This is a genomic window from Bacillus sp. NEAU-Y102 (assembly GCF_054788175.1).
This window is the reverse complement of the sequence record NZ_JBTWFK010000001.1, coordinates 1,094,750-1,149,147: the sequence shown is the minus strand read 5'-3', so window position 1 is coordinate 1,149,147 and position 54,398 is coordinate 1,094,750. Positions and strand designations below refer to the sequence as shown.

General features: G+C 35.6%; 73 protein-coding genes and 1 pseudogene (1 of these 74 cut by a window edge). 56 read left to right on the top strand and 18 right to left on the bottom strand.

Features of this window, described 5'->3' with window-relative positions; translation table 11 throughout:
* From comGA to ACYFX0_RS05745, 10 genes and pseudogenes are all read left to right on the top strand, one after another.
* Positions 1-441 carry the 3' portion of a competence type IV pilus ATPase ComGA gene (gene comGA, locus ACYFX0_RS05790; RefSeq protein ID WP_001013181.1) on the top strand. It extends 603 nt beyond the left edge of the window, so the window shows 441 of its 1,044 coding nt (coding positions 604-1,044); its start codon lies beyond the left edge, outside the window; it ends in the stop codon at positions 439-441.
* Entirely contained in the window at positions 428-1,465 is a 1,038-nt protein-coding gene (gene comGB / locus ACYFX0_RS05785; RefSeq protein WP_106082358.1) for a competence type IV pilus assembly protein ComGB, read from the top strand. Before comGA ends, comGB begins: the two co-directional genes overlap by 14 nt.
* Positions 1,466-1,476: 11 nt before the next feature.
* On the top strand, positions 1,477-1,776 hold the full coding sequence (gene comGC / locus ACYFX0_RS05780) for a competence type IV pilus major pilin ComGC (protein ID WP_001178680.1): 300 nt from the start codon (positions 1,477-1,479) through the stop codon (positions 1,774-1,776).
* The gene (gene comGD / locus ACYFX0_RS05775; RefSeq protein WP_002082168.1) at positions 1,773-2,228 is read left to right on the top strand and encodes a competence type IV pilus minor pilin ComGD; all 456 of its coding nucleotides are present in this window, start codon (positions 1,773-1,775) and stop codon (positions 2,226-2,228) included. The genes comGC and comGD overlap by 4 nt, the downstream gene beginning before the upstream one ends.
* Complete coding sequence (locus ACYFX0_RS05770) at positions 2,221-2,523, top strand: hypothetical protein (protein WP_000829465.1); 303 nt, start codon at positions 2,221-2,223, stop codon at positions 2,521-2,523. Before comGD ends, ACYFX0_RS05770 begins: the two co-directional genes overlap by 8 nt.
* Positions 2,493-2,962, top strand: a pseudogene (gene comGF, locus ACYFX0_RS05765) (competence type IV pilus minor pilin ComGF). The gene ACYFX0_RS05770 and the pseudogene comGF overlap by 31 nt, the downstream one beginning before the upstream one ends.
* On the top strand, positions 2,959-3,330 hold the full coding sequence (gene comGG, locus ACYFX0_RS05760) for a competence type IV pilus minor pilin ComGG (protein WP_001214886.1): 372 nt from the start codon (positions 2,959-2,961) through the stop codon (positions 3,328-3,330). The pseudogene comGF and the gene comGG overlap by 4 nt, the downstream one beginning before the upstream one ends.
* Positions 3,331-3,504: 174 nt before the next feature.
* On the top strand, positions 3,505-4,155 hold the full coding sequence (locus tag ACYFX0_RS05755; RefSeq protein ID WP_000183864.1) for a 2OG-Fe(II) oxygenase: 651 nt from the start codon (positions 3,505-3,507) through the stop codon (positions 4,153-4,155).
* 115 nt (positions 4,156-4,270) lie between these two features.
* Entirely contained in the window at positions 4,271-4,768 is a 498-nt protein-coding gene (locus ACYFX0_RS05750) for a shikimate kinase (RefSeq protein ID WP_000836666.1), read from the top strand.
* A 38-nt stretch (positions 4,769-4,806) separates the two neighbouring features.
* Positions 4,807-5,007 carry a YqzE family protein gene (locus tag ACYFX0_RS05745; RefSeq protein ID WP_000106083.1) on the top strand — a complete coding sequence of 67 codons (201 nt, stop codon included), beginning with the start codon at positions 4,807-4,809 and terminating at the stop codon, positions 5,005-5,007.
* 65 nt (positions 5,008-5,072) lie between these two features.
* Here ACYFX0_RS05745 and ACYFX0_RS05740 read toward each other — a convergent pair whose 3' ends face one another.
* The gene (locus tag ACYFX0_RS05740) at positions 5,073-5,705 is read right to left on the bottom strand and encodes a VC0807 family protein (RefSeq protein ID WP_001073111.1); all 633 of its coding nucleotides are present in this window, start codon (positions 5,703-5,705) and stop codon (positions 5,073-5,075) included.
* Positions 5,706-5,846: 141 nt separating this feature from the next.
* Positions 5,847-5,963, bottom strand: coding sequence for a hypothetical protein (locus ACYFX0_RS05735; RefSeq protein WP_003279814.1), 117 nt, complete (start codon positions 5,961-5,963; stop codon positions 5,847-5,849).
* 73 nt (positions 5,964-6,036) lie between these two features.
* On the opposite strand from ACYFX0_RS05735, the gene ACYFX0_RS05730 reads away from it, so the two are divergent.
* A complete protein-coding gene (locus tag ACYFX0_RS05730; RefSeq protein WP_000032702.1) occupies positions 6,037-6,264 on the top strand; it encodes a hypothetical protein in 228 nt (75 codons plus the stop codon).
* Between the two features lie 97 nt (positions 6,265-6,361).
* Positions 6,362-6,493 carry a hypothetical protein gene (locus ACYFX0_RS05725; RefSeq protein WP_000064665.1) on the top strand — a complete coding sequence of 44 codons (132 nt, stop codon included), beginning with the start codon at positions 6,362-6,364 and terminating at the stop codon, positions 6,491-6,493.
* Between the two features lie 49 nt (positions 6,494-6,542).
* Here ACYFX0_RS05725 and ACYFX0_RS05720 read toward each other — a convergent pair whose 3' ends face one another.
* Both ACYFX0_RS05720 and ACYFX0_RS05715 read right to left on the bottom strand, forming a co-directional pair.
* Positions 6,543-7,346 carry a YqhG family protein gene (locus ACYFX0_RS05720; RefSeq protein ID WP_001183974.1) on the bottom strand — a complete coding sequence of 268 codons (804 nt, stop codon included), beginning with the start codon at positions 7,344-7,346 and terminating at the stop codon, positions 6,543-6,545.
* Entirely contained in the window at positions 7,333-9,015 is a 1,683-nt protein-coding gene (locus ACYFX0_RS05715) for a DEAD/DEAH box helicase (protein WP_001100040.1), read from the bottom strand. The genes ACYFX0_RS05720 and ACYFX0_RS05715 overlap by 14 nt, the downstream gene beginning before the upstream one ends.
* A gap of 390 nt (positions 9,016-9,405) precedes the next feature.
* Here ACYFX0_RS05715 and gcvT point away from each other — a divergent pair, with 390 nt between their 5' ends.
* The 11 genes from gcvT to ACYFX0_RS05660 all read left to right on the top strand — a co-directional run bounded on the left by gcvT (position 9,406) and on the right by ACYFX0_RS05660 (position 17,824).
* Positions 9,406-10,506, top strand: coding sequence for a glycine cleavage system aminomethyltransferase GcvT (gcvT, locus tag ACYFX0_RS05710; RefSeq protein WP_000631776.1), 1,101 nt, complete (start codon positions 9,406-9,408; stop codon positions 10,504-10,506).
* 20 nt (positions 10,507-10,526) lie between these two features.
* Positions 10,527-11,870 (top strand): aminomethyl-transferring glycine dehydrogenase subunit 1, encoded by a 1,344-nt coding sequence (gene gcvPA, locus ACYFX0_RS05705; RefSeq protein WP_000903240.1) that lies wholly within the window; start codon positions 10,527-10,529, stop codon positions 11,868-11,870.
* Positions 11,867-13,342, top strand: coding sequence for an aminomethyl-transferring glycine dehydrogenase subunit 2 (gene gcvPB, locus ACYFX0_RS05700; protein ID WP_000795712.1), 1,476 nt, complete (start codon positions 11,867-11,869; stop codon positions 13,340-13,342). The genes gcvPA and gcvPB overlap by 4 nt, the downstream gene beginning before the upstream one ends.
* A 291-nt stretch (positions 13,343-13,633) precedes the next feature.
* Positions 13,634-13,837, top strand: coding sequence for a DUF3929 family protein (locus ACYFX0_RS05695; RefSeq protein WP_000262496.1), 204 nt, complete (start codon positions 13,634-13,636; stop codon positions 13,835-13,837).
* Between the two features lie 70 nt (positions 13,838-13,907).
* Positions 13,908-14,099, top strand: a complete 192-nt coding sequence (locus tag ACYFX0_RS05690) for a hypothetical protein (protein WP_000535933.1) — start codon at positions 13,908-13,910, stop codon at positions 14,097-14,099.
* A 118-nt stretch (positions 14,100-14,217) separates the two neighbouring features.
* Positions 14,218-14,592, top strand: coding sequence for a GntR family transcriptional regulator (locus ACYFX0_RS05685; protein WP_001021345.1), 375 nt, complete (start codon positions 14,218-14,220; stop codon positions 14,590-14,592).
* Between the two features lie 3 nt (positions 14,593-14,595).
* Positions 14,596-15,468 (top strand): ABC transporter ATP-binding protein, encoded by an 873-nt coding sequence (locus ACYFX0_RS05680; RefSeq protein ID WP_000891299.1) that lies wholly within the window; start codon positions 14,596-14,598, stop codon positions 15,466-15,468.
* The gene (locus ACYFX0_RS05675) at positions 15,449-16,114 is read left to right on the top strand and encodes an ABC-2 transporter permease (protein ID WP_001249441.1); all 666 of its coding nucleotides are present in this window, start codon (positions 15,449-15,451) and stop codon (positions 16,112-16,114) included. The genes ACYFX0_RS05680 and ACYFX0_RS05675 overlap by 20 nt, the downstream gene beginning before the upstream one ends.
* A gap of 14 nt (positions 16,115-16,128) precedes the next feature.
* The gene (locus tag ACYFX0_RS05670) at positions 16,129-16,761 is read left to right on the top strand and encodes an ABC-2 transporter permease (protein ID WP_001186571.1); all 633 of its coding nucleotides are present in this window, start codon (positions 16,129-16,131) and stop codon (positions 16,759-16,761) included.
* A gap of 32 nt (positions 16,762-16,793) precedes the next feature.
* Positions 16,794-17,390, top strand: coding sequence for an ABC-2 transporter permease (locus ACYFX0_RS05665; protein WP_000595340.1), 597 nt, complete (start codon positions 16,794-16,796; stop codon positions 17,388-17,390).
* Positions 17,391-17,635: 245 nt separating this feature from the next.
* Positions 17,636-17,824 (top strand): hypothetical protein, encoded by a 189-nt coding sequence (locus ACYFX0_RS05660; protein ID WP_002082175.1) that lies wholly within the window; start codon positions 17,636-17,638, stop codon positions 17,822-17,824.
* 16 nt (positions 17,825-17,840) lie between these two features.
* On the opposite strand, the gene ACYFX0_RS05655 is transcribed toward ACYFX0_RS05660, so the two are convergent.
* From ACYFX0_RS05655 to ACYFX0_RS05635, 5 genes are all read right to left on the bottom strand, one after another.
* On the bottom strand, positions 17,841-18,098 hold the full coding sequence (locus ACYFX0_RS05655) for a DUF3975 family protein (RefSeq protein ID WP_000265402.1): 258 nt from the start codon (positions 18,096-18,098) through the stop codon (positions 17,841-17,843).
* Between the two features lie 15 nt (positions 18,099-18,113).
* Positions 18,114-18,428: a DMT family transporter gene (locus tag ACYFX0_RS05650; protein ID WP_000312623.1), complete on the bottom strand. Its 315-nt coding sequence runs from the start codon at positions 18,426-18,428 to the stop codon at positions 18,114-18,116.
* A gap of 1 nt (position 18,429) precedes the next feature.
* A complete protein-coding gene (locus tag ACYFX0_RS05645) occupies positions 18,430-18,762 on the bottom strand; it encodes a DMT family transporter (RefSeq protein WP_000312340.1) in 333 nt (110 codons plus the stop codon).
* Between the two features lie 71 nt (positions 18,763-18,833).
* Complete coding sequence (locus tag ACYFX0_RS05640) at positions 18,834-19,415, bottom strand: TetR/AcrR family transcriptional regulator (protein WP_002082177.1); 582 nt, start codon at positions 19,413-19,415, stop codon at positions 18,834-18,836.
* A 96-nt stretch (positions 19,416-19,511) separates the two neighbouring features.
* Complete coding sequence (locus tag ACYFX0_RS05635) at positions 19,512-20,489, bottom strand: LacI family DNA-binding transcriptional regulator (RefSeq protein WP_001273990.1); 978 nt, start codon at positions 20,487-20,489, stop codon at positions 19,512-19,514.
* 390 nt (positions 20,490-20,879) lie between these two features.
* On the opposite strand from ACYFX0_RS05635, the gene ACYFX0_RS05630 reads away from it, so the two are divergent.
* Positions 20,880-21,416 (top strand): hypothetical protein, encoded by a 537-nt coding sequence (locus ACYFX0_RS05630; RefSeq protein ID WP_033668925.1) that lies wholly within the window; start codon positions 20,880-20,882, stop codon positions 21,414-21,416.
* Between the two features lie 40 nt (positions 21,417-21,456).
* Here the strand turns inward: ACYFX0_RS05630 and ACYFX0_RS05625 are convergent, their stop codons facing one another.
* A complete protein-coding gene (locus tag ACYFX0_RS05625) occupies positions 21,457-21,840 on the bottom strand; it encodes a rhodanese-like domain-containing protein (protein WP_000108654.1) in 384 nt (127 codons plus the stop codon).
* Between the two features lie 170 nt (positions 21,841-22,010).
* Between ACYFX0_RS05625 and ACYFX0_RS05620 the strand changes: the two genes are divergently transcribed.
* Positions 22,011-22,847, top strand: coding sequence for a lipoate--protein ligase family protein (locus tag ACYFX0_RS05620; protein WP_000514076.1), 837 nt, complete (start codon positions 22,011-22,013; stop codon positions 22,845-22,847).
* A 28-nt stretch (positions 22,848-22,875) separates the two neighbouring features.
* Here ACYFX0_RS05620 and ACYFX0_RS05615 read toward each other — a convergent pair whose 3' ends face one another.
* The 3 genes from ACYFX0_RS05615 to ACYFX0_RS05605 all read right to left on the bottom strand — a co-directional run bounded on the left by ACYFX0_RS05615 (position 22,876) and on the right by ACYFX0_RS05605 (position 24,913).
* Complete coding sequence (locus ACYFX0_RS05615) at positions 22,876-23,718, bottom strand: hypothetical protein (protein WP_086396370.1); 843 nt, start codon at positions 23,716-23,718, stop codon at positions 22,876-22,878.
* A 200-nt stretch (positions 23,719-23,918) separates the two neighbouring features.
* Positions 23,919-24,590, bottom strand: coding sequence for a DUF1129 family protein (locus ACYFX0_RS05610; RefSeq protein WP_000993585.1), 672 nt, complete (start codon positions 24,588-24,590; stop codon positions 23,919-23,921).
* 5 nt (positions 24,591-24,595) lie between these two features.
* Positions 24,596-24,913, bottom strand: a complete 318-nt coding sequence (locus ACYFX0_RS05605; RefSeq protein ID WP_000556083.1) for a PadR family transcriptional regulator — start codon at positions 24,911-24,913, stop codon at positions 24,596-24,598.
* A 156-nt stretch (positions 24,914-25,069) separates the two neighbouring features.
* Between ACYFX0_RS05605 and splB the strand changes: the two genes are divergently transcribed.
* From splB to ACYFX0_RS05590, 3 genes are all read left to right on the top strand, one after another.
* Entirely contained in the window at positions 25,070-26,095 is a 1,026-nt protein-coding gene (gene splB / locus ACYFX0_RS05600) for a spore photoproduct lyase (protein WP_000802106.1), read from the top strand.
* 144 nt (positions 26,096-26,239) lie between these two features.
* Entirely contained in the window at positions 26,240-26,668 is a 429-nt protein-coding gene (gene mntR, locus ACYFX0_RS05595) for a transcriptional regulator MntR (RefSeq protein WP_001143081.1), read from the top strand.
* 54 nt (positions 26,669-26,722) lie between these two features.
* Positions 26,723-27,385, top strand: a complete 663-nt coding sequence (locus tag ACYFX0_RS05590; RefSeq protein WP_137073890.1) for an HAD family hydrolase — start codon at positions 26,723-26,725, stop codon at positions 27,383-27,385.
* On the opposite strand, the gene ACYFX0_RS05585 is transcribed toward ACYFX0_RS05590, so the two are convergent.
* Together ACYFX0_RS05585 and ACYFX0_RS05580 are read right to left on the bottom strand one after the other, a co-directional pair.
* Complete coding sequence (locus tag ACYFX0_RS05585) at positions 27,382-27,783, bottom strand: SA1362 family protein (protein ID WP_106081557.1); 402 nt, start codon at positions 27,781-27,783, stop codon at positions 27,382-27,384. The genes ACYFX0_RS05590 and ACYFX0_RS05585 overlap by 4 nt on opposite strands.
* Before the next feature lie 79 nt (positions 27,784-27,862).
* Positions 27,863-28,783 (bottom strand): DUF1385 domain-containing protein, encoded by a 921-nt coding sequence (locus ACYFX0_RS05580; protein ID WP_106081558.1) that lies wholly within the window; start codon positions 28,781-28,783, stop codon positions 27,863-27,865.
* Between the two features lie 244 nt (positions 28,784-29,027).
* Here ACYFX0_RS05580 and ACYFX0_RS05575 point away from each other — a divergent pair, with 244 nt between their 5' ends.
* Genes ACYFX0_RS05575 through efp form a run of 4 tightly spaced genes read left to right on the top strand, consistent with a single transcriptional unit; the run spans position 29,028 to position 31,653 of the window.
* Positions 29,028-29,516 (top strand): YqhR family membrane protein, encoded by a 489-nt coding sequence (locus tag ACYFX0_RS05575; RefSeq protein ID WP_000076885.1) that lies wholly within the window; start codon positions 29,028-29,030, stop codon positions 29,514-29,516.
* A 51-nt stretch (positions 29,517-29,567) separates the two neighbouring features.
* Positions 29,568-30,008 carry a type II 3-dehydroquinate dehydratase gene (aroQ, locus tag ACYFX0_RS05570; protein WP_000735140.1) on the top strand — a complete coding sequence of 147 codons (441 nt, stop codon included), beginning with the start codon at positions 29,568-29,570 and terminating at the stop codon, positions 30,006-30,008.
* A gap of 4 nt (positions 30,009-30,012) precedes the next feature.
* Entirely contained in the window at positions 30,013-31,074 is a 1,062-nt protein-coding gene (pepQ, locus tag ACYFX0_RS05565) for a Xaa-Pro dipeptidase (RefSeq protein ID WP_000411021.1), read from the top strand.
* A gap of 21 nt (positions 31,075-31,095) precedes the next feature.
* Positions 31,096-31,653, top strand: a complete 558-nt coding sequence (efp, locus tag ACYFX0_RS05560; protein ID WP_000626513.1) for an elongation factor P — start codon at positions 31,096-31,098, stop codon at positions 31,651-31,653.
* 36 nt (positions 31,654-31,689) lie between these two features.
* Here efp and ACYFX0_RS05555 read toward each other — a convergent pair whose 3' ends face one another.
* Both ACYFX0_RS05555 and ACYFX0_RS05550 read right to left on the bottom strand, forming a co-directional pair.
* Complete coding sequence (locus ACYFX0_RS05555) at positions 31,690-32,010, bottom strand: hypothetical protein (RefSeq protein WP_000866225.1); 321 nt, start codon at positions 32,008-32,010, stop codon at positions 31,690-31,692.
* Positions 31,991-32,569: a GNAT family N-acetyltransferase gene (locus tag ACYFX0_RS05550; RefSeq protein ID WP_460270006.1), complete on the bottom strand. Its 579-nt coding sequence runs from the start codon at positions 32,567-32,569 to the stop codon at positions 31,991-31,993. Before ACYFX0_RS05550 ends, ACYFX0_RS05555 begins: the two co-directional genes overlap by 20 nt.
* 191 nt (positions 32,570-32,760) lie before the next feature.
* Between ACYFX0_RS05550 and ACYFX0_RS05545 the strand changes: the two genes are divergently transcribed.
* The 9 genes from ACYFX0_RS05545 to ACYFX0_RS05505 are packed head-to-tail and all read left to right on the top strand — an operon-like array spanning position 32,761 to position 38,270.
* Complete coding sequence (locus tag ACYFX0_RS05545) at positions 32,761-33,042, top strand: YqhV family protein (RefSeq protein WP_000816050.1); 282 nt, start codon at positions 32,761-32,763, stop codon at positions 33,040-33,042.
* Between the two features lie 27 nt (positions 33,043-33,069).
* Positions 33,070-33,996 carry a stage III sporulation protein AA gene (spoIIIAA, locus tag ACYFX0_RS05540; protein WP_000665903.1) on the top strand — a complete coding sequence of 309 codons (927 nt, stop codon included), beginning with the start codon at positions 33,070-33,072 and terminating at the stop codon, positions 33,994-33,996.
* Positions 33,990-34,505 carry a stage III sporulation protein SpoIIIAB gene (gene spoIIIAB / locus ACYFX0_RS05535; protein ID WP_106081559.1) on the top strand — a complete coding sequence of 172 codons (516 nt, stop codon included), beginning with the start codon at positions 33,990-33,992 and terminating at the stop codon, positions 34,503-34,505. Before spoIIIAA ends, spoIIIAB begins: the two co-directional genes overlap by 7 nt.
* 14 nt (positions 34,506-34,519) lie before the next feature.
* Positions 34,520-34,723, top strand: a complete 204-nt coding sequence (spoIIIAC, locus tag ACYFX0_RS05530; RefSeq protein ID WP_000020914.1) for a stage III sporulation protein AC — start codon at positions 34,520-34,522, stop codon at positions 34,721-34,723.
* A gap of 23 nt (positions 34,724-34,746) precedes the next feature.
* Complete coding sequence (spoIIIAD, locus tag ACYFX0_RS05525; RefSeq protein WP_079245909.1) at positions 34,747-35,130, top strand: stage III sporulation protein AD; 384 nt, start codon at positions 34,747-34,749, stop codon at positions 35,128-35,130.
* A 10-nt stretch (positions 35,131-35,140) separates the two neighbouring features.
* A complete protein-coding gene (gene spoIIIAE / locus ACYFX0_RS05520; RefSeq protein WP_098829278.1) occupies positions 35,141-36,313 on the top strand; it encodes a stage III sporulation protein AE in 1,173 nt (390 codons plus the stop codon).
* Between the two features lie 12 nt (positions 36,314-36,325).
* On the top strand, positions 36,326-36,958 hold the full coding sequence (gene spoIIIAF / locus ACYFX0_RS05515) for a stage III sporulation protein AF (protein ID WP_106081560.1): 633 nt from the start codon (positions 36,326-36,328) through the stop codon (positions 36,956-36,958).
* Positions 36,948-37,610, top strand: coding sequence for a stage III sporulation protein AG (spoIIIAG, locus tag ACYFX0_RS05510; protein WP_000368887.1), 663 nt, complete (start codon positions 36,948-36,950; stop codon positions 37,608-37,610). Before spoIIIAF ends, spoIIIAG begins: the two co-directional genes overlap by 11 nt.
* A gap of 15 nt (positions 37,611-37,625) precedes the next feature.
* Positions 37,626-38,270, top strand: a complete 645-nt coding sequence (locus tag ACYFX0_RS05505; protein WP_000914711.1) for a SpoIIIAH-like family protein — start codon at positions 37,626-37,628, stop codon at positions 38,268-38,270.
* A gap of 112 nt (positions 38,271-38,382) precedes the next feature.
* Here ACYFX0_RS05505 and ACYFX0_RS05500 read toward each other — a convergent pair whose 3' ends face one another.
* Positions 38,383-38,577, bottom strand: a complete 195-nt coding sequence (locus ACYFX0_RS05500) for a DNA recombination protein RecO (RefSeq protein ID WP_106081561.1) — start codon at positions 38,575-38,577, stop codon at positions 38,383-38,385.
* A 468-nt stretch (positions 38,578-39,045) separates the two neighbouring features.
* Here ACYFX0_RS05500 and accB point away from each other — a divergent pair, with 468 nt between their 5' ends.
* From accB to ACYFX0_RS05425, 15 genes are all read left to right on the top strand, one after another.
* The gene (gene accB, locus ACYFX0_RS05495; RefSeq protein ID WP_000472862.1) at positions 39,046-39,534 is read left to right on the top strand and encodes an acetyl-CoA carboxylase biotin carboxyl carrier protein; all 489 of its coding nucleotides are present in this window, start codon (positions 39,046-39,048) and stop codon (positions 39,532-39,534) included.
* A 16-nt stretch (positions 39,535-39,550) separates the two neighbouring features.
* Positions 39,551-40,903: an acetyl-CoA carboxylase biotin carboxylase subunit gene (gene accC, locus ACYFX0_RS05490; RefSeq protein WP_106081562.1), complete on the top strand. Its 1,353-nt coding sequence runs from the start codon at positions 39,551-39,553 to the stop codon at positions 40,901-40,903.
* A 22-nt stretch (positions 40,904-40,925) separates the two neighbouring features.
* Positions 40,926-41,318 carry an Asp23/Gls24 family envelope stress response protein gene (locus tag ACYFX0_RS05485; RefSeq protein WP_000807630.1) on the top strand — a complete coding sequence of 131 codons (393 nt, stop codon included), beginning with the start codon at positions 40,926-40,928 and terminating at the stop codon, positions 41,316-41,318.
* Positions 41,319-41,664: 346 nt separating this feature from the next.
* Positions 41,665-42,057 carry a N utilization substance protein NusB gene (gene nusB / locus ACYFX0_RS05480; RefSeq protein ID WP_000830247.1) on the top strand — a complete coding sequence of 131 codons (393 nt, stop codon included), beginning with the start codon at positions 41,665-41,667 and terminating at the stop codon, positions 42,055-42,057.
* Between the two features lie 23 nt (positions 42,058-42,080).
* The gene (folD, locus tag ACYFX0_RS05475) at positions 42,081-42,941 is read left to right on the top strand and encodes a bifunctional methylenetetrahydrofolate dehydrogenase/methenyltetrahydrofolate cyclohydrolase FolD (protein ID WP_000226733.1); all 861 of its coding nucleotides are present in this window, start codon (positions 42,081-42,083) and stop codon (positions 42,939-42,941) included.
* A gap of 26 nt (positions 42,942-42,967) precedes the next feature.
* A complete protein-coding gene (gene xseA / locus ACYFX0_RS05470) occupies positions 42,968-44,326 on the top strand; it encodes an exodeoxyribonuclease VII large subunit (protein WP_106081563.1) in 1,359 nt (452 codons plus the stop codon).
* The gene (gene xseB / locus ACYFX0_RS05465; protein ID WP_000428424.1) at positions 44,316-44,546 is read left to right on the top strand and encodes an exodeoxyribonuclease VII small subunit; all 231 of its coding nucleotides are present in this window, start codon (positions 44,316-44,318) and stop codon (positions 44,544-44,546) included. The genes xseA and xseB overlap by 11 nt, the downstream gene beginning before the upstream one ends.
* The gene (ispA, locus tag ACYFX0_RS05460) at positions 44,546-45,436 is read left to right on the top strand and encodes a (2E,6E)-farnesyl diphosphate synthase (protein WP_000150374.1); all 891 of its coding nucleotides are present in this window, start codon (positions 44,546-44,548) and stop codon (positions 45,434-45,436) included. The genes xseB and ispA overlap by 1 nt, the downstream gene beginning before the upstream one ends.
* A gap of 301 nt (positions 45,437-45,737) precedes the next feature.
* On the top strand, positions 45,738-47,630 hold the full coding sequence (gene dxs / locus ACYFX0_RS05455; RefSeq protein WP_000366457.1) for a 1-deoxy-D-xylulose-5-phosphate synthase: 1,893 nt from the start codon (positions 45,738-45,740) through the stop codon (positions 47,628-47,630).
* A gap of 3 nt (positions 47,631-47,633) precedes the next feature.
* Positions 47,634-48,473 carry a TlyA family RNA methyltransferase gene (locus ACYFX0_RS05450; protein WP_000111874.1) on the top strand — a complete coding sequence of 280 codons (840 nt, stop codon included), beginning with the start codon at positions 47,634-47,636 and terminating at the stop codon, positions 48,471-48,473.
* Positions 48,474-48,615: 142 nt separating this feature from the next.
* Entirely contained in the window at positions 48,616-49,065 is a 450-nt protein-coding gene (gene argR / locus ACYFX0_RS05445; protein ID WP_001032580.1) for an arginine repressor ArgR, read from the top strand.
* A gap of 264 nt (positions 49,066-49,329) precedes the next feature.
* A complete protein-coding gene (gene recN / locus ACYFX0_RS05440; RefSeq protein ID WP_000947759.1) occupies positions 49,330-51,069 on the top strand; it encodes a DNA repair protein RecN in 1,740 nt (579 codons plus the stop codon).
* A 118-nt stretch (positions 51,070-51,187) separates the two neighbouring features.
* A complete protein-coding gene (gene spoIVB, locus ACYFX0_RS05435; protein ID WP_106081564.1) occupies positions 51,188-52,486 on the top strand; it encodes a SpoIVB peptidase in 1,299 nt (432 codons plus the stop codon).
* Positions 52,487-52,775: 289 nt separating this feature from the next.
* Complete coding sequence (spo0A, locus tag ACYFX0_RS05430) at positions 52,776-53,570, top strand: sporulation transcription factor Spo0A (protein ID WP_014894889.1); 795 nt, start codon at positions 52,776-52,778, stop codon at positions 53,568-53,570.
* A gap of 253 nt (positions 53,571-53,823) precedes the next feature.
* Positions 53,824-54,387 carry a PRK06770 family protein gene (locus tag ACYFX0_RS05425; RefSeq protein WP_460269997.1) on the top strand — a complete coding sequence of 188 codons (564 nt, stop codon included), beginning with the start codon at positions 53,824-53,826 and terminating at the stop codon, positions 54,385-54,387.
* Positions 54,388-54,398 lie beyond the last annotated feature (11 nt).

Genomic DNA, 54,398 nt, shown 5'->3' with positions numbered 1-54,398 from the left:
GCTATTTTACGTCATGATCCAGATATTATTTTAGTCGGTGAAATCCGTGATGAAGAAACAGCAAAAATAGCTATAAGAGCAAGTTTGACAGGACATTTAGTAATGACAACGCTGCATACGAATGATGCGAAAGGAGCAATCATTCGTTTCATGGATTATGGTATAACGAGGCAAGAGATTGAACAGTCTTTATTGGCTGTAGCTGCACAGCGACTTGTCGAATTGAAATGTCCGTTTTGCAGAGGGAAGTGCTCAACTTTATGTAAATCAATGAGGCAAGTAAGGCAAGCAAGCATTTATGAGCTGCTATATGGGTATGAGTTAAAACAAGCGCTTAAAGAAGCGAATGGAGAATGTGTTACTTACAAACATGAGACTTTAGAATCGTCAATACGAAAAGGATATGCTTTAGGGTTTTTAGAAGATGATGTTTATGTTTAAGAAAACTTGGAGTTTAAGTAATCAAGTAGTATTGTTGAAACGTTTAGGAGAATTATTAGAAAAAGGCTACTCTCTTTTACAAGCATTAGAATTTTTACAGTTTCAATTACCTGTAGAAAAGAAAGTACAATTGCAAAGCATGGTTGAGGGATTAAAAGATGGGAAAAGTCTACACGATTCTTTTCATCAGTTAAGGTTTCATCAGGACATGTTAAGTTATTTATTTTATGCCGAGCAACATGGTGATATTTCTTTCGCTTTGCAACAAGGAAGTGCACTTCTTTATAAGAAAGATAAGTATAGGAGAGACATGATGAAAATAATGCAGTATCCTATGTTTTTGGTGTTTTTTCTACTAATCATGCTTTTTATTTTCAACCTCATCTTATTACCGCAGGTTGAAATGGTTTATAGTTCGTTCGGTTCTAATACACCACTACTTACAGAACAAATTTTAAGTGCAATAAAAATGCTACCTTACATTATTTTAACCGCTATTGTAACTGTTATTATTGGATGTAGTTTATATATGTTGTATTTTAGGAAACTTCCACATATTAGACAGGTAAAAATCATGCATCGTATTCCCTTCATCAAAACATTTCTTATTTTAAAGCATTCACATTATTTTGCTACTCAGTTGAGTGGTTTATTAAATGGTGGACTATCAGTATGCGAAGCTTTAACAATAATGATGGAGCAAAGATATCATCCGTTCTTTCAATATGAAGCGAGCCGAATTGAAAGACAATTAATTGGAGGAGAACAGTTACAATATATCATTGCTAAAAGTGGGTATTACGAGAAAGAACTTTCTTATGTTATTACGCATGGACAAGCAAACGGTAATTTAGCGATTGAATTAGGTGACTATAGCGATCTTATTATGGAAAAGATGGAACGGAAAATTAAACATATGGTAGTTATCATTCAGCCTATTTTATTTACATGTATTGGAGGAATCGTTGTCCTTATGTATTTAGCGATGATTATGCCGATGTTTCAAATGATGAATTCTATTTAGGAGGCATTTGTATGCAGAATGAGGAAGGATTTACTCTGTTAGAGATGCTATTAGTAATGGTTGTCATAACTATATTATTACTATTAATTATTCCGAATGTAGTTACACAGCGCTCATCGATCCAAGGAAAAGGGTGTGCAGCTTACGTGAAATCTATAGAAGCGCAAATACAAGTATATCAATTACAACATAATAAAATTCCATCGTTAAAAGAACTGATAGATGAAAAGTATATTACAATTGATAAGTGTCCGAATGGCGAATCTATTCATATTTCAGATGATGGCACAGTATCAATTAGGACATTGTGAAACAACAGGGGTTTACTTTTTTAGAGATGTTACTCGTTTTATTTGCTATTTCTGTATTGAGTATAGTTACGTATTTTAGTGTTCATTCCTTATACGAGCGACAAAAAGTTGAACAATTTTTGAGACAGTTTTCAAATGATGTTTTGTATATGCAGCAATTAGCGATAAACCGTCAAAAGCACTATACATTACGTTGGTATAAAGATAGAAATTTGTATGCTATAAAAGAGTTAGGTACAAAGTATTATATCGTCAAGCGGGAGTATGAAGAAGATATACAAATTGATTTGCATACGTTTCCAAACCCGATGACATATAATCCAAGTGGAAATATTAATAGAGGTGGTACGATTATAATTTCGTATCGAAATTATAAATATGAAATTGTATTTCAGCTTGGAAGAGGGAGATTTACGTATCGTGAAATGTCAAAAAGGGTCCATAATGGCTGAAATGATTGTGTCGTTAAGTGTTTTAATGATGGCTGTATCGTTACTACTACCGCAAACAGTATTAGTTATGCAAGAAAGAAAAAATATACAAATTCGTTATAAGGCATCTGGGTTATTAAAAAAAGAAGCAGCTATATATATGTATGGAAATGAAGAAAAGCGAATAATAGAAAAGAATATGAATGGAATTGTGTATTACACATATTGGGGAGGCAATGAAGTTTGTACCATGTGGAGAGATGTGAAAGAAAGAATGGTGGAACAATGCTTTTATGTAGGAGAAAAAGTAAATTAGAATTTGGTTTTTCATTAATAGAAATGATTGTATGTCTGTTTCTATTATCAATATTTTTTTGCTCTTTCCCCGCCTACATTTCATTGAAATGGAAAATAAACAGTCAAAAGGATTAAATGATTGGGAGTGGGATGTGTTTTTAGGTCAAACGCAATTGGAGTTTCGTGAAGTATCATCTGGAGAACAGCTAGCATTTGAAAATGGAGAAAGTATTTTAAGATTCCGATCGCGTAATGGGAGTGAAGTATCATATGAAAAAGAGAATAGTCGTCTTATAAGAAAGGTAAATAGGCGTGGGAGAGAAGTTGTTTTACAAAATATTGGAACGGTTTCTTACAAACTAACACCTCATGTACTCATTATAAATGTGAAAGATACTAGTGGGAAAATATATGAAGGGGTAGTTATGCGATATAGTGAAATGGAAATGAATGTATGAGAGGGCAAAATGGGTTTACAATGCCTGGAACGATCATCTTTCTTATTTTATTAACTTCTTTTTTTATATACGAAACCAATATGCTGCTTACAGATAAAAATTTTTATATGGAAATAGAACAAAAGTTTTTACTGGATGAACTACTTAACCGATCTATTACAGATATAAAAAAAGACTTACAGCAAAAAGAAAAAGAAGGTGCATTTTTCTTTCAGTATGAAAAGGGAGAAGCGAGTGGGAATTATGTTTTTGAAAATGATTCAATTTTCGTTGCGTTGCAGTGCAAACTCAAACAGGAAGCTTTCTATACGGTGAGCTTTCGGTATAGAAAAAAGGATGGAAAAATAGTCGATTGGATAGAAGGATAATATGTGAAATATATGGAGATAAACCAGGGGTTTCTATTATAAATTGAATTGACTTTTTAGAAGAAATGGATAAATATAATGATTAAAAGTTTAAATTTTCTCAAAAAAGAGAAAGGTAGAAAGAATATGATATATTCATGCTATCCAATCATTATTTTTAGGGAGAATAGGGAAATGACAAATAACAATCAAATAGGTGAAAATAAGGAACAAACTATTTTTGATCATAAAGGAAATACGATTATGACAGAAGATAGAGAAATACACATTATTTCAAAATTCGAAGAACCTCTTATTGTCGTATTAGCAAATGTACTAAGTGATGAAGAGTGTGATGAATTGATTGAAATGTCTAAAAATAAAATGAAGCGTTCTAAAGTTGGTTCATCACGTGATGTAAATGATATTCGAACAAGTAGCGGTGCATTTTTGGAAGACAATGAACTTACTTCAAAGATTGAAAAACGAATTTCATCTATCATGAATGTTCCTGCGTCGCATGGAGAAGGGTTGCACATTTTAAATTATGAAGTGGATCAACAATATAAAGCACACTATGATTATTTTGCGGAACATAGTAGATCAGCTGTTAACAATCGTATTAGTACGCTTGTAATGTATTTAAATGATGTAGAAGAAGGCGGGGAAACGTACTTCCCGAAATTAAATCTTTCTGTACATCCTAGAAAGGGAATGGCAGTATACTTTGAGTATTTTTATCAAGATCAATCACTAAATGAGCTTACGTTACATGGAGGGGCACCTGTAACGAAAGGCGAGAAATGGATTGCAACGCAGTGGGTGAGAAGAGGTACTTATAAGTAAAAGCGAGTGTTACGTTTTGTTCTTCATAGTATAAGAACAAAACGTTTTTTTATTAAACAAAGTAGCATCTTTCGTTATAATAACAATTAATAAATGACGATTGAGAGGACAGAAAATGAAATCTATATACATAACCGGCTATATGGGAGCAGGGAAAACAACAATTGGAAAAGCATTAAGTCAAGAACTTCAAATGGATGTTGTAGATACTGATCAAAAAATCGAAGAGAAGCAAAAGAAGGCAATTCGTGATATTTTTGCCGAAGAAGGCGAAATGACTTTTCGGGAATATGAAAGCGAAATGTTACGTTCGCTACCAGTCCATAATGTCATTATTACAACTGGTGGGGGAATTATTGAACGAGCGGAAAATCGCAAGTGGATGAAAGAGAACGGAACTGTCGTGTATTTATATTGTGATCCAAATGTAATTGCAGAAAGGCTTCGTGAAGATACGACACGTCCACTATTTCAAAAGAAAGATATAGATGCATTCGTAAAGAAATTTGAATCACGCCGAGCTTATTATGAAGAGGCTCATATTCATATCGATACGACAAATAAGTCTGTAAAGCAAATTATGAATGAATTAAAGGAAAAGATTAATGTATAAAAAAGTGGACATACTAATCAAGTAGAGGTGATGATAATATGTCTACTAATGATTATGTTCGCTTTGTGACGCAGCAGTTTGTGTCGTATATGGATGCTCCAAAAGAAGATCGAAAACAAAAGAAAGAACAACGCCGTGCTGAAAAAGAGCCATTTATGAATAAGTGGTTTGGTGTTATGCCGCTGAGTGCTGCTTTGTTTTATCGAAATGTAAAAAGTAAAAGAAAAAAATCAAGTTAAATTTTAGTCATATGTCTAGCAAAACAAAGATCCCCTAGTGTCGTAATACACTAGGGGATCTTTGTTTACTGCACGGATTCTTGTTCTTCCGTAACGGCATGTATTTTATTGTTCACCCATACGAACCCTATTCCGATACAAATAGAAATGCCCCAGCCGACAGCGGTCATAATCGCTCTCATTTCACCGTAGCCATCTACACCAAAAACAGAGATGAAATAAATTTTTAAAAAGCTTTTTAATATAAATTGTAGCCCGAAAAATAACGTTAAATATTGCAGTGCTGGATATATACGACTATCACGATAAAGCTCACGACTTTTATCGCGGTCATGGCCTTGCAGCGCTGCAATATCTGCTGCGAAATATAACATAAGTGGTTTTTTTATAAAAATTGTACATATGACGATAATACCGAGTACGATGTGATAATACGCATCGTTCCATAACATTCGTTCAGCTGACCCAGATAATAGATCTACCGTTGTATTAGAAATGAGTGTAATTAAAATAAAGAATCCTGTCACGTTAAACTGTTTTTCTTTTTTAAAGGTATACAGTGTATAAATAATCCCCGGAACAGAGGAAAGTAACATCGCGTAATAAGGATCGATATAAGGTTTTGCAAATTTCCAAATGAGGAATGGGATTACGAGATAAAAGACAAGATCTAATATAGCTTTTTTATTTTGATTCATACAAAGCCTCCTTAAGTCATACATATATTTTATAATATAATTTCTGAAAATTGTATAAGGTTTAATGGGAAAAGAAAAAATATATCAATTTTTGAGGGATTAGTAGATTGAAAAAAATTGCCCCTAGCGTAGTAAGTTTTTTTAGTATATAATAAAGGAAACGCTTTCATTTTTAGTCTGTTCACAAAATGGACGGAAAATCACATATTTACTATCGATATGTTGCTTTATAATGAAACTAATTAAATATACATGCATACAATATTGTGAAATAAATAACATAAATAATCTATATAAATGTAAACGTTATCAAAAGAGAGAGGTGGAGACAATGAGTAAATTTTTCTTCAATCATAATCCAGCAACAGTAGAGGATGGAAGGCTTGTTAAATATGCTGAAATTATTTATGGAGAAGGTGGCCGTTCTGTATTAGAAAATTTAATGGTGAAGGCATCTATCAGATTGCGTGATCGTTATCCGAATAAATCTGACGAGCAGATCTCGAACCTAGTAAATAAAGGCATCCATGATATGTTTCAAAAATATGTGAGCGAGTAAGAGTAGCCAATGGCTGCTCTTATTTTTTTGTATAAGGATTGAAACTCTAGCTGAAAATAAACATGTATTTTGAAAAACGCAAAAAGGAGTGGGAAAGATGAGCAATGGAATTGGACGTTCGAAAGAAAATCTTCCAACTGATGCAAATCATGTGAGCGCAAAGGATCGTGCACAGCAGAAACGTATGGCACAGAAAAAACAGCAAGAGCGTAGTGGCGATAGCGAGTAGGGTAGAAAATAGCTCAAAAGAGGCTCCTTCTAAAGCAGAAGGAGCTTCTTCAAGATAGAAAATGATTCGCGGTAACATAAAAAAGGCCACCGTTAATAATTTGCACTGTAATACGTGGTTCATACTGTTCTTGCAGAGCTTGTTTTTCAATTTCATAGCTCTCAGGAAGTTCGTCACTTTCTTCATAAAAACGGTTTAAAAGGTCTAGATCATGATTCCAACGCACTCTTGCTTCTTTTGCCCACGTATGGTCATCTTCTGCAATTATATTTTTTAAAGCGTCTTCTATGCGTTGTAAACCACTTTGAGGTTTAATGATGGGCGAGAGCGTAAAACAAAAATCAGGTATTTTTGGTGTAAGTTTAATGTTTGTTAATGTTTCATGAAAGTTTGCCATCATTGTTCCAGAAATGAGATGAATGCCAATCGAGTGAAGGATGTCTTTTTTTCGATCACATTGATAGGAAACTTTTATATTAATACCGAGCCAAGGGTGGAGCGGTGTATGTGTTGCCCCATTATGTCTTACATCCTCATATAAACGTATGTAAGAGCCTAATTCTTTTGTCGTTTGGAAAATTTGATGTAGACGTGGTGAACCGTAGTGAATAAGCTCACCATCATTTTCTTCATTTTCTTCATTTTCTGGATTTGTAATAAGAGTAAGGCGCATCGGATTCGGTACGCCTCCTGTTTTCTCAAGATAGTGCCAATAAAAAGGGCGATTCATTAATAATTTATCCATCTCAATTGTTAACTGTACATCTAATAAATGAGGAGAACGTTCTAAAATTTCACAGTTATTCGCCTCAAAGAAATTGTATAAGTAATTATGAATTTCATGTTGCTGCATAGCCTTGCACCTCAGCTTCATTTCGTTTCGCAAAGTCGATAATAGATGTTAAGTTTTCCATCTTAATTCTAATTTCACCTTCGCTTTTTGATTGCGCGAAAATTTCTTGAATGTGCGCGTCGATGTTTTTCATATTAATTCTCGTTAAAATTTCATCGAGTTCACCGATAACACGCTCGAATAAGTTGATTTTTTCATATAACAGTTTCAAAATATGTTCTTCAACAGTATGCTTTGTAGCTAAGTTATAAATATGAACATCATTCTTTTGACCGAGACGGTGAATACGTCCGATTCTTTGCTCAAGACGCATTGGATTCCATGGCAAATCATAATTGATCATATGGCTACAAAACTGTAAGTTAATGCCTTCTCCGCCAGCTTCCGTTGCAATTAACACTTGGGCACGATTTTGGAAAAGTTCCTTCATCCAATCTTTCTTCCCGCGTTTAAATCCGCCGCGGAATGGGACAGAAGAAATACCGTGTTGTTGTAAAAACCATTGTAAGTACATCTGTGATGCTCGGTATTCCGTGAAAATGACGACTTTATCGTCAATTTCTTTTATAAGCTCTAGAGCTTTAGTTGCTTTCGAGTTGAAAGGAATATGATTAATTTTGTCCATTAGCACATCGATATGTGGATCTTTTATATAATGTTCATTTTCTTTCTGTCTTTTTTCTACATGCTTTTTCAATGAATAGTAAACAGCCTCACGACTACTACACGCTTCCCGTTTTAAAGTTAACGATGAGAAAGCAGATGTGAAGGCGTCTTGTCCTCGCCAATTTTCGATATCATTATATAGAGCTTGTTCTTGTTCATTAAACTCAACAAAAATTGTACGTACATGTCTCTTCGGCCAATCGATACCGGTATTATGTCGTCTATTTCGCACCATTACTTTGTTAATGAGAGCTTTTAAGTCTTCATCTGATTCGGCTGAGCGATTTTTGGAAGCGTAATATTCTTCAAAGTTGGATTGATTGCCTAAATGTCCTGGCTTTAATAAAGAAACAAGGTTAAAAATTTCATCAATCTTATTTTGAACAGGAGTAGCGGTTAGTAATAAACAAAACTTCTTTTTTAATCGTTGTGCAAATTCATAGTTTTTTGTTTTATTATTTTTCAGTTTATGTGCTTCATCGATAATAATAAGGTCATATTCTAAGTTCAACACGATATCGCGATGTGGTGAACGTTTCGCAGTATCAATTGATGATACGATTACGTCAGCTTGTTCCCACGAGTAGCTTTTCTTTTGTGCTACAGCGGGAATGAAAAACTTTGTATTCAGCTCGTATGCCCATTGTGATACGAGAGAGGCTGGGACAAGTATAAGTACCTTTTTCACAAGCCCGCGGACCATGTATTCTTTCAAAATAAGTCCAGCTTCGATTGTTTTTCCAAGACCTACTTCATCTGCTAGAATCGCTTTACCATTCATTTGTTCAATCACATTTTGAGCGACTTCTAATTGATGCGGAAGCGGCGTGAAATGGGATAAATGTTTCGGTGCTTGTAGTCCATCAAAAGTAGGAACAAGTAACGATTTTTCTGTTTCATAAGCTAAGTGATATAAATCCCAGTTTGTCCAAGGACCATCTTCATCAATTCTATTTAAAAAATTGTTTTGCCACGTCCGATCTACGGAAATATCGACATTCATTACGACTCTCCCACCTTTTATAAACTAAAGTAATTATTTTTTAATGTATGATGATTTGCCTCAAAAGAAGGCATAATTATCGTTATTAAAGGCTATATGATAGACAATAATAAAGTATTAAATCTCAAAAGCTGTATTTATTGTTTTTTAACATAAAAAATTCTAAATTATTTTTTATGCTAGAATATTGATGAAATATAGCGAATGATGTTAGGATAATGGTGTGAAATGTGTGGAATCTTTCGTATTTTATCCAAGAAAGTGATTTTTTATTTACGCTTTCATAAAAAAATATAATGAGATTCCGTATATCCTATCTTTTCAGAATGAAAATGTTTAGAAAAAGGAAGCAACTTTTATTGATTTGTCAAAGCATAAGGGGGAGAGAGCATGATTACATTACAACGTACACCGTTATTTGATGTATACGCGAAGTATGGTGGGAAAACAATCGACTTCGGTGGTTGGGAATTACCAGTTCAATTTTCAAGCATTAAAGAAGAACACGAAGCTGTACGTACAGCTGCAGGTTTGTTCGACGTGTCTCATATGGGAGAAGTTGAAGTAAAAGGTGTAGATAGTTTAGCATTTTTACAACGTGTTGTTACAAATGACGTATCTACCTTAAAGGTAGGGGGCGCACAATATACAGCTATGTGCTACGAAAATGGTGGTACAGTAGATGATTTATTAATCTACAAACGTGGTGAAGAAGACTATTTATTAGTAATCAATGCATCAAATATAGAGAAAGATTACGAATGGTTAGCAAGTCATGTAATTGGCGATGCGACAGTAGTCAATGTTTCTAGTGAAGTTGCACAGCTTGCAATTCAAGGACCAAAAGCAGAGGGCATTTTACAAAAAGTTGTGTCAGAAGATTTGAAAGAAATTAAGTTCTTTAAATTTAAAAACAATATTCTTGTAGATGGAATTCCAGCACTTGTATCTCGTACAGGTTACACAGGTGAAGATGGATTCGAAATTTACTGTAAGAGTGAAGATGCTGCAAAACTTTGGGAGAAACTTCTTGAAGTTGGAGCAGAAGAGGGCTTAAAAGCATGTGGTTTAGGTGCTCGTGATACACTGCGATTCGAAGCAACATTACCACTTTATGGACAAGAATTATCAAAAGATATTACACCGATTGAGGCTGGAATTGGCTTTGCGGTAAAAACAAATAAAGAAGCAGACTTCTTTGGAAAAGCAACGTTAAAAGAGCAAAAAGAAAACGGTGCGCCTCGTAAATTAGTCGGCATCGAAGTAATCGAACGTGGAATTCCTCGTACGCATTACCCTGTATTTATTGGTGAAGAAAAAATTGGGGAAGTAACGAGTGGTACACAATCTCCAACGTTAAAGAAAAGCATTGGTTTAGCACTAATTGATGTAAAATACGCAGCAGTTGATACAGAAGTAGAAATTGAAATTCGTAATAAACGCGTCAAAGCAGTAGTTGTTCCAACACCATTTTACAAACGTTCAAAGTAACGGGGAGAGGGGTAGATTTCATGTTGCATCGTTATCTTCCAATGACAGAAGAAGACAAAAAAGAAATGTTACAAACGATCGGCGTTCAAACGATCGATGAATTATTCTCTGATATTCCAGAGAGTGTTCGTTTTAAAGGGGATTTAAAAATTAAAGAAGCAAAATCAGAGCCAGAGCTTTTAAAAGAGCTATCTCAAATGGCTAGTAAAAATGCTAACTTAAAAGAATACGCTTCTTTCTTAGGAGCAGGCGTATACGATCATTATGCTCCAGTAATTGTAGATCATGTTATTTCTCGCTCAGAATTTTATACAGCTTACACACCATACCAACCGGAAATTTCACAAGGGGAATTACAAGCAATCTTTGAATTCCAAACAATGATTTGTGAATTAACAGGAATGGATGTAGCAAACTCTTCTATGTATGACGGGGGTACAGCTTTAGCTGAAGCGGCAATGTTAGCAGCTGGCCATACTCGCAAAAAGAAAATTCTTGTATCTAGCGCGGTTCATCCAGAATCAAGAGCAGTACTTGAAACGTATGCAAAAGGTCAAAATCTTGAAGTTGTTGAAATTAATCATAAAGATGGTGTAACAGATTTAGACGTATTACAAAGTGAAGTAGATGATACAGTTGCTTGTGTAATCGTTCAATATCCAAACTTCTTTGGACAAGTTGAAAAATTAGCTGATATTGAAAAAATCGTTCATCAACAAAAATCATTATTTATCGTTTCTTCAAATCCATTATCATTAGGCGCATTAACACCACCAGGGAAATTTGGTGCTGATATTGTAATCGGTGATGCACAACCATTTGGTATCCCAACGCAGTTTGGTGGACCGCATTGTGGTTACTTTGCAACAACGAAAGCATTTATGCGTAAAATTCCAGGACGTCTTGTTGGACAAACTGTAGATTCAGATGGTAAACGTGGATTTGTATTAACGTTACAAGCACGTGAACAGCATATTCGCCGTGATAAAGCGACATCTAACATTTGTTCAAACCAAGCGTTAAATGCATTAGCAGCTTCTGTTGCAATGACGGCACTTGGCAAACAAGGTGTGAAAGAAATGGCACGTCAAAACATTTCTAAAGCACAATATGCAAAACGTCAATTTGAAGCGAAAGGCTTTACTGTAACATTTGCTGGACCATTCTTCAATGAGTTTGTTGTAGATTGCAAACGTCCAGTGAAAGAAGTAAACGATGCATTATTACAAAAGAATATTATCGGCGGTTACGATCTAGGCCGTGATTATAAAGAGCATGAAAACCATATGCTTGTAGCGGTAACTGAGCTTCGTACGAAAGAGGAAATTGACACACTTGTAAACGAAATGGGGGCTATCCAATGAAGAACCAAGACCAAGCACTTATCTTTGAAGTGACTAAAGAAGGACGCGTAGGATATAGCTTACCCAAATTAGATGTAGAAGAAGTGAAACTAGAAGATGTGTTTGAGAGCGATTATATTCGAGTAGAAGATGCAGAGCTACCAGAAGTATCTGAACTTGATATTATGCGCCACTATACAGCACTTTCAAACCGTAACCACGGTGTTGATTCTGGATTCTATCCACTTGGATCTTGTACGATGAAATATAATCCGAAAATTAATGAGAGTGTAGCTCGTTTCGCAGGATTTGCAAATATTCATCCACTGCAAGATGAAAAGACAGTACAAGGTGCAATGGAATTAATGTACGACTTACAAGAGCATTTAATCGAAATTACAGGTATGGATACTGTTACTTTACAACCAGCAGCTGGTGCACACGGAGAATGGACAGGTTTAATGTTAATTCGTGCATACCATGAAGCAAATGGTGATTTTAACCGTACGAAAGTAATTGTGCCTGACTCTGCTCACGGAACGAATCCAGCATCTGCAACTGTAGCTGGTTTTGAAACAATTACAGTAAAATCAAATGAAAATGGCCTTGTTGATTTAGAAGACTTAAAACGTGTTGTCAATGAAGAAACAGCAGCACTTATGTTAACAAATCCTAATACATTAGGTCTATTTGAAGAAAATATTTTAGAAATGGCAGAAATTGTCCATAATGCAGGCGGTAAATTATACTATGATGGTGCAAACTTAAATGCGGTATTAAGCCAAGCGCGCCCAGGAGATATGGGATTTGACGTTGTGCATTTAAACCTTCATAAAACATTTACAGGTCCTCACGGCGGTGGTGGCCCAGGTTCTGGTCCAGTAGGTGTGAAAGCTGATTTAATTCCGTACTTACCAAAACCGATTTTAGAAAAAACGGAAAATGGTTATCACTTCAACTACGACCGTCCAGAAGCAATTGGTCGTGTGAAGCCATTCTATGGTAACTTCGGAATTAACGTTCGTGCATACACGTATATTCGCTCTATGGGTCCAGATGGCTTGCGTGCAGTAACTGAGTATGCTGTATTAAATGCGAACTATATGATGAGAAGATTAGCGCCATTCTACGATCTTCCATTCGATAGACATTGTAAGCATGAATTTGTATTATCAGGTCGTCGTCAAAAGAAACTTGGCGTACGTACATTAGATATTGCAAAACGTCTGCTTGATTTCGGTTACCATCCACCAACAATTTACTTCCCATTAAATGTGGAAGAATGTATTATGATTGAGCCGACAGAAACAGAATCAAAAGAAACATTAGATGGTTTCATTGATAAGATGATTCAAATCGCTAAAGAAGTAGAAGAAAATCCAGAAGTTGTACAAGAAGCACCGCATACGACAGTCATTAAACGTTTAGACGAAACGATGGCTGCACGTAAACCAGTTTTACGTTATGCAAAGCCAGCTCCTGTACAAGTTTGATTAGAATAACAAAAAAAGAACTCGCTGCGGCGGGTTCTTTTTTTGTATGGAGAATTTGTGCAGAAATAGTGAAGAAAATGTTAAAAAATTATATTTTTTGTTTCCTAATGGTGTAAAGGTGTAGTTTTATAGGTAGTTTTGTTGAAAAAGTCGGTTTGATAAAAGTATTTATTTTTGTTAGAATTTTATTGAAATTAAGAAGATGTGATGAGGCAAAAATTACTCATTTTTATGTATATGTGAAAAAACGAGCAAGACGGGGGTGAAAGTGTGGGATATCGATGTTATAGAATGGTATACCATTTAGAAAATGGAGAAACAATTAAAGATGTAAAAGAATTTTGCTATCGAGACCAAGGGAAAGTGTTAGAAAGAGTAGCAAATCGTGTAATGGATAATAGAGAAGTGACGGCAATTGATAAACAAGGAACAATCATTTCAATAGCATGTGAGGACATTGTAAAGGTGGAACTTGATTACATAACAGAAAGTTAACCTTGAGTCATATCGAATTATTCGATAAAATAAACTGTTGAATGGTGAAGTGAGAAGAGAGGAGTTTATCATGGGTAGTACAAGACACTTTTATATGTTTATCTTAGCGTTTGTTCTTGTTGTGGCATTAACGATTTACTTAATCGTTGACAGCAGCTGGTACAACACAGTTCATCCGGCATTTCTTCTGTTTATGTATATAGGAATTGCAGTAGTAAGTTTCGGAATGAGAGACGAGATGTTAGATCGCTTTGAAAAGTGATACATATACGAAAGACCAACAGGGAAATGTTGGTCTTTTTTTCTTGCCAAAAATAGGATGGTGTGTATATACTGTGTATATAAGATATATACAGTATATACACACACTGGAGGAAAACATGAATATTATTATTTCGAATTCTTCCCAAGACCCTATTTATGTGCAAATAAGAAAACAATTAAGCCAGCTTATTTTAAATGGTGGTTTAAAGGGTGGAGACCAATTACCGTCTATTCGTAGCTTAGCGAAGGAATTGCAAATTAGTGTAATTACAACGAAGCGTGCGTACGAGGAGCTTGAAAAAGAAGGATATATAGAAACTGTTGCTGGGAAGGGGACTTATGTTTCATGTAAAAATAATGAACTACTAAAAGAACAGCGGCTACGTCTATTGGAAAGTAAGGCTGAAGAAATCGTAAAAGAAAGTAAAGTGTTGCAGCTTTCACTTGAAGAACTGCAGCAGATGATTGCGTGTTTATATAAGGGGGAATAAGAGATGTTAGAGCTAAAAAATGTTTGTAAAAGTTATGAAGATTTCGCAGTGAAAAATATAAGTTTTACATTACCACGAGGATATATTATGGGGTTTGTCGGACCGAATGGTGCTGGGAAAAGTACAACGATCAAAATGATTATGAATTTAATTAGAAAAGATAGCGGCAATATAAAAATTTTTGGCAAAGACAATAAGAAAGCCGAAAAGGACATAAAACAAAATATTGGTTTTGTATATGATGAAAACTATTACTACGAAGATTTAACGTGTGAACAAATGAAACGTATTATTGCACCGTTATATAAAAAGTGGGACGAAAATCAATACCAATCGTATATGCACAGATTGCAAGTTCCAAAGTATAAAAAAATTAAAGAGCTATCTAAAGGGATGAAAATGAAGTTTGCGATTGCAATCGCACTTTCACATCATGCCGAATTCATTATTATGGATGAACCGACAGCAGGATTAGATCCAGTTGTTCGGAGCGAATTACTTGATATGTTGCAAGAAATTGTAATGGAAGATGAAGTATCTGTATTATTCTCAACCCACATTACAACGGATTTAGAACGTATTGCAGATTATATTACGTTTATCAATGACGGAGAAATTATATTTACTGGTGAGAAAGATGAATTGATGGAGAACTACGTAAGCGTAAAGGGAAGTAATGATTTATTGGATCGAGAAGGAAAAGAGCTATTTGTTGGATTACGAAAAAACAAATTTGGTTTTGAAGGTTTAGCGAAGGATAAACAAGCAATTATCGATTGGTTTGGAAATGAGGTTGTAATAGAAAAGCCTACATTAGACGATATCATCGTTTACACTGCGAAAGGGAGAGGTGCTTATGCGTCAGCTCATCTATAAAGATTTGTTCTTTTTTCGGGTTACGTGGTTAGTCTATTTTATTATGCCCCTTGTTTTCTTTGGATTAGAGCCAGATGGTGAATTGTTATTTCCGATGAGTTGCTTACTCATAACGATATCATCTTCTATGATACTAATAGCGATGGATGAAAAAAATAAAAGTGATGTTATTATAAATAGTTTACCTGTTGGACGAAAGGATATCATTATTGCTAGATATATTTCGGGTGTAATATTCATTGTAGGTGGCATGATTTCTACTATGCTAGTTGTTTTTCTTATAAGAGGTATCGCTGTCATTGGTGATATTGGAGCTTATCATCCTAATTTGTATATTGAAATTCCTTGGTATGTAGTAGTCAGAGGTGCTGTATATTCTTTAGTTTATATTACAGCATTATTCCCGAGTTATTATGGAACAAAATCAAAAATAGTACGTGGAATATTTACAGGTGGAGCCGCTGGAATAGGTGTTATTGTTGGAATGTTTATTGGTGACGGAGAAAGCGCTACGGCATCATTCATTGATTGGATTGTGAATCCATTACATCTTGGTGTATTTATAGTTGGATTCATTACATTATTTAGTATTTATATCGCTTCTATGTTTCTTACAATTAAAATTTATGAAACGCGTGATTTATAGAGAGGAGAATTTATATGCAGCAATTGATTTTGAAGGAGTTTTTCTTGCAGAAGAAGATGTTTCCTTTATATTTTTTAATACCTATTTTCTCTGTTTTTAGGAATCTAGTCCAACCAATGGGGATTGCAATAGGGTTATTTATAACATGTAGTACGATTATATCTATTTCTTTTTATTATGAAGAGAAAAGTAAAACAGAAAAAATATTAGTGAGTTTGCCTATAACGAGAACAGAGATAGTTATAGCTAAATATATTGCAAGTTCATTATTTATTATGGCTGGTTTGAGTACAACTTTTATAGTCATAATATTAGGAAATATTCTATTGAACAGAGATATAGTTATGCCTGGATATGCAGTATTTTCAGCAATAGTAGCAACTTTGATTTATTGTGCAGTAACGATACCGACTAATTACATTGGGGGATATAAAGTTATTACTGTCTTGAATTTGATTATGCTTTTTCCTTTAATGGGTATGATTGGTCTTATGTGCAATATTTTTGGTGATAAAACAATTATGTTAAAAGTACTTCACTCTCAAGAGGCTACACAAGCAATGGGTGTTCTTGGTATCGGAGTATTAGTGAGTATATTCGTATCAATGTTCCTCTCAATGAAAATGTTTCAGGAGGCAGAGTTATAGAAGGGACATTTTTATATTAGGAGGTGTAATACATGATCAAGCAACTAATTTTAAAAGATTTCATCATTCAATGGAAATTTTTAATTTGGTACATACTGTATCCTGTTTTCTTTTATATGGCCTTAACAGATACGGAAAATCTGTTCATCATTATGTCAGTAATTATTACAATTGGGGCAACAGTAAAAACATTTGAAGCAGATAGTAAAAATGAGAGTGAAGTTATAGTAAATAGTTTACCAATATTGAGAAAACAAATTGTGTATGCGAAATATATAGTAGCAATTATTATTCTTTTTATAAGTGTAACGGTCGGTTGTTTCACGATGGGAATGAAGAGCGGGGTTAACTTATTTGAATTTATTGAAACGACAATAGTTGCTAGTATTAGCTTTATTTTAGTGTATTTAAGCTTTGTATTACCAATATCCTTTTGGCTAGGGTATAAGAAAACTATTTTTATTACGATAGTAATATTCATGGCACCGATAGTTGTTTTAGAAGTTTTGTTTCAAATCAACTTGGAACAAATTCAATTATATAATACCTTGTTATTCTTTGGTTCAATATGCATGTTCATAGCATCTATCTTCGTTTCAGTAAAAATATATGAAAAAAGAGAATTTTAAAAGGTGCCTTAAAAAAGGCACCTTCTTCAATAACGACAATACGAGAGCAGTAGTTTATAAAAAGAAACGCTATTTGGCACATCTTTTGGAGTATGTAATATAAAGCTGAAAACGATGATGAGAATAAGAAATAGGAAAAATAAAAATAGGATTTGTTTATGTATAGAATTTGGCATATTATTCACTCCTTTTTTAGGTAGTCTGTCCAAAAGAAAGGAGTGTATGAAAAATTTTAGGAGGGGAGAATGATGAACAAAAGAAAATGGTTATATAGAATAGGGGTACTTTTCGTTTCAATCGGTCTCATATTAGCAAATTTTTATTCAGACATACCATCACCGTTTCCTAATTTGCATAAAGGGATTGGTATAAGTATTGTCATAGTTGGTCTGTTTTGTCTTATTGCATCTAACTTTTATAGAAAATCTGAATGAATACAAAAAAGGACAGTTACTCTTTTTTAGAAGTACTGTCCTTTTTAAATAACTTATTCCATAGCTTGGCGATACTCCATATAATGACGATTGCAATGGAGGCGATAATGGACCAAACAATCGATATAATTTCAAGTGTCATGTTAGGAAGGAATGTGAGAATGGATAATACTTTATGAAACAATGATTCTATTATATGAAAACTTATTTGTAATAGAATGACAATCCCGAGTGTAATCCATGCTAACAGTTGATTCCCTTTTTCTTTCCACATGACATTCACCTCACGTTAGCTTAATAGTTTTAAGCCAACAGCGCCGCATAAAATGCAGCTTAAGAAAGCAAGACGACGCCAATCCGCTGATTCTCGGAAAATGAGAATGCCTAGAAGTGCACTTCCAGCAGTTCCGATTCCAGTCCAAATCGCGTAAGCAGTTCCCATCGGTAACGTGTTCATCGCAAGAGATAAGAAGAAGAAGCTTACGCCGAAGTTAGCGATTAAAATAACTTTTGGTGCCCAGCCTTTCTTTTCAGTGGCTACTTTCATAAAGAGTACACCAATAATTTCACAAATACCAGCTAGAATTAAAAATACCCAAGCCATTTTATGCAGCCTCCTTCGTTTCTTTTTCTTCTGTTACTCGTTTTAGACCAATTACTCCGAAGAAGATTAAACCGATTAATAAAACTTTTACAATAGAGAAAGGTTCTCCGAAGATGAAAATCTCTGTAAGAACGATTCCGCCAGCTCCGATTCCTGTGAAGACTGCATATACAGTGCCGACAGGTAAATCTTTATAAGCTCTAAATAATAAGACGAAACTAATTGTAATTAATAGAGCAACACCAGCCCACTCAAGTGGTGCCTCCGCTTTTTTTAGTCCAATCACCCAAAAGATTTCAATAATACCAGCGATGATTACATAAATCCATGCCATATGTCATTTCTCCTTCCTACCAGTCGTTAGGTAAAGTGCTTAAAAACGACGCATTGCAAAGGAGCAATCCGTCAGTTTGAAAGTCCACGCCAAAATACTTTCCAAGAAGCGTCTAAACGTGTCTCAAAACGATTTAAACCTGCGTATAATAGTTCAACCATAAGACCATCGAGTAAGCATAGAAAAGCCTCTAAGGCGTCTTTTACTTCAATGTTATGCAGCTCATCTTGTTCGCTTGCTCTTTTAAATACAGGGAATAAAAGTTTTCCGACGTTTTCAATGTGTACATTTGCTTTATCAATAATTTGTTCGCGAAATGCATCAGGCGGAAAATAAGAAGTTCGTAACCAAAACATTGATTCTTCACTTTCACCAAATCGTTTTGCATAGCCTTTTAATAATTTTAAAAGCAATTCTTCAGTGGACGAATTGGAAAAGCTTTCGATATCGCCTGTGAAGCTCTGCAAATCTTTTTGAAGAGCAGATTCTAAGCATATGAAATATAGCTCTTCTTTTCCTTTAAAGTGTGCGTAAATCGATGGTTTTTTAATCCCAACTTCTTGAGCAATATTTGCCAATGAAGTTCCTTCATAGCCGTAGCGTGCAAAATGAGAAAGTGCTACAGCTTTAATGCGGTTTGCTGTCATTTTCATCCCCTACCTACCGTTCGTTAGGTTAATTATATGAGATGAAAAATATAATGTCAATAGGTGAAGAGCTGAAAAAGAGCATTATAGGTAACGCTCTTTTTAGACAGTCTCTCGCTTAATTAAATGGAATGAAAGCTCTTTTGCACTGCCGACAATTTGCTCGCTTTGAATCTGCTTATGGAATAAAGAAAAAGCATGTGAGCCCATTGCGAGACCGGGATGTTCAATTGTGGAAATTTCTAATGCCTTTGAAATTTCATGATTATCAAATCCAAGGATAGCAAGGTCTTCAGGTACTCGGATGCCATGTTTTCGAGCCTCTGTTAATAAACCAGCTGCAACTTGATCGTTCGCTGTGAAAATAGCAGTTGGACGATTTTTCATATTTAAAATACGATGGAGTATTTGTGCTCCGTCCTGCATTGTATAGCATTGGTGGAAAATCCATTCAGGATGCAACGTCTTCCCTTCGTTACAAAGTGTATCGGCGAACGCCTTTTCACGCTCCATGGAATTTACACTTGTTTTTCTCGCTAAACAAATTCCGATCTTTTCATGGCCTTTACTTAGTAAATAGGTAGTACCGAGACGAAAGCCTTCATAATGATCTACGTAGATGGATGAAATGAGGGGATGGTTCATTTTTTCACATGAAATAATAGGGGCAAATTTTGCGAAAGGTTCGATTTGTTCCCAAGAGCTCGTCCGGGAGCAAATAATCATCCCATCAAATTGTTTCATTTTCATCATTTCAAGAACACGAATTTCTTCAAGGCTATCGTAATTTGTTTGGCATAAATTAATGTGATACCCAGCTAATAATGCTTCGTTACCAATTCCTTCAATAATGGTACTGAAGTAGGGGAGGTTAATGAAAGGGAGCATAACGCCAATTGTATATGTTTTCCCTCTTATTAAATGGACAGCATTTATATTTTTTGCGTAGTTTAATTCTTCAACAGCATCTAGAACACGCTTACGCTTTTCTTCTTTTACGTAAGGGTGATTATTCAGGACACGAGAAACAGTTGATATCGATACACCAGCAGTTTTAGCAATTTGTTTTATATTGGCCATATGTATCACCTCTTTCTCTTATTATAAAGGGAAAATAATAAGAAAGAAAAAATCTTGACCTGAAAAGCTTTTCACAAACTATGGTATTAATAAGACTTCTTTTTATTCGCGTAACCTTTTCACTTGGGCGTAAGAATGATAGGGGTCTTTTTTGTTTGCAAAAAGTGTTGTCAAAATGTGTGAGAATAACGTGGAAAGTTTTCAAAGGTGTAGTTTGGTGACAAAGCGAATATGAAGAGCATATAAAGTGAAACTTTAATCAGTGGGCGCCATCCCCCACTGATTATTAGCCGGCACTAATCGGGCCGTTAGTGCGGGATCAACGCTTCGTTCGTTAAGAGAGCGGTATGAAAGGGCGGAAACAAATTGAAAAAAAGAATCATTTGTTTCGTGTTTTCTAGTTTTGTACTTAGTTCGTGTTCGTTTCAGCAAACGATGCAAGAAGAAAAACACTTTGTGGGAACAACAGGAGGAGCTATGGATCGTGTTACGGATCCTATTCCGCTAAAGGAAATTCCAAAATATTTTCCGGTGAAGTTTAAAGTTCCAACGTTTTTACCGTACGACATTATAAGTGATGTAAAGGGTGAAGTAAGAACGCTTGGGAAAAAGAAGGCTGTCTTAACGATTAAATATAAACAGCAGGAGCAAGGTAGAAATGAGTATATTGAGTTAAATGTCGCGAACTTTCCTTATAGTTTTCCGGATTTCGTGGAAGAGAAGCGATTTCAAGAACAAATGAAACTAAATAATGGAACGTCTGCTTATTTTAAAAATAAAGATGATTATGAACGTGGTGACGAATTTGCTACGCTTCTATGGAAAGAGAAAGGAATTGAATATCAGCTATTGTATCGGAATGTAGAAGAGAGCGATAAAGACACGATTAAGCAAAATTTATTATACATTGCGAATAAGATGAAATGAAAAAACTAGCTGATTTATTCAGCTAGTTTTTTGTATGTTATTATTTCTTTTTAATTTTGCCTGTCCAAGATTTAAATCCACCTTGTAATTGGTAGAAATCTTTGTAGCCTTGTTTTTTTAAGTATTGCGCTGCACGACCTGTACGGAATCCGCTTTGGCAATATAAGTAAACAGGTTGATCTTGACGAAGTTCTTTATGGCGAAGGCGAATTTGTGATAACGGAATGTTACGTGCACCTAAAATGTGCCCTGCGTTATATTCATCTGTTTCACGAATATCGATAAGCTGTGCTTTACGGTAGCCAGCGCGAAATTCTTCTTCTGTAAGAGTTTTAATTAATTTTTTCTGATAGAAGTACATCCATACAGTGTAGCCGATGAATGCTACGATTACGGCTAATAAAATAATCCAAGTTGTTGACACGATTCTATCGCTCCCTTTTTTCTTATCCTACTTTCAATATTATAATGCCCATATGTATTTATGCAACAGATTCATTTGCATATAAGAAGAAATTTCATATTCTTTCACAAATTTTGTCGAATTTGGTAGACTAGAGAATGTGAAAAATACTTGGTTATATGAGGTGCAGGATGGGAAAAGAAAAATGGTGTTATATTAACTCTGGTCAATGTTCACCGGCATTTAATATGGCGTTAGATGAATGTTTATTAAATTGGCAAAGTGAAAAGAAAATGCCACCAACAATTCGTTTTTATGAATGGGAAGTACCAACATTAACAGTTGGATATTTTCAACGTGTTGAAAAAGATATTAATATGGATGTAGTTAACGAAAAGAAATATGGATTCGTTCGTCGTCAAACAGGCGGCAGGGGTGTACTACATGACAAAGAGTTAACGTATAGTGTTATTGTGTCTGAAGATCATCCGAATATGCCGAAAACAGTTACAGAAGCGTATCGTGTTATTTCGCAAGGCTTATTAGATGGTTTTAAGGCATTAGGGCTAGAAGCATATTATGCAGTTCCAAAAACAGAAGCAGATCGTGAAAATTTAAAAAATCCACGTTCAGGCGTATGTTTTGATGCACCATCTTGGTATGAAATTGTAGTGGAAGGAAGAAAAATTGCTGGTAGTGCTCAAACACGTCAAAAAGGTGTTATTTTACAGCATGGATCGATTCCATTAGAAATTGATTTAGATGAACTATATGATCTATTTTTATTCCCAAATGAACGTGTGAAGGAACGTATGAAAAGTATGTTTTCTTCTAAAGCGGTAGCAATTAATGAATTAACAGACCGTACATTTACGATAGAACAGTTAATTAAAGCGTTTGAAATTGGGTTTGAAAAAGGATTGGATGTAGAACTTGTTCCATATGAATTAACAGAAGAACAGTTACATGAAGTTCAAACGTTAGCGAAAGAGAAGTATGAAAGTAATGAGTGGAATTATAAAAAATAAGAGATGGCAATTGCCACCTCTTATTTTTTTATAGTAAATTAAGTACTTTTTCTACTTTGATTCCTTTATCTTGTAAAGAACGAAGGCGACTTACAACGTCCATAATTTCTTTGTCAAATGTAACGCTAATACCTTGGCTTTGTAGTTCTTCTTTTAAGCTTTCAATAGAATCATCTATGTCGATGCCAAGCTCGTAATCTTGACAAACTTCAATTGTCTTTTTCACGAGTTTAACATAATTTTCTTGTAGTTTTGAATTTGTTTCAGTCAAAGCAGGCTGCTTCGGTTTTGTAGGAGCAACCGGTGCTGTTTCTTGCTTTGTAACTGGAGTAGGGACTACTTTTTTCACAGGTGCTGGAGTAGTTAGTTCTACAGCCGCTTCTACACTTACTGGCTTCGGTGTCGGTACCGGAGTAGGCTTAGGTGCCATAGCAGGTGTTTCCACACGCGTAACAGGCTTAGGAGCGGGTGTAATTGCTTTTGGAGCTTCTACAACTACTTCTTTTTTCGGCGCTGCTTCTACCTGTGTTTCTTCTTGCTCGGCAGCGTCTTTATTTTCTTTACTCCACATAACGCGTTCAATTTCTAGAGAAACATTGTTTTTGTTCATCGCTGTTAATGTAACTTTACCAACTTCAGCGTTTCCAGTGAAATCAACAATTTTATAAATAACACTCTTGTTCCAATCCACGTTTCCGCTCAAAAATAATTCTTCGTTACATTTCGGCGTTAAGCCCTCGATTTTAATTTCTGCGTTTACACCGTTTTCACTATATACCATAATTAGCGAAGCATTTACATCTTCGTCTGCTAACATTAGTTCACGTACCATTTTGCCGGTGCGTACTTGCGTTTTCTTCTTAACTGACATCTAATTTCTCCTCTCAAAAATTCAGTAATAATAAAAAAATCGTATAACGAAAAATAATTGCTCACGAAGATTTATGATACCGATAATAAAAGCATCACGTCAACAATTAACTTTAATTATTTTGCATTTTTCTTATTTTCTTTATGAAATTTTTCAATTTGTAAAATTAGACAGAAGAAAAACAGCCTTTTGAAGGGCTGTTAAAAATTTGATTTTTTGTATAGTAATTTATATAAAATAAAAAATAAGATAGCAATTAAGGCACTTTGCCAAAAGTTTAGATGGTAAATGAGATAAGGTTGCTTTTGGAAATAAATATTTAAGAATACAGCGGAACAAAATGGAGTAGCAAATGCGAATCCAAATAGAATTCTTCTTTTCCAATTCATTTTCTGATCAAAGGAGTAACGCTTTAATAAATATAAAATAAATAGTATACCTAGTATAATTATTGAAACAGACAAAGTAGTTCCAAGGATGCTAAAAGGCGGACTTGATAATGTATTGTTTTTTTCAAAGAGAAACATAAAAAATGAAATAATTGCATTTATGCCAAACTGTATAGCAAGAAGTAAGCTAATAGAAAATCCAATTAAAGAAGTTTTTTCTAACTTTGTTTGAGTTGGTAAAGCTGATATAAGTTCATCGCAATAAGATTGTAAATTATCTCCAAAGATGTCATAAGCGTTTTTATTTTCTGCTTGTGCTTCGATGAGGTGATCTAATATTTCTAGTAACAGTTCCTCCATTTGTTGCTCGGGTACGTTTGATATTCGAAGATATACTAACATATCACCATAAGCAGCCTCGTTTTCGGAAGTTAGAAGCTCACGTTTTTTATTATTCAATTCAATCATGTCTTGTGCATTCATCCCTATCACTCCCCCTGTAATAAGTTATTTACCGTAGTAGAAACCATTCCCCAGCTTTGTTTAAATTCTTCAAGTTGTTCTAACCCTTTATCGGTTACGTGATAATATTTTCGCTTTGGACCGAGTGAGGAAGCTTTTAATGTTCCTTCAATCAATTTTTCTTTTTGCATACGTAACAATAACGGATATATGCTTCCTTCGCTTACGAATGTAAAGCCGTGCTTATTTAATTTTGTACTCAGTTCATATCCGTACACTTCTTCTTGTGAAATAATGTATAGGATGCAACCTTCGAGCACTCCTTTTAACATTTGGCTGTGCATGATTTCACCACCTTTTATTTAGGTAACTTGCTGTGCAAGGTAGCTGTTATCCAAATTATAACATTAAGTAACTTGCAAAGCAAGTTACTGAAGTGGAAAACTTTAATGAGTGTTAATTTTTCAATGCTTCCCATACTAACGAGAGGAGGGAAGCATATGAAACCATTTATGCCAAAACTCGTTTACTTTGAACCAAAGGCACTTGAATATCCACTTGGAAAAGAGCTTTATGAGAAGTTTACGAAGATGGGATTAGAAATTCGTGAAACGACATCACATAATCAAATTAGAAATTTGCCAGGAGAAAATGATTTGCAAAAGTATCGTAATGCAAAGGCTACACTTGTCGTTGGAGTGAGGAAGACGCTAAAGTTTGATACGTCAAAACCGTCAGCTGAATATGCAATTCCGCTCGCAACAGGGTGTATGGGACATTGTCATTATTGCTATTTGCAAACGACACTTGGGAGTAAGCCTTACGTTCGTGTGTATGTCAATCTTGATGAAATATTTGAGAAGGCAAAGCAATATATGGATGAAAGGGCACCTGAAATAACAAGATTTGAAGCAGCGTGTACATCAGACATTGTTGGAATTGATCATTTAACACATGCATTAAAGCGGGCGATTGAATTCATTGGAGAAAGTGAATATGGGCGCTTACGTTTCGTCACGAAATATTCGCACGTTGATCATTTATTAGATGCAAAGCATAATGGGAAAACTCGTTTTCGATTTAGTATAAATTCACGATATGTAATTAAAAATTTTGAACCAGGGACATCGCCGTTTGAGGAGCGAATAGAGGCTGCACGTAAAGTAGCAGGTGCGGGTTATCCACTTGGATTTATAGTTGCGCCGCTTTATATGCATGAAGGGTGGGAAGAAGGATACCGTGAACTATTTGAGCGACTGTACAATGCACTAAAAGATTTGTCGATACCAAATTTAACATTTGAATTAATTCAACATCGCTTTACAAAACCGGCAAAAAAGGTCATTCAAGAGCGTTATCCGAAGACGAAACTTGAAATGGATGAAGAGAAGCGTAAATATAAATGGGGACGATACGGCATCGGAAAATATGTATATAAAAAAGATGAAGCAGCAGTATTGGAAGAAACGATAAGAGGTTATATAAATGAGTTTTTTCCTAATGCAGAAATACAATACTTTACTTAAGGGGAGTCTGTATGCAAATACAGATTCTTTTTTGTTTTATATATTTAGGCTCGTTTCCACCTTGTCACGTTATTCTTTCTGGTGTATCATTTTATTGATTGCTTCGTACGGAATAAGCAAAATGAACTTGGATGGAGGAAACCGATGCCTACCCCTAGTATGGAAGATTATATTGAACAAATTTATTTGTTGATTGATGAAAAGGGTTATGCCCGCGTATCTGATATTGCTGAAGCGCTTAGTGTACATCCATCCTCTGTAACAAAAATGGTGCAAAAATTAGACAAAGATGAATATCTAATTTATGAAAAATATAGAGGGCTCGTATTAACAACAAAAGGTAAAAAAATCGGAGAACGTCTCGTATATCGTCATGACTTGCTAGAGCAATTTATGCGTATTATCGGTGTGGATGAAGGTAAAATTTACAATGATGTAGAAGGAATTGAGCATCATTTAAGTTGGGAAGCGATTGATCGCATTGGTGATTTAGTGGAATACTTTGAACAAGATGCAGTCCGAGTGGAAACACTTCGCGGTGTTCAAAGAGCAAATGAAGAGAAAAGTAATTAAGGGGAACGTATGGCGTTTCCTTTTTTATTTCAATTCGAAAAGGATGGGAGAATTATGAAAGCAATTATTTTTGATTTTGATGGATTAATTGTGGACACAGAAACGATATGGTTTCACTCTTTCAGAGATGCTGTTCGTGAATACGGCGAAGAACTACCTTTAGAGGAATTTGCGAAATGCATCGGAACAACAGATGAGGTACTTTATGCATATTTAAATGATCAATTAAAAGAGAAGTTTAACAAAAGTGCATTAAAAGAAAAAGTGGCAACTTTACATAAAGAGAAAATGAAAATAACAGAAGCTCGTGATGGGGTAAAAGAATATTTAGAAGAAGCGAAAGAAATGGGATTAAAAATCGCACTAGCTTCTAGTTCGTCTAGAGAATGGGTTATTCATTTTTTAGAAGAGCTACAGATTCGAGATTATTTTGAAGTTATTAAAACGAGAGAAGATGTTGAGAAGGTAAAACCAGATCCAGCTCTTTATCGAATTGCAATAGAAGAATTAGGAATTAAGCCGTCTGAAGCTGTTGTGTTTGAAGATTCATTAAATGGATTGAGAGCAGCAATTGCAGCGGGATTAACGTGCGTTGTGGTACCTAATGATGTGACACGGAATTTACCATTTGAAAATCATCATCTTCGAATTGAAAGTATGAGAGAGAAAAGTTTAAAAGAAGTGCTTCAAAGTATAAAAAAAGACCGTATTTCCTAAAAGGAAGCACGGTCTTTCTTTTTGCTTTTTTTGCCTTCAATGACAGTTAAATGAGACTGTTTTCTTTTTCGTTTCAAAGTGGAAGAATTCCCTTTTTTACTTTTGTCATTAGAAGTATTTGACTTAAAGAAAGAATTGCCTAGGGGTGCTACATTTTGTTTCCCATGTTTGCGGTTCGATTGTTTTGCCGCACGCTTATATGAGCTTTGCGATTTTGCAGAACCACTGGAATTTGTAAACATCTTGTATAGCAAGTAAAAGATACCGACAACAAGTAACATGTACCCGATATTTCTTAATACACCCATGGGATTTGTAATAACAGATGAAACAAGGCCGAATATTGCCAATCCGATAATAAGCACAAATATAGCGAAAGTAAACGAACGACCGTTCATAAGGGACACCTCCTAAAAACGTATATTAAAATTAGTATATTAACGATGAGGAAAGGAGTTGAACACCATTTTTAAATAATTATTGTTTGTTCTCTAAACGTAATAATTCTTCAAACGATGCAATTGCTACTTCCACTTGATCATCTGTTGGTTCTTTCGTTGTTAATAGTTGTAGCCATAATCCAGGATATCCAAGTACGCGTAATACGGGAATATCTCGTAATCGATTTGTAAATTGCAATACTTCAAAAGAAATACCAAGTACAACTGGAATTAATAAAATTCTGTTTATAACTCGTGCCCAAAGAGGATCTGTAGGGACTAGGAAATAAACGAACATTCCAATAATGACTGTAAATATAATAAAGCTACTGCCGCATCTATAATGGAGACGAGTTTGCTTTTGAACGTTTTCTACAGTCAGAGGAAGGTTATTCTCATAAGCATTGATTACCTTATGCTCTGCACCGTGATACTGAAATACCCGCTTAATAAGTGGGGTTAAAGAAATAAAGTATATATAGCTCAATAATAGCATGAGCTTAATGACACTTTCGACAATGATTTGCCCAGTATGAGATGGGAAAATCGGTCTTGTTAATTCAGCTAATAGTGCAGGAACTGCTGTGAAAATGACTTTACCGAATATGAAAGATAAAACGCCAACAGCTGCAACTCCTAATACCATCGTTAATTTTGATTGTTCTTCTTTTTTATTAGCAATTTGTTCATCATCTTCTGGGTAGACGTCAAATCGTTCAGAAGCGAAGTTTAAATGCTTTGCTCCATTCGCACTTGCATCCACAATAGCGGCAATCCCTCGTAAAAATGGAATTTTTTTTAGGATAGATAATACTTTATTACGAACGCGTGGTAATCGATAAAATTCAATCGATTTATCTTTACGACGAACCGCTGTAACAGTATATTCTCTACCGCCAAACATAACTCCTTCTATGACCGCTTGCCCGCCATATATTTGTTTTGACTCTTCTGCCATGTTAACACCAACCTGTATTTGTTTCTCTCTTATGTAGAAAAAGAGGCAATTGTCATACTGGGTTCTGTCGTTTTGAAATAAGACAATCACCGAGTTTCCTTTATTTTATCGGCAAATACAAGTAGATGACAAGGGAAAATATTATGAGAGTCGGACATTTCTTATTCTTTTTATAGACAAATTTCGCAGGATTTAAACATGCTTCAAAATAGTTTCGGGCATACTATTGAGCGGAGGTGTCGATGTGAGTCAAGAACAATTAGGAACAAGGAATTTTGTGCAGATCGGTTTGTTTGGTGGAATCTTTTGGGGCGGGATATGGTATTTCCTTCATATATTTTCATTCACGGAGGCGGGACCGAATTATTTCCTTTTACCATTTGCGTTTGGAAGTTGGAAAGAGGGGGTATGGGGCAATGTGTCCGGAATAGTGTGTATGGGACTTCTTTCAATTTTGATTGCCTTTTTATATAAAGCATTTTTTGCAAAGTTTGAAGGGATTATTGCGGGAATTATTTATGGGCTATTTTGGTGGGCATTACTGTTTTTGGGGATGGGTTTAATGGCTCCTGTTATTAAAAGTGCGCTCCATTTGCCAAAAGAGACAATTGTAACGACAATATGTATTTTTATATTATATGGTGTGTTTATAGCATATTCTGTTTCTTATGCAGTAAATAGCAATAAAGTAGAACAAGAAGGGCAAGAGAAGACGAACTATTCAAATAAGTAACTCCTATGTTAAAATATTGTATAGATATTAATATTAAGGAGTTTTAAGAATATGAAAAAGTTACTCCTCGTAAACGGTCCTAACCTAAATCGCCTCGGTGTTCGTGAGGTAAATGTATATGGAAAGGGCACGCTAGCGACACTTGAAGCAGATATGAAGCAAGAAGCAGAAACAATGGGAGTGGAGTTAGAATGTTTCCAATCGAATCATGAAGGTGCCATTATCGACATTATTCATGAAGCGGAAGATATATATGAAGGGATCATTTTAAATCCGGGAGCATTTACGCATTATAGCTATGCGATTCGTGATGCCATTGCGAGCATTTCGATTCCTGTTATTGAAGTACATATTTCTAACATTCATCAGCGTGAATCATTCCGTCATGAATCTGTGACGGCAGCTGTTTGTGCAGGTCAAATTGTAGGATTTGGTTTTTATGGCTATAAGTTAGCGTTATTTGCATTAATGGAGAAATTGAGGGAGGCATAGAGTAATGGAGAAAATTGAAGGATTACGAAGTGCATTTGATGAGGCTGGCATTGACGGTATTTTGTTAACAAATGAACATAGTCGTAGATATATGGCTAACTTCACAGGAACAGCAGGCGTTGTTCTTATTTCAAAAGATCGTGCTCAATTTATTACAGATTTCCGTTACGTCGAGCAGGCAAGTAAACAAGCGGTTGGATATGAGGTTGTACAGCACGCAGGATTGATCATTGATGAAGTGGCAAAGCAAGTGAAAGAGCTTGGAATTCAAAAACTTGGTTTTGAGCAAGATACTCTTACATATAGTTCTTATTCAGTGCATAAGGAAGCGATTGATGCTGAATTTATCCCGACTTCTGGACTTGTAGAAAAGTTACGCTTGATAAAGACTGATTCAGAGATTAAGATATTAAAGGAAGCTGCACAGATTGCAGATGCTGCCTTTGAGCATATTCTATCATTCATTCGCCCGGGAGTATCTGAAATTGAAGTGTCAAATGAACTTGAATTTTTCATGAGAAAACAAGGAGCAACATCTTCTTCGTTTGATATTATCGTTGCTTCAGGTCTTCGTTCGGCATTACCGCACGGCGTGGCATCTGAAAAAGTGATAGAAACAGGAGATTTCGTTACATTAGACTTCGGCGCTTATTACAAAGGATATTGCTCTGATATTACTCGTACGATTGCAGTCGGTGAACCATCTGATAAATTAAAAGAAATTTATAATATCGTTTTAGAAGCACAACTACGTGGTGTGAACGGTATTAAAGCTGGTTTAACAGGTCGCGAGGCTGATGCGCTAACGCGTGACTACATAACGGAAAAAGGATATGGTGAATACTTTGGACACACTACTGGTCATGGAATAGGTCTTGAACTCCATGAAGCACCAGGTTTAGCGTTCCGTTCTGATACAGTACTTGAACCAGGTATGGCTGTAACAGTAGAGCCAGGTATTTATATTCCAGGTATTGGCGGCGTACGTATTGAAGATGATATCATTGTGACAAGTGAAGGTAATGAAGTAATTACGAAATCACCAAAAGAACTTATTATTTTGTAATACACAGGAGGATTTTTTTACATGATTTCAGTAAACGATTTTCGTACAGGTTTAACAATTTCAGTGGACAATGCCCTTTGGCAAGTACTTGATTTCCAACACGTAAAGCCAGGTAAAGGTGCTGCATTCGTTCGTTCTAAACTACGTAACATTCGCACAGGTTCTGTTCAAGAGAAAACATTCCGTGCAGGTGAGAAAGTAGAAAAAGCACACATCGAAAACCGTCGTATGCAATACTTATACGCAAGCGGTGAGGCTCACGTATTTATGGATAACGGAACTTATGAGCAAATCGAACTTGGTGAAAAACAAATCGAGCGCGAACTTAAATTCCTAAAAGAAAACATGGAAGTAGCAATTATGACTTACCAAGGCGAAGTACTTGGTGTTGAACTTCCAAACACAGTTGAATTACAAGTTACAGAAACAGAGCCTGGTATTAAAGGTGATACTGCTTCTAACGTAACAAAACCAGCTACATTAGAAACTGGTCTTGTTGTACAAGTACCAATCTTCATTAACGAAGGCGAAATGCTTATCATCAACACTGGTGAAGGTAAATACGTTTCTCGTGCATAGTAAAAAAGCACTCGTGATAATTCACGAGTGCTTTTTTTATAGGAAATAGGGTAGATAGTAAATAACTGTTATTATAAAACTGACTAAAACAAGTGAGAGAGTACCCATAATAGATGGAGTCAAAACAATTTGAAATGGTTTTATTTCGCCAGTCTCAACGCCAGTTAATGTTTTACTTATTGCGTGATCTGTAATGTTATTTCTATGGTTACTCATAATAATTAACCACATAATTGCAAATATTGCTAAACTACCAAGGAAAAAGGTCTCTATAAATGACCAACCGACCAATAATGAAAAAAGATAAATAAGAGCTAATTCTACTACAACGGTTAAACTAACTTTCAATACCTTCATATTTTGCCTCCTCATTCTGTAATTTCAACCAGTTTAAAAAATTTTCACGTGACACGACATGCAGAGAGCAAGGTGACTTTACTTCTTTCTCTAGTGCAGCGTGTTCGTCTGGAAACTTGTTTTCCACATGCAATGAAATATAAGGTAGTTTTTCTTGTGCTTTTAAAGAGCGGATATCATTCGTTTTAGCACCAGCAAATACGTAGGAAAGTTGTAAGTCTAAAAAGGCGATTTTAAAGATTTCTTTTTTAGCAGCCTCGTTATAGCCTTTTCCCCAGTACGGATAGCCGAGCCAACTACCAATGTGAGATTGCTTTTTCTCATTATTAATATGTTTAAGTGTGGTGAGGCCAATTATTTCATTTTCTTCATTCACAATCATTCTCGATAAGGATTTCTTTTGACGCTCTTCTTCTATTGCGAAAAGAAGAAATGTTTTCGTGTCTTCGATGTTTTCTACCGTTATCCCCAATGCATTTTTTATATGTGGATCACTTGATAGCTCGAAAATCACATTTGTATAGCATAAATCTAGTGGTAATAAAGTGACGTGCTGCATGGTTTAAACCCCTTTTAAACTAAATATACCATAATATACCATGTAATAATATGAATATTCAGATTATAATTCAGACTTTAGAGAAAAATTATGTTTTTACTTCTGAAATAGACAACCTCTGCATATGGTTGTACAAATATATTCTTTTTTAGAATACGAAGTTAGTAACTGTTACGGGAGAAGGTGGAAGAATGAAACAGTGGCTAGCGGCAATGGAAACATCCGTGCTTGTTATGGGGGCACTTCGATTATTTTCAGGTAGTGCGGAGATATTTGCTGCTTTGCTTATGCTTTATGTGAATGATGCGAAGAAAGCGTTGTTTATAAATGGTATGTTGGCGTTTGTTGGACCTACCGTATTAATTTTAACAATGACAATTGGGATAGCGAGTGTAGCAAGTGAAATTTCTTTCTTGAAGCTCTTTTTTCTAGCGCTTGGAATTTGCTGTATTTTTATCGCATTACTGAAATAGTAAGTCGAGTATAGTGGGGAGAAGCCGATGAAAGAGGTATTAGAAGTTTTACCAAAAACGATGAAGTACTTAATTGAAGAATGTGAGCAATACGATGCTTTAGAGGAAATTCGTGTTCGAATTGGAAGACCGCTAGAGTGTATTGCACACGGAAAGGTGTTTTTTTATGACTATATCACTACTGCAGAGGATGCTATTTACTTATTGAATAAGTTAAGTCAATTCTCAATTTATACGATGGAAGAGGAATTAAAACGTGGGTATGTGACGCTTCGCGGGGGGCATAGAATCGGGTTAGCGGGAAAAGTCATTACAGAAAAAAGCGCAGTGAAAATGATTCGTGATGTCTCTTCCTTTAATATTCGTATTGCTCGTCAAAAAATAGGGATTGCTGAACCGCTTTTGCCATATTTGTATGAAAAAAGATGGTTAAACACGATGGTAATTGGCCCTCCGCAAACGGGAAAAACGACACTTTTAAGAGATGTAGCACGTTGCATGAGTCAAGGGGTAAGTGCTTCGGAAATTCCTTCCTGTAAAGTGGGGATCGTTGATGAACGGTCAGAAATTGCCGGCTGTGTGAAAGGGATCCCGCAATATGATTTTGGTACCCGAGTCGATGTGTTAGACGCATGTCCAAAGGCAGAAGGAATGATGATGATGATTCGTTCTATGAGTCCTGATATTTTGATCGTAGATGAAATTGGTCGTAAAGAAGATAGTGAAGCAATTATGGAGGCAGTGCATGCAGGTGTTCAGCTTTTTATAAGCGCACACGGATTTTCCTATGAGGATGTTGTGAGACGTCCATCGCTCAAGGCAGTGCTAGAGCTTCGTATATTTGATAGGTTTGTGGAGTTGTCAAAAGCGAGGGGTCCAGGAACGGTTATGCAGGTGAAAGATAAATATGGAAAACCAGTGTTATCAAATAGAAAGGCTGAGGGCGTATGGTGAAAATATTTGGTGCAGTGTTAATCGTTGCGGTCAGCACCTTTTTCGGGTTTTCATACGCTAAAAGATACAGTGAAAGGCCGAGGCAACTTAGATTATTAAAATCAGCACTTCAATCATTAGAGGCAGAAATTATGTATGGACACACACCTTTATCTGAGGCTGCCGAGCGATTAGTTAAACAAATGCCGAAGCCATTAAATTGGATGTTTCAAAGTTTCGCTAAAAAACTAGAAAGTGGAGAACAAACAGTAAGGGAAGCTTGGATAGATAGTTTGAAAGAGAATTGGAAGTTGACGGCGTTTCAACAAACCGAGTTTGAAATACTGCAGCAATTTGGTGAAACGCTCGGGCAACATGATCGTGAATCACAACAAAAACATATTCGCTTATGTATTACACATTTGGAGAGAGAAGAAGAGGAAGCAAAAGCTTTACAACTGCAATACGAGAAAATGATCAAGAGCTTAGGGGTACTAGCAGGGCTACTTATTGTAATTTTACTGCTATAGGGGGGAGAAAGGCGATGTCCATTGATGTTGGATTAATATTTCAAATCGCCGGAATCGGCATTGTTTTAGCTTTCATTCATACTGTACTAAAAGAATTGAAGCGTGAGGATATTGCAAATTGGGTTATCCTTGTCGGTTTTGTCGTCATTTTATTTCATGTCGCATTTTTAATTAATACGCTATTTGACAAGATTAAAAGTGTCTTTCTCTTCCAGTAAAGGAGGCGGTTCGAATCGAAATTATACAAATTGTCGGATTAGGCCTCGTTGCTACGTTTTTAGCTGCTGTTTTGAACCAGCATAAATCTAGCATTACATCTTTATTTATTGTGTTCGTAGGTAGCGTGATGTTTCTTATTTTAATTGATCAAATTCATGCTATTTTACAAATGATTGAGAGAGTAGCGAGTGAAGCGAAAGTTAGTAACGTCTATGTGGAAACGTTACTAAAGATTATTGGAATTGCTTATATTGCTGAGTTTGGAGCCCAAATTACAAAAGATGCTGGTCAAGGTGCCATCGCTTCGAAAATTGAACTTGCTGGGAAAATCCTCATTCTCGTTATGGCAATTCCTATTTTGACGGTTGTAATTGAAACTATTCTCGGATTTTTACCGACGGGATAAGGGGGAGTGAATGTTGAGGAGGTTTGGAGCTAAGCTGCTATTTGCTTGCTTCCTTTTCTTTTCTTTACCGGTTGTTGTACAAGCTTCTCCTGTAGAAACAAACGTCGTTGATCAACAATTGGATAAGCTCGGAATTGAAGATGTGAAGCAATTTTGGGACGGGCTTGTTATAAAATATGGAGGCTATTTGCCAGAGAGTCAAAAAGGGAGTTTTATGGAGTTTGTAAAGGGAGAAAAAGAATTCTCTCTAAAAGAGTGGATGATAGGGTTATTAAAATATTTATTTCATGAGCTTGCAGCTAATGGAAAACTGCTTGGCACACTTATTATGCTCACAATCTTTAGTGCATTGTTGCAATCACTGCAATCCGCTTTTTCAAAAAGTAGCGTAAGTAAAATTGCTGATGCTGTTGTATATATGGTACTTATTATTTTTGCTTTAAATAGTTTTTATGTCGTTATGACATATGCAAGAGAAACGATACAAACAATGGTAGATTTTATATTAGCATTATTGCCAATTTTGCTGGCGCTTATAGCAACTGGCGGGGGGGTTGTATCTGTATCGTTTTTTCATCCGGTTATCATTTTCTTAATGAATACGAGTGGGCTTCTTATGAATTATATCGTTCTACCACTTTTATTACTGGCAACGATATTAAGTATTGTAAGTACAATGAGTGATCAATATAAAGTGACGAAATTGTCCAAGCTTCTGCAAAATGTTAGCGTTGGGATTATCGGTATTTTTTTAACGATTTTTTTAGGAGTATTATCTGTACAAGGAACAGCAACAGCTGTTGCTGATGGAATAGCTGTGAAAACTGCTAAATTTGTAACAGGAAACTTCATTCCAGTAGTTGGAAGGATGTTTACAGAAGCGGCAGATACTGTTATTAGCGCATCAGGATTATTGAAAAACACAGTCGGAATTATTGGGCTCGTCATTTTATGCTTAATTGTTGCCTTTCCAGCGATTCAAATTTTCTGTATCGCATTTATTTATAAATTCGCAGCAGCAGTATTGCAACCGGTTGGCAGCGGAGCAATTATTCAATGCTTAGACATTATTGGACGAAGCATCATTTACGTATTTGCTTGCTTAGCTATCGTATCATTTATGTTCTTTTTAAGTATTACAATTATTATTGCTGCGGGGAATATTACACTTATGATGCGGTAGGAGGTGAAGAGTATGCAATTTGTTACAGAGTGGATTAGAAATATTATCGTTTTTTTGCTCTTAGCGACAATGCTTCATCTTATTCTTCCAAATTCGAATTTGCAAAAATACGTTAAATTTGTTGTAAGTCTTTTGTTAGTTGTATTAATTTTAACGCCTCTTTTTAAATTATTGCAGACAGATGTAAATGAAGTAATTGCAAATTTTAATGAAGAAAAGTACGTAGCAGAAGGATCTGTAAAAAATTCAATAGATTCGAAGAAAAAAGAAATACAAGCTCTAACACGTGCATATAGTTTAGAAGAGATGGCTACCAAAATGAAAAAAGAAGTAGGAAAAGAGTTTGAGAAAAAGTATGGTATGACTGTCTCTGAAATACAAATAGTCGCAGCAGAAAATACAGAAGAAGTAAAGTCGGCGAAAGATATTCAATCTGTTGTTGTGACGTTGAAAGAAAAAGAACGCAGTAAAAATGATGCAATCGAAACAGTAAAGCCAATTGAAATTAATACGAAAGAGCCTCCAAAAAAAGTGGGAGAAACGAATGTGGAAATGAAAGATTTCTTTTCAAGCAGGTGGCAACTAGAGGGTAAACAAATCCAAGTTCAAATGGAAGGGAGGACAGGTAGAGTAAATGGACAATAAAGATAAAAATTCGAAGTTCTCATTTTTTCGAAACTTATTGAATGGGGATCAAAAAGAAAGCAACGAGAAGGGTAAAAAGGTAACACCTAAGTTTTTACTTGTCCTACTCATACTTGGAATTTTGCTTATGTTTTCTAGTAGTCTATTTTCAAGTAAAAAAGAAGAAGTACCTGTATTTAAAGAACAAAAAACTCAAAACCAAGAAAAAGACGTACCAACTTTCGGACAAAAAAATAATGATAGTATGTCAAATGTAGAAAAATATGAAAAAGCGTATGAACAAGAATTAAAAGCTGCTTTAGAAGAAATAGCAGGAGTAAAAGACGTAACGATTAAAGTGAATTTAGATTCATCTGAAGAAAAAATTTTAGAAAAAAATACAGTGAAACGCTCACAAACAACAGGTGAAACAGATAAAACAGGCGGTAAGAGAGAAGTAGAGGACGAGTCTCTTGATGAAAAGACTGTCATTATACGTGAAGGGGATAAAGAAACTCCTGTTGTTTTACGAACAGAGAAGCCGAAAGTACGTGGTGTTCTTGTCGTAGCAAAGGGAGTGGATAATATACAAGTTAAAGCAATGGTAAAAGAAGCTGTGATAAGGCTGCTAGATGTACCAGCCCATCGCGTTTCAGTTTCACCGAAAAATTGATAGGGAGGAAATAAAGTGTTAAAAAAACAAACAGTTTGGCTATTAACGATGTTAAGTTTAGTTGTTGTACTATCTGTGTATTACGTGACAACTCCTGACAAAATGAATACAGCATCGCCGGCAACAGGTGAAAAGATTGGACAAGAAAAACAAGGTACTGATAAAGCAGTAACAAACGAAGCACCTAAAGAAACCCCGAAAAAAGAAAATACAAGCAAGGAAACAACAAATAAAGAAACAGACAAAAAAGAAAATACTAAAAAAGAAACAAGTAAAAAAGAGGGTAATGTATCAGTTCAATCAAGTGATGAGAATTTCACAGCCTTACGTATGCAAATGGAAGATCAACGTAGTGAAGCGAAAGCAAAATTACAAGAAGTGATGAATTCTTCGAAATCTTCAGCAACAGAAAAGAGTAAAGCGAAAGATAACTTTGATGCAATCACTACAATGGAAACGAAGCAAGAATTACTTGAGACAGTAATTAAATCTCAAGGAGGATATCCAGATGCTCTTGTAAGAGCTGATGGTACAGATATTAGAGTAACGGTTAAAGCGGCAAAACATTCACAGAAAGAAGCAAATAAAATTATTCAACTTGTAAGAAGTGAAGGCGGATCAAAAGATGTAGGTGTGAAATTTGATCCACCAGCGAAATAAGTGAAACTTTAATCCGTAGGGGGTTTCCCTGCGGATTATTACCTTTTACTAAGCAAAGGGTATGCAAATAGTGGAATAGAGTATGTAAGTACGTGTGAATAGAAAAAAGCTATCATTTTCGATAGCTTTTTTCTATTTTGTCTTTGGAGTTATTTTTACTATGTTCAACTCGGAATGGAGAAACACGTTGTGAGTAAAAGATTAATGGTTCATGGTACTGATGATTACTTTTTCCGGATTTGACGTGGATGCAAAGAACACATGCCCAAACGATTACGGCAGGTAAAAAGAGGATGAGCCATATCATATTTCCACACCTCAGCACAATATATTTTCTACACTTTGAACATACTATTCTTATATGAAGGAATGATGAACGGCGTGTAAACAAAAATTAATATTTGGTAAAAATATGTTATTGACTATAGATGTGGTGAAGAGTGGAGAGGGAATGGCGTGTTTGCTATGTAACGTTTTGCAAAAGTAGTGAATGTTTTTTTTGAAGTGGTCTTGCCAATTTCGTGTGAAACTTGGTATTATTACTAGGTAATAATTTTTTATTGGAATAATATTTTTTACAGGAGTTTCGATTTATTATAAAGAAATATAAATTGGAATGTTTAAAAAATTTATCGTAAGATGGAAATAGTAAATATTTCTATTAGTTAATGAAATATATTTTCTAATAGAATACATCGTATTTTTACAGTCAATCTAGTTTTGTGACGAGAATCTGTAAAAACGGGACAAACAAGAGTATGGGAGTGGATTTTACATGTTTAAAATTCAAGAAGTTCGTGAATTAATTAAATTAATTGATAGCTCTAATATTGATGAATTTGAATACAAAAAAGACGGTACAACAATCAAAATGAAAAAGCGTGGTAATGAAGTTGTTGCTGTGCAAGCACCTGCAGCAAAACAAGCTATGCAACCAGTAGCGCCTGTTGAAGTTGAAACGACAGTAGCAGCAGCGCAAGCAGAAGCACCGAAGCAAGAAGAGAAGAAAACTGTTCAAGATGAAAACCTACATAAGATTACCTCACCAATGGTAGGTACATTCTATTCTTCATCTTCACCTGATACACCTCCATATGTAAGTATTGGGGATAGAGTATCGAAAGATTCTATCGTATGTATTGTCGAGGCTATGAAGTTATTTAACGAAATTGATGCTGATGTAGAGGGCGAAATTGTTGAAATTCTTGTTAATAACGGACAGCTTGTTGAGTATGGACAACCGCTATTTCTTGTAAAAGCGTAATAAGGGAGTCTTTGTGATGATAAAAAAAGTATTAATAGCCAATCGTGGGGAAATTGCTGTACGAATTATTCGTGCTTGTAAAGAAATGGACATTGAAACAGTTGCAATTTATTCAGAAGCAGATAAAGAGTCACTTCACGTACAGATTGCAGATGAGGCGTATTGTGTAGGACCAACGATTTCGAAAGAAAGCTATTTAAATTTGACGAATATTATTAGCGTTGCGAAGTTAACAGGCTGCGATGCTATTCATCCGGGATACGGATTTTTAGCAGAGAATGCAGATTTCGCAGAGTTATGCCGTGAATGTAACTTGATTTTTATCGGTCCAAGTCCAGAAGCTATTTCAAAGATGGGCACAAAAGACGTTGCTCGTGATACAATGAAAGAAGCAGGGGTTCCGATTGTACCAGGTTCACAAGGGATTATTAAAAATACCGAAGAAGCGATCGAGCTTGCTAATCAAATTGGATATCCAGTCATTATTAAAGCGACTGCAGGTGGCGGCGGAAAAGGTATTCGTGTTGCACGCCATGAAGAAGAGCTTATAAAAGGAATTCAAATTACACAGCAAGAAGCTAGTACCGCTTTTGGGAACCCTGGTGTATACTTAGAAAAGTACGTTGAAGATTTCCGCCATGTTGAGATTCAAATAATGGCAGATACACACGGAAATGCCATTCATTTAGGAGAGCGTGATTGTACAATTCAGCGCCGTTTGCAAAAACTATTAGAAGAAAGTCCATCACCTGCACTTGATGAAGATATTCGCAAGCAGATGGGTGAAGCGGCAGTTAAAGCGGCGGTAGCGGTTGATTATACAGGTGCTGGTACGGTTGAGTTTATTTATGAATATAAAACGAAAACCTTTTATTTCATGGAGATGAATACGAGAATTCAGGTTGAGCATCCAGTTACTGAAATGGTAACGGGAATGGACTTAATTAAAGAACAAATTCTTATTGCTTCAGGAGAAAAGTTATCGTTACAGCAAGAAGAAGTACAATTTAATGGTTGGGCAATTGAATGTCGAATTAATGCGGAAAACCCTGCCAAAAAATTCATGCCATCTCCAGGTAAAGTAGAAATGTACTTACCACCAGGAGGATTTGGTATTCGCGTCGATTCAGCTGTATATCCGGGATATTCAATCCCACCTTTCTATGATTCGATGGTTGCTAAATTAATTGTTCACGGAAAAACACGTGAAGAGGCAATTGCAAAAATGAAGCGCGCACTTAGTGAATTTGTCATTGAAGGCGTACATACAACAATCCCGTTCCATTTGCAATTGCTAGATCATCCTGATTTTGTAAAAGGTGAGTTTAATACGAAATTTTTGGAAGAGCATGAACTTGTGACGCAGTGATACATTAAAGGAGGTTTTTTTCATGGCTGAACATATGTTAGATATGGGTCAAGATACAACTCTTGGTAAAGTAGAAATTGCACCAGAAGTAATTGAAGTAATTGCAGGTATTGCAGCTGCTGAAGTAGAAGGTGTAGCGGCAATGCGCGGTAATTTTGCTACAGATGTTGTTGAGAAGTTAGGTAAGAAAAATCATGGTAAAGGTGTAAAGGTTGAATTAGCAAACGAAGATATTATCGTTGACCTTTATGTTGTAATGTATTTTGGTGTAGCAATTCCAGTTGTTGCTCAAAAGATTCAAGACAATATTCGCCAAGCGCTCTTTACAATGACAGGACTTGAGCCAAAAGAAGTGAATGTTCACATCGTTGGCGTAACATTCGAAACACAAAAAACAGAAATCGAACCAGTGTAAGAATGAAAAGGTGCCTAGTAACATAGGCATCTTTTTTATCGTTTCATTTCTTCACAAATTACAATCCTCTAATTATTATACTATTTCAAAAAATAAGAAATAAAAAAGAAAATGTGTCGTTTTTCCAAAAAACGTACATTGTGATAAGATATGGAACTTGAAGTTAATCTTTTTATTATTTTTCAGCCTTGTAACCCGTGTGTGAAACGATAAATTGTGTTATTATCATTGTATTATAAGGTTGGAAAATCAATGAAAACTGTAAGAGTAAGTGAATTGACGGCTTATAAATTATAATAATATAACAAAGTATAAGGAAAGACTTGAAGCATAAAGGAGAGTTACAATGAAACGTAGGACGGCTAGAGAAAGAGCAATGCAAGCATTATACCAAATGGATATTACAGGTGAATTAGAACCGAAAGTAGCAGTGGAAAACACGCTAGATGAAGGCGAAGAAACAAATGAGTTTCTAGAGTCACTTGTAGTAGGTTTTGTAGAAAATAAAGAAGCAATCGATGAAGCGATTCGTCAAAACTTAAAAAAGTGGAAGCTTGAGCGTATTAGTATTGTTGATCGCAGTATTTTACGTGTAGCTGTGTATGAAATGAAATACATGGAAGAAATTCCACACAACGTAACAATTAACGAAGCAATTGAAATTGCTAAAACATTTGGGGATGAGGAATCTCGTCGTTTTATTAACGGCGTTTTATCTAATATAAAAGATACACTGTAAATTCTTTAAGGGGGAATCTTAAAATGGTAGCAGTAATCATCAAAGGAAATGAAGTTGCGGAGAAAAAACGAGCACAATTAACAGAAGAAGTTGTGAAGTTGAAAGAGCAAGGGATTGTACCAGGATTAGCAGTTATTTTAGTTGGAGAAGATCCAGCATCTCGTTCTTATGTAAAAGGAAAAGAAAAAGGCTGTGAACAAGTAGGGATTTACTCAGAGCTAATTGAACTTCCTGAAACAATTACTGAGGAACGCTTGCTTGCTGAAATCGATCGCTTAAATGGCGATGACCGTATTAATGGCATATTAGTGCAATTACCTTTACCGAAACATATTGAAGAAAAAGCTATCATTGAAAGAATTTCACCAGAAAAGGATGTAGATGGATTTCACCCAATTAGCGTGGGACGTATGATGACGGGACAAGATACATTCCTTCCATGTACACCGCACGGTATTGTAGAATTAGTAAAAGAAACGAATCTTGATATTTCTGGAAAACATGTAGTAGTAATTGGAAGAAGTAATATTGTCGGTAAACCAGTGGGACAATTGTTCTTAAATGAAAATGCAACTGTCACATATTGTCATTCTAAGACGCAAAATATGAAAGAGTTATCGAAGTTAGCGGATATTTTAATCGTAGCTGTTGGACGACCTAAAATGATAACAGCGGATTATATTAAAGAAGGAGCGGTTGTAATTGACGTTGGTGTAAACCGTTTAGAAACAGGGAAACTTTGTGGTGATGTTGATTTTGACAACGTGTTAAATGTTGCGGGTTACATTACACCTGTGCCAAAGGGTGTTGGTCCAATGACAATCACAATGCTTCTTCATAATACTGTTGAATCTGCCAAACGTGCAGGTGTCGTTTGTAAATAATTTGAGTCGGCTATGAGGAGAGAGAAATGGAGAAGCAATATTTAACCGTTACAGCGTTAACACGCTATATAAAAACAAAAATAGAATATGATCCGCATTTGCAGTCTGTTTGGTTAAAAGGTGAAATTTCCAACTTTAAAAATCATAGCCGTGGCCACATGTATTTTACATTGAAAGATGAAAATGCAAGAATCGCAGCGGTTATGTTTGCGGGTCATAATCGTAATATTAAATTCAAACCTGAAAATGGGATGAAGGTACTCGTGAAAGGGAAAATCTCTGTTTACGAGGCGAGTGGTTCTTATCAAATTTATATTCAAGACATGCAGCCTGACGGAGTCGGAAATTTACATTTAGCGTACGAACAGTTAAAAGTTCGTTTAGAAGAAGAAGGACTTTTTTCTCAAGTTTATAAAAAAGCAATTCCTCCTTACGCTAAAACAATAGGTGTGATTACGTCGCCAACAGGAGCAGCGATTCGTGATATTATAACAACGATTAAACGTCGTTATCCAATTGGGAATGTTATTGTATTTCCGGTACTTGTACAAGGGGAGTCAGCGGCTCCCTCGATTGTACAAGCGATTCGTACAGCGAATGAAATGGGAGAGATAGATGTACTAATCGTTGGCCGTGGTGGAGGTTCTATTGAGGAATTATGGGCTTTCAATGAGGAAATGGTTGCAAGAGCAATCTTTAAGAGTGAAATTCCTATTATTTCGGCAGTAGGCCATGAAACGGATTTTACAATCGCAGATTTTGTTGCAGATTTACGCGCGCCAACACCGACTGCAGCAGCTGAGCTGGCAGCACCTAACATTATAGAGTTACAAGAAAAGGTATTACAAAGAACTCTGAGATTGCAAAGAGCGATGAGAGAGTTAGTACATAAAAAAGAAGAAAAACTACAAGTGTTGCAAAAATCGTATGCGTTCCGTTATCCAAGACAAGTATATGAGCAAAAGGAAGAGCAATTAGATAGAGCGCTAGAACAGCTTGTTTTAGCGAACGAGCGCTATATTGATAAAAAGGTGAATCAGTTAAAGCAACTTTCATTTTATTTAGAGAAGCACCACCCATCTCAAAAAATTATGCAAACAAAGGTAGCTGTTGAAACGTTGCAAAAGCAATTACAACGTGAAATGCAAACGTTACTTCAAACGAAAGAATTTGCCTTTGTAAGAGCTGCTCAAAAACTTGAAGCGTTAAGTCCGCTTAAAGTAATGATGAGAGGGTACGGGCTTGTATATGATGAAGAGAAGCAAGTGTTAAAAAGTGTGAAAGATGTAAGCCTTGGAGATGCTGTTTCAGTTCAATTACAAGATGGAATACTAGATTGTAGCGTATCAGGCATAGAGGAGCGTGAATTGAATAATGGAAAATAAATTAAGCTTTGAAGAGGCAATTTCGCAACTTGAGCATCTTGTTTCTAAGCTAGAACAAGGTGACGTACCGTTAGAAGAAGCGATTTCTTATTTTAAAGAGGGCATGGAATTATCTAAGCTTTGTGATGAGAAGTTGAAGAATGTACAAGAACAAATGGCAGTTATTCTTGGGGAAGATGGAGAGCTTGAACCGTTTACTGCTGTAGGAGATGAAGCATAGTGACGATTGCTTTTGATACTTTTTTGAAAGAAAGTAAAACTTTCGTAGAAGAGAAACTTGTAAGCTATGCAAATGAATTACAATGTCCAAATGTACTTCGTGAAGCGATGGCATATTCTTTGGAAGCGGGTGGAAAACGTCTCCGCCCGTTACTTTTGTTTGCAACATTACAAGCGTTTGGGAAAGAAAGAAATCTTGGAGTAGGTGCAGCTTGTGCTCTTGAAATGATTCATACATATTCTTTAGTTCATGATGATTTACCTTGTATGGATGATGATGATTTAAGAAGAGGAAAACCCACAAATCACAAAGTATTTGGTGAAGCGATGGCAGTTTTAGCAGGAGATGGCTTATTGACGTATGCTTTTCAAGTAATTATGGCATATGAGCAAAAAGAAATTTCTGCCGAAAAAAAAGTAAGACTTGTACTTGAACTTGCAAAAGCAGCAGGACCAGAAGGAATGGTTGGCGGACAAGTGGCAGATATGGAAGCTGAAGGGAAACGCCTTACGATTGATGAATTGGAGTACATCCATAAACATAAGACGGGAAAACTGCTTGAATTTGCTGTGCTTGCGGGTGCGATACTTTCTGATGCGACAGAAGAGCAAGAAGAAAAGTTGCTTACGTTTGCCAAATATATCGGTCTAGCTTTCCAAATTCGAGATGATATTTTAGATGTCGAAGGAACCGAAGAAGAGATTGGGAAACCGATTGGTAGTGATCTTTCTAACGAAAAGAGTACATATACGACGTTGTTTACTGTAGATAGAGCAAAGGATATTTTAGAAGAAACAATTGCAGAAGCAAAAGGTGCGATTAGCTCCTTGCAATTACAAGATGAATATTTACTATCTATTTGCGATTTAATTGCAAAACGTAATAACTAATATAACAGCGTTTTCATTTGTTGAGTCATTTATCATTTTATGATATAACTGTAGGAAAAGGTTTTTCTTTTCTTGTTATTGGCAAAAATATATGTAGATTACATTGCCGTTATCACTTCGTGTTAGCGGCTATTTTTTTCATCGCCTAAAGAAATATGGTTTATAATAGGATTAGGGCGCAATAGACTGGTTAATAGCGGGACAAGACGAAAAATAGAAAAGAGAATTTCTTGTTTTGTGTAAATGTTTTTTATAATATTTGACATGTTGACAGATTATGAAATGAAAGTGAGTGATCCATGTGGATCTAACGCAAATTCAAAACCCTAGTTTTTTGAAAGATATGTCTATCAGTGAACTAGAGGGATTGAGTGAGGATATTCGTAAGTTTTTAATTGAAGAGCTCTCTCAAACAGGTGGACATATTGCGCCTAATTTAGGTGTAGTAGAACTCACAATTGCTCTGCATAAATTATTTGATAGCCCGCAAGATAAATTTTTATGGGATGTAGGACATCAATCCTATGTACATAAAATTTTAACTGGACGCGCGAAAGAGTTTGGTACATTAAGGCAATATCAAGGCCTATGTGGTTTTCCGAAACGTTGTGAGAGTGAGCACGACGTATGGGAAACTGGTCATAGCTCGACATCGTTATCGGCTGCAATGGGAATGGCTCTGGCACGTGATTTAAAGAAAACGAAAGAATATGTTATACCAATTATTGGAGATGGTGCTTTAACAGGCGGAATGGCTTTAGAGGCATTGAACCATATTGGACATGAAAAGACAGATATGATTGTTATTTTGAATGATAATGAAATGTCAATTGCACCAAACGTTGGTGCGCTCCATAATGTACTTGGTCGTTTACGTACCGCAGGAAAATATCACTGGGTAAAAGATGAATTAGAGTATATATTAAAGAAAATCCCAGCAGTTGGCGGGAAAGTGGCTGCGACAGCAGAGAAAATAAAAGATAGTCTTAAATATTTACTAGTATCTGGTGTCTTTTTCGAAGAGTTAGGCTTTACATATTTAGGTCCAGTCGATGGGCATGATTATGAAAAGTTATTCGAAACGTTGCAATATGCAAAGAAAACAAAAGGCCCAGTGCTTGTTCACGTTATTACGAAAAAAGGAAAAGGTTATAAACCGGCCGAGAGTGACGTTATTGGAACTTGGCATGGAACAGGACCTTATAAAATTGAATCAGGTGACTTCGTTAAGCCGAAAGAAGTTGCACCAGCATGGAGTGCTGTTGTTAGTGAAACAGTACTTAAGCTAGCGAGAGCGGATGAGCGTATCGTAGCAATTACACCTGCAATGCCTGTTGGATCAAAACTTGAGAAATTCCAAAAAGAATTCCCAAATCGTATGATTGATGTAGGTATTGCAGAACAGCATGCTACAACGATGGCAGCAGGTATGGCAACGCAAGGAATGAAGCCATTCTTAGCAATTTATTCGACATTTCTACAAAGAGCATATGACCAAGTTGTTCATGATATATGCCGCCAAAATTTAAATGTTTTCATTGGAATAGATCGCTCAGGATTAGTAGGAGCAGATGGTGAAACGCATCAAGGCGTATTTGATATCTCATTCTTACGTCACTTGCCAAATATGGTGCTTATGATGCCGAAAGATGAAAATGAAGGGCAACATTTAGTTTATACGGCGATGCAATATGAAGATGGACCAATCGCATTGCGTTATGCGCGCGGTAATGGACTTGGCGTTCATATGGATGAAGAATTAAAGGCGATTCCGATCGGTACGTGGGAGACGTTAAAAGAGGGTACACAAGCAGCTATTTTAACGTTTGGTACGACAATACCAATGGCGATGGAAGCCGCTGAGCGTCTTGAAAAAGCTGGAGTTTCAGTGAAAGTAGTGAATGCTCGCTTTATTAAACCAATGGATGAAGCATATTTACATGATCTTCTAGGAAAGAATATACCGATTTTAACGATTGAAGAAGCTTGTTTAATTGGTGGTTTTGGAACAGGAGTAGTTGAATTTGCATCTGAAAATGGTTACCATAGTGCATTAGTTGAACGAATGGGTATTCCAGACCGCTTCATAGAGCACGGAAGTGTAACAAAATTATTAGAAGAAATTGGTTTAACGACAGATGCTGTCGTAGACCGTATTCATACAATGATTCCATCAAAACAAAAAAGGGCGTAACAAATGAGCGTAAAAAAAGAAAGAGTAGATGTACTATTAGTAGAGCGAGGACTTATAGAAACGCGTGAGAAAGCAAAGCGCGCCATTATGGCGGGACTCGTATATGCAAATGAAATGAGACTTGATAAGCCAGGAGAGAAAATCTCGCAAGATACTGAGATTACGGTGAAGGGACAAGTTATGCCGTATGTAAGTCGTGGTGGTTATAAACTTGAAAAGGCATTAGAGACATTTCATCTTGATTTACAAGATAAAGTTATGATAGATATTGGTTCATCAACTGGTGGCTTTACAGATTGTGCGCTTCAAAATGGAGCGAAATTATCTTATGCATTAGATGTAGGATACAATCAACTAGCGTGGAAATTACGTCAAGATGAGCGTGTTGTTGTAATGGAACGAACAAATTTCCGTTACGTGACACCAGCAGACTTAGAACGTGGTTTACCTCAATTTGCAAGTATTGATGTTTCATTTATATCATTAAAGCTTATACTGCCAGTTTTAAAAACAATGCTTATGCCTAACGGAGATGTAGCGGCGTTAATTAAACCACAGTTTGAAGCTGGAAGAGAGCAAGTTGGGAAAAAAGGTATCGTTCGTGATAGAAAAGTACATGAAGCTGTTGTAGAAATGATTGTCGAGTTTGCTTTAAAAGAAGGCTATGATGTGGAAGGTTTAACATTTTCACCAATTACGGGTGGAGACGGTAATATTGAATTTTTAATTCATCTGAAATGGCATGGTGAACGTGAGAATGGCGAAAATCATTCTCCGATTTCTATAGAGCAAGTTGTTACAGAAGCGCATGACGTTCTAAAACAAAAAGGGAAAGGGGAATAACATATGTTGTTCCTCTTTTTGCTGTAATTGTATAATGATTGTAAAAACAATTGTGTACAAGAAACGAATTATAAGTTAACATAAATAAGTGAAGTATACCAATGTTTAAACTATGGTAAGAGATAGTGTGAGGTGCAAATGTATGAATAAAGGTCAGCGCCATATTAAAATCAGGGAAATTATTGCAAACAAAGAAATTGAAACACAAGATGAATTAGTTGATATTTTACGTAATGAGGGATTTAATGTAACGCAAGCAACAGTATCGCGCGATATTAAAGAACTGCACTTAGTGAAGGTGCCATTACATGATGGGCGCTATAAATATAGCTTGCCAGCAGATCAACGATTTAACCCGTTACAAAAATTAAAACGAAATCTAGTGGATTCATTTGTAAAATTAGACACGGCAGGACATATGCTTGTGCTAAAAACATTGCCTGGTAACGCTCATTCACTTGGAGCACTTATTGATCATTTAGAGTGGGATGAGATCATCGGAACCATCTGTGGTGATGATACTTGCTTAATTATTTGCCGTACACCTGACGATACAGGTGTTGTCTCTGATCGTTTCTTAAATATGTTGTAACAAAAAATCTTGTTTGCTTTCCATCGTAAAGTGGAAAGTGAACAAGATATTTTTATTGGTTAAAAATATGAATTTTCAATTGTAATATAATATTTTGTTTGCATAAAGTTAGAAAATAGATGGATTGACCCGTAAAACAAATGTTTGGTACAATGAAGCGGGTTAGAAGAGTATATACATACAAATATATAACATGATTATTTGAATGAAGAACTGAGAAAATCCTTTAGTAAGGGATTATTTTATAACGAGGTGAATGGGGCATTGTTATCGGAATTATCGATTAGAAACTTTGCTATTATTGAAGCATTAAATATTTCTTTTCAAAAAGGTTTAACGGTTTTAAGCGGTGAAACAGGGGCCGGAAAATCGATTATTATTGATGCGATTAGTTTACTTGTAGGTGGCCGTGGATCAGCAGAATTTGTTCGATATGGAACAGAAAAGGCTGAGATTGAAGGGCTATTTTATGTTGAAGATGAGAAGCATCCATGTATTGAAAAGGCAGAAGAGTTAGATATAGAAATAGAAGATGGCATGATTATTTTAAAGCGTGATATTGCTGCGAACGGAAAGAGTGTATGTCGTGTAAATGGGAAGCTTGTTACACTTAGCATATTAAAAGAAATTGGGAAATCACTTGTTGATATTCATGGACAGCACGAAACACAAGATTTAATGAATGAAGAACGACATCTGTTTATGCTTGATCACTTTGATGGGGATCGAATCGTTAAACAATTAGACATATATCAAAATGTATACGCTGACTATGAAAAATTAAAAAAACAATTGAAATCGTTAAGTGAAAATGAACAACAAATGGCACATCGCTTAGATTTAATTCAATTTCAGCATGAAGAAATTCGCAAGGCAGATTTAAAGATGGATGAAGAAAATGAATTAACTGAGGAACGATTGCAAATTTCTAATTTTGAAAAGATTTATAAAGCGTTAGGTGATGCATATCGTTCGTTAAGTGCCGACGGACAAGGGTTAGATAATGTAAGAAGTGCAATGGGACAAATGGAAAGTATTACACATTTAGATGAAATGTATCAAGAGAATTATGATTCAATTGCAAATAGCTATTACTTATTAGAAGAGGTTGCCTATCAACTGAGAGAAAAGCTCGATATGATGGAATATGATCCAAATCGTTTAGATGAAATCGAAACACGTTTGAATGAAATTCGTATGCTAAAGAGAAAATATGGAAATACTGTAGAAGAGATTTTAGCGTATGCAGATAAAATTGAACAGGAAATTTTTACAATTGAAAATAAAGACGTTCATATTGAAACGACGAAGAAACAGTTGAAGGAATTAGAGAGTGTTATTCTGAAAGAAGCAACGTTGTTAAGTAATATGCGTCATGAGCTTGCAGAACATCTTACAAATGCAATTCATCAGGAATTAAAAGAATTATATATGGAAAAAACGAAATTTGAAGTGCGAATTATGAAGAGAGCAGGAAATGCAGAAGAACCCCTTGTGGAAGGTGCACCGGTAAGACTTACGGTGGATGGTTACGATCATGTGGAATTTTATATTTCAACGAACCCAGGAGAGCCGCTAAAACCACTTTCAAAGGTTGCTTCTGGCGGAGAGTTATCTCGTATTATTTTAGCTTTAAAAAGCATTTTTTCTAAGCATCAAGGGGTTGCATCTGTTATTTTTGATGAAGTGGATACGGGTGTAAGTGGCCGAGTCGCACAGGCTATTGCGGAAAAAATTTATCGAGTATCAGTAAACTCGCAAGTACTTTGTATTACGCACTTACCTCAAGTAGCTTCAATGGCGGATTCACATTTATTTATTCGAAAACAAGTAGCGAATGATCGGACAATTACATCAGTTACTGTTTTAACTATGGAGGATAAAGTAACAGAAATAGCTCGAATGATTTCTGGTGTAGAAATCACAGATTTAACGACAGAGCATGCGAAAGAATTACTTACGCAAGCGCATCATTTTAAACAGACAGCAGAGGCTATCCAGTAATGGATAGCTTTTTTTCTCAAATGACGATTTCTTAATTCTTCCGGTTATAAATAATGCACTGCAAGGAGAGATTAAAAAGTGAAGCCAAGAGGCTGAATGTGGGGTAGGAGCGAGGAGAGTGAACAAGTTGAAATTAGAAAAATTTCGAAAAATAATAGGTCTTTGTCTCCTTGTTTCTTTAGTTTTTATTGGATGTTTTAAACCGCTTCGAACGTTTATTTCATCACCGAAACAACTTGTTGTTTTTGAAGGACAACAATCAGAAATATCATCATTACCAGTTTTCAAAGCTTCATCCACAAATCGTCATGTATTTACAGTGAGTTCGAGTGAACAAAAACAAGGACTTATGGTAAATTCTCATCAAAATGGTGAAGCTGATATGGTATTTCAGCTTGCTGGTTTTCCAGTGAAAAAAGTAAATGTGAAAGTGTTAAAAGATTTTAAAGTAATTCCAGGTGGACAATCAATTGGTGTGAAATTAAATACAAAAGGTGTACTTGTTGTAGGCCATCATTTAATTCAAACTGAAAAGGGTAAAATATCTCCTGGTGAAACAGCAGGTGTACAAATTGGAGATATGATTACTGAAATTAATGGTAAAACAATTGAAAGAATGAGTGATGTAGCACCGTTTATTCATAATAGTGGAGAAACAGGTGAACCGCTTAATCTTGTATTGTTAAGAGATGGAAAATATATTCGTACGAAGCTAACTCCACAAAAAGACAACGGTGAATCGTCTTATCGAATTGGCTTGTATATCCGTGATTCGGCAGCTGGAATTGGAACGATGACATTTGTTCATCCAGATTCTATGAAATACGGGGCACTTGGTCATGTTATTTCTGATAATGATACGAAAAAGCCGATTGAAGTCGAAGATGGACAAATTATGCGCTCGACAGTCACATCAATTGAAAGAGGTAGTCATGGGAATCCAGGGGAGAAATTAGCAAGATTCTCACCAGATCGTGAAGTGATTGGCAATATTACAATTAATAGTCCATATGGTATTTTTGGCAAATTAAATACGAATATGAAAAACGGTATAATGGATAAAGCGATGCCTATCGCATTATCTCATCAAGTAAAAGAAGGACCGGCAAAAATATTAACAGTTATTGATCAAGATAAAGTAGAAGCGTTTGATATTGAAGTTGTTAGTACAGTGCAACAAAAATTCCCAGCTACAAAGGGTATGGTAATAAAAGTAACAGATAAACGTCTATTAGCGAAAACGGGCGGTATCGTACAAGGGATGAGCGGAAGTCCAATTGTACAAAATGGAAAAGTAATTGGTGCTGTTACGCATGTGTTTGTAAATGATCCAACATCAGGATATGGTGTTCATATTGAATGGATGTTACATCAAGCTGGAATTAATATTTATGATCAAGAGAAAAAAGCGAGCTAATATATATATTAGCTCGCTTTTTCTGTTGAAAAATTCGTTGAAATTTTGTAAAAGCTCCGCAAGAGGTGTTTTTTGTTGTAAAATAAAAGAAAAGGGTTGAACGTTTCGTTGTATTTCTATGATGGAATGTGTTGCGAAAGGGAATAAATGAACGATAAACATATTTTTTTGTGATTTTATCGGAAAGTAAGAAACTTTAAAAGGGAATTTTCACACAATTGTCGAACAATTCATGTAGCCTAGAAGGATACACATGTCGGAGAATCGATTCGGTAAGGGAGGAAAAGCTGTGGAGAAAATTAAAGTATGTCTTGTGGATGATAATAAAGAACTAGTATCAATGTTAGAGAGCTATGTAGCTGCTCAAGATGATATGGAAGTAATCGGTACTGCTTATAATGGTCAAGAGTGTTTAAACTTATTAGCAGATAAGCAACCTGATGTACTCGTTTTAGACATTATTATGCCACACTTAGATGGTTTAGCTGTATTGGAAAAAATGCGACATATTGAAAGGTTAAAACAGCCTAGCGTAATTATGTTGACAGCATTCGGGCAAGAAGATGTGACGAAAAAAGCAGTTGACTTAGGTGCCTCATATTTCATATTAAAACCATTTGATATGGAGAATTTAACGAGTCATATTCGTCAAGTGAGTGGTAAAGCAAACGCTATGATTAAACGTCCACTACCATCATTCCGATCAGCAACAACAGTAGATGGAAAACCGAAAAACTTAGATGCGAGTATTACGAGTATCATTCATGAAATTGGTGTACCCGCTCATATTAAAGGATATATGTATTTACGAGAAGCAATCTCCATGGTATACAACGATATCGAATTATTAGGATCGATTACGAAAGTATTGTATCCAGATATCGCAAAGAAATATAATACAACAGCAAGCCGTGTGGAGCGCGCAATTCGTCACGCGATTGAAGTAGCGTGGAGCCGTGGGAATATTGATTCTATTTCGTCCTTATTTGGTTATACAGTATCCATGTCAAAAGCAAAACCTACGAATTCTGAGTTTATCGCAATGGTTGCGGATAAGCTGAGACTTGAACATAAAGCTAGCTGAGAGTAGAAGTAGAAAAGGGTTTTCGTTTTAGTAAAACCGATGCATGCTGGAACTCTATACTCGACAGTAATTTTAAAACTAATAAACTTTTTAATGAAAGACCAATGAATGTTATAATTCGTTGGTTTTTTTATTTTGTTTAGAAAAAGAGATTATTTGATATCATGGAAAATAAAACCTATTTTTAGTAATATTACATGTAAGTGAGTTTTTTTATAAGACAATTAAATAGATATAGATAGGGGGAAGGGGAATGAAAAATAAAATTTCAACTTGGCTAGGAATAGTAGCAGCTATGGGAGTTCTTGCTATTGCAGTTACATTTGGGATGTTAGAACTTGCCGATAATCCAGTAGATAAAGAAGTGAGCGCTCAAATAGATAAAAAAGAAGACCAAACAATAGTAGGTAGAGAGGTAGATGGGGGCTTTGTTGATGTGTATGTTACTGAAAATTCTACTGAAAGAGAAGTCATTACAGCGATGCATCGCATGACTCATCAAAAAGTGGTGGTAGAACGAAAATCGGGCTCTATCCCAATGATTCAAAATAATGCTAAAAAATTAAAAGAAATCATAAATAAGAGTAGCTTTGCGAAGAAAAATGAGCTATTAGCAATTGCTAATAGATGGGCACAAAAAGATTTTAGTAAAATTATAGAAGATCACAATTATTTCTCGGATGTTCAAGAAGATAACGTTTGTAAAGCAACTAGAGCGATGGATGCGGTAGAAGAGCAACATTATATTTTAACTACATTCGGGGAGGAAAAAGCGAAAGAACTATACGAATCAGGGGATGCTCCGCACGTTCAATAAAAAATAATATA

Coding starts and splice junctions, on each gene's coding strand:
- comGB (WP_106082358.1), top strand. CDS start 428: ATGTTTATGTTTAAGAAAACTTGGAGTTTAAGTAATCAAGTAGTATTG.
- comGC (WP_001178680.1), top strand. CDS start 1,477: ATGCAGAATGAGGAAGGATTTACTCTGTTAGAGATGCTATTAGTAATG.
- ACYFX0_RS05770 (WP_000829465.1), top strand. CDS start 2,221: ATGGCTGAAATGATTGTGTCGTTAAGTGTTTTAATGATGGCTGTATCG.
- comGG (WP_001214886.1), top strand. CDS start 2,959: ATGAGAGGGCAAAATGGGTTTACAATGCCTGGAACGATCATCTTTCTT.
- ACYFX0_RS05755 (WP_000183864.1), top strand. CDS start 3,505: ATGACAAATAACAATCAAATAGGTGAAAATAAGGAACAAACTATTTTT.
- ACYFX0_RS05750 (WP_000836666.1), top strand. CDS start 4,271: ATGAAATCTATATACATAACCGGCTATATGGGAGCAGGGAAAACAACA.
- ACYFX0_RS05745 (WP_000106083.1), top strand. CDS start 4,807: ATGTCTACTAATGATTATGTTCGCTTTGTGACGCAGCAGTTTGTGTCG.
- ACYFX0_RS05740 (WP_001073111.1), bottom strand. CDS start 5,705: ATGAATCAAAATAAAAAAGCTATATTAGATCTTGTCTTTTATCTCGTA.
- ACYFX0_RS05735 (WP_003279814.1), bottom strand. CDS start 5,963: ATGCATGTATATTTAATTAGTTTCATTATAAAGCAACATATCGATAGT.
- ACYFX0_RS05730 (WP_000032702.1), top strand. CDS start 6,037: ATGAGTAAATTTTTCTTCAATCATAATCCAGCAACAGTAGAGGATGGA.
- ACYFX0_RS05725 (WP_000064665.1), top strand. CDS start 6,362: ATGAGCAATGGAATTGGACGTTCGAAAGAAAATCTTCCAACTGATGCA.
- ACYFX0_RS05720 (WP_001183974.1), bottom strand. CDS start 7,346: ATGCAGCAACATGAAATTCATAATTACTTATACAATTTCTTTGAGGCG.
- ACYFX0_RS05715 (WP_001100040.1), bottom strand. CDS start 9,015: ATGAATGTCGATATTTCCGTAGATCGGACGTGGCAAAACAATTTTTTA.
- gcvT (WP_000631776.1), top strand. CDS start 9,406: ATGATTACATTACAACGTACACCGTTATTTGATGTATACGCGAAGTAT.
- gcvPA (WP_000903240.1), top strand. CDS start 10,527: ATGTTGCATCGTTATCTTCCAATGACAGAAGAAGACAAAAAAGAAATG.
- gcvPB (WP_000795712.1), top strand. CDS start 11,867: ATGAAGAACCAAGACCAAGCACTTATCTTTGAAGTGACTAAAGAAGGA.
- ACYFX0_RS05695 (WP_000262496.1), top strand. CDS start 13,634: ATGGTATACCATTTAGAAAATGGAGAAACAATTAAAGATGTAAAAGAA.
- ACYFX0_RS05690 (WP_000535933.1), top strand. CDS start 13,908: ATGGGTAGTACAAGACACTTTTATATGTTTATCTTAGCGTTTGTTCTT.
- ACYFX0_RS05685 (WP_001021345.1), top strand. CDS start 14,218: ATGAATATTATTATTTCGAATTCTTCCCAAGACCCTATTTATGTGCAA.
- ACYFX0_RS05680 (WP_000891299.1), top strand. CDS start 14,596: ATGTTAGAGCTAAAAAATGTTTGTAAAAGTTATGAAGATTTCGCAGTG.
- ACYFX0_RS05675 (WP_001249441.1), top strand. CDS start 15,449: ATGCGTCAGCTCATCTATAAAGATTTGTTCTTTTTTCGGGTTACGTGG.
- ACYFX0_RS05670 (WP_001186571.1), top strand. CDS start 16,129: ATGCAGCAATTGATTTTGAAGGAGTTTTTCTTGCAGAAGAAGATGTTT.
- ACYFX0_RS05665 (WP_000595340.1), top strand. CDS start 16,794: ATGATCAAGCAACTAATTTTAAAAGATTTCATCATTCAATGGAAATTT.
- ACYFX0_RS05660 (WP_002082175.1), top strand. CDS start 17,636: ATGATGAACAAAAGAAAATGGTTATATAGAATAGGGGTACTTTTCGTT.
- ACYFX0_RS05655 (WP_000265402.1), bottom strand. CDS start 18,098: ATGTGGAAAGAAAAAGGGAATCAACTGTTAGCATGGATTACACTCGGG.
- ACYFX0_RS05650 (WP_000312623.1), bottom strand. CDS start 18,428: ATGGCTTGGGTATTTTTAATTCTAGCTGGTATTTGTGAAATTATTGGT.
- ACYFX0_RS05645 (WP_000312340.1), bottom strand. CDS start 18,762: ATGGCATGGATTTATGTAATCATCGCTGGTATTATTGAAATCTTTTGG.
- ACYFX0_RS05640 (WP_002082177.1), bottom strand. CDS start 19,415: ATGAAAATGACAGCAAACCGCATTAAAGCTGTAGCACTTTCTCATTTT.
- ACYFX0_RS05635 (WP_001273990.1), bottom strand. CDS start 20,489: ATGGCCAATATAAAACAAATTGCTAAAACTGCTGGTGTATCGATATCA.
- ACYFX0_RS05620 (WP_000514076.1), top strand. CDS start 22,011: ATGGGAAAAGAAAAATGGTGTTATATTAACTCTGGTCAATGTTCACCG.
- ACYFX0_RS05615 (WP_086396370.1), bottom strand. CDS start 23,718: ATGTCAGTTAAGAAGAAAACGCAAGTACGCACCGGCAAAATGGTACGT.
- ACYFX0_RS05610 (WP_000993585.1), bottom strand. CDS start 24,590: ATGAATGCACAAGACATGATTGAATTGAATAATAAAAAACGTGAGCTT.
- ACYFX0_RS05605 (WP_000556083.1), bottom strand. CDS start 24,913: ATGCACAGCCAAATGTTAAAAGGAGTGCTCGAAGGTTGCATCCTATAC.
- splB (WP_000802106.1), top strand. CDS start 25,070: ATGAAACCATTTATGCCAAAACTCGTTTACTTTGAACCAAAGGCACTT.
- mntR (WP_001143081.1), top strand. CDS start 26,240: ATGCCTACCCCTAGTATGGAAGATTATATTGAACAAATTTATTTGTTG.
- ACYFX0_RS05590 (WP_137073890.1), top strand. CDS start 26,723: ATGAAAGCAATTATTTTTGATTTTGATGGATTAATTGTGGACACAGAA.
- ACYFX0_RS05585 (WP_106081557.1), bottom strand. CDS start 27,783: ATGAACGGTCGTTCGTTTACTTTCGCTATATTTGTGCTTATTATCGGA.
- ACYFX0_RS05580 (WP_106081558.1), bottom strand. CDS start 28,783: ATGGCAGAAGAGTCAAAACAAATATATGGCGGGCAAGCGGTCATAGAA.
- aroQ (WP_000735140.1), top strand. CDS start 29,568: ATGAAAAAGTTACTCCTCGTAAACGGTCCTAACCTAAATCGCCTCGGT.
- pepQ (WP_000411021.1), top strand. CDS start 30,013: ATGGAGAAAATTGAAGGATTACGAAGTGCATTTGATGAGGCTGGCATT.
- efp (WP_000626513.1), top strand. CDS start 31,096: ATGATTTCAGTAAACGATTTTCGTACAGGTTTAACAATTTCAGTGGAC.
- ACYFX0_RS05555 (WP_000866225.1), bottom strand. CDS start 32,010: ATGAAGGTATTGAAAGTTAGTTTAACCGTTGTAGTAGAATTAGCTCTT.
- ACYFX0_RS05550 (WP_460270006.1), bottom strand. CDS start 32,569: ATGCAGCACGTCACTTTATTACCACTAGATTTATGCTATACAAATGTG.
- ACYFX0_RS05545 (WP_000816050.1), top strand. CDS start 32,761: ATGAAACAGTGGCTAGCGGCAATGGAAACATCCGTGCTTGTTATGGGG.
- spoIIIAA (WP_000665903.1), top strand. CDS start 33,070: ATGAAAGAGGTATTAGAAGTTTTACCAAAAACGATGAAGTACTTAATT.
- spoIIIAB (WP_106081559.1), top strand. CDS start 33,990: ATGGTGAAAATATTTGGTGCAGTGTTAATCGTTGCGGTCAGCACCTTT.
- spoIIIAC (WP_000020914.1), top strand. CDS start 34,520: ATGTCCATTGATGTTGGATTAATATTTCAAATCGCCGGAATCGGCATT.
- spoIIIAE (WP_098829278.1), top strand. CDS start 35,141: ATGTTGAGGAGGTTTGGAGCTAAGCTGCTATTTGCTTGCTTCCTTTTC.
- spoIIIAF (WP_106081560.1), top strand. CDS start 36,326: ATGCAATTTGTTACAGAGTGGATTAGAAATATTATCGTTTTTTTGCTC.
- spoIIIAG (WP_000368887.1), top strand. CDS start 36,948: ATGGACAATAAAGATAAAAATTCGAAGTTCTCATTTTTTCGAAACTTA.
- ACYFX0_RS05500 (WP_106081561.1), bottom strand. CDS start 38,577: ATGATATGGCTCATCCTCTTTTTACCTGCCGTAATCGTTTGGGCATGT.
- accB (WP_000472862.1), top strand. CDS start 39,046: ATGTTTAAAATTCAAGAAGTTCGTGAATTAATTAAATTAATTGATAGC.
- accC (WP_106081562.1), top strand. CDS start 39,551: ATGATAAAAAAAGTATTAATAGCCAATCGTGGGGAAATTGCTGTACGA.
- ACYFX0_RS05485 (WP_000807630.1), top strand. CDS start 40,926: ATGGCTGAACATATGTTAGATATGGGTCAAGATACAACTCTTGGTAAA.
- nusB (WP_000830247.1), top strand. CDS start 41,665: ATGAAACGTAGGACGGCTAGAGAAAGAGCAATGCAAGCATTATACCAA.
- folD (WP_000226733.1), top strand. CDS start 42,081: ATGGTAGCAGTAATCATCAAAGGAAATGAAGTTGCGGAGAAAAAACGA.
- xseA (WP_106081563.1), top strand. CDS start 42,968: ATGGAGAAGCAATATTTAACCGTTACAGCGTTAACACGCTATATAAAA.
- xseB (WP_000428424.1), top strand. CDS start 44,316: ATGGAAAATAAATTAAGCTTTGAAGAGGCAATTTCGCAACTTGAGCAT.
- ACYFX0_RS05450 (WP_000111874.1), top strand. CDS start 47,634: ATGAGCGTAAAAAAAGAAAGAGTAGATGTACTATTAGTAGAGCGAGGA.
- argR (WP_001032580.1), top strand. CDS start 48,616: ATGAATAAAGGTCAGCGCCATATTAAAATCAGGGAAATTATTGCAAAC.
- ACYFX0_RS05425 (WP_460269997.1), top strand. CDS start 53,824: ATGAAAAATAAAATTTCAACTTGGCTAGGAATAGTAGCAGCTATGGGA.